Annotated in this window: 48 protein-coding genes (1 of these 48 running past the window's edge); 21 read left to right on the top strand and 27 right to left on the bottom strand. The window is 38.2% G+C overall.

Annotated elements, in window-relative coordinates; translation table 11 throughout:
- Positions 1-135: the beginning of a SufS family cysteine desulfurase gene (locus tag H4J50_RS04860; protein WP_259366162.1), read on the bottom strand. It extends 1,593 nt beyond the left edge of the window; 135 of the gene's 1,728 nt are visible here — the first part of the coding sequence; it begins with the start codon at positions 133-135; its stop codon lies beyond the left edge, outside the window.
- 155 nt (positions 136-290) lie between these two features.
- On the opposite strand from H4J50_RS04860, the gene H4J50_RS04855 reads away from it, so the two are divergent.
- A complete protein-coding gene (locus tag H4J50_RS04855) occupies positions 291-536 on the top strand; it encodes a hypothetical protein (RefSeq protein WP_108455732.1) in 246 nt (81 codons plus the stop codon).
- A 75-nt stretch (positions 537-611) separates the two neighbouring features.
- On the opposite strand, the gene H4J50_RS04850 is transcribed toward H4J50_RS04855, so the two are convergent.
- From H4J50_RS04850 to rimP, 10 genes are all read right to left on the bottom strand, one after another.
- The gene (locus tag H4J50_RS04850; protein ID WP_182254787.1) at positions 612-2,069 is read right to left on the bottom strand and encodes a hypothetical protein; all 1,458 of its coding nucleotides are present in this window, start codon (positions 2,067-2,069) and stop codon (positions 612-614) included.
- 18 nt (positions 2,070-2,087) lie between these two features.
- Positions 2,088-3,005: a lipoprotein NlpI gene (gene nlpI / locus H4J50_RS04845; RefSeq protein ID WP_108455730.1), complete on the bottom strand. Its 918-nt coding sequence runs from the start codon at positions 3,003-3,005 to the stop codon at positions 2,088-2,090.
- A gap of 132 nt (positions 3,006-3,137) precedes the next feature.
- On the bottom strand, positions 3,138-5,261 hold the full coding sequence (gene pnp / locus H4J50_RS04840) for a polyribonucleotide nucleotidyltransferase (protein ID WP_182254785.1): 2,124 nt from the start codon (positions 5,259-5,261) through the stop codon (positions 3,138-3,140).
- 569 nt (positions 5,262-5,830) lie between these two features.
- Positions 5,831-6,766 (bottom strand): alpha/beta fold hydrolase, encoded by a 936-nt coding sequence (locus H4J50_RS04835; protein WP_108455728.1) that lies wholly within the window; start codon positions 6,764-6,766, stop codon positions 5,831-5,833.
- Between the two features lie 312 nt (positions 6,767-7,078).
- Entirely contained in the window at positions 7,079-7,348 is a 270-nt protein-coding gene (gene rpsO / locus H4J50_RS04830; RefSeq protein ID WP_085330930.1) for a 30S ribosomal protein S15, read from the bottom strand.
- Positions 7,349-7,486: 138 nt separating this feature from the next.
- Positions 7,487-8,431, bottom strand: coding sequence for a tRNA pseudouridine(55) synthase TruB (gene truB / locus H4J50_RS04825; protein WP_182254783.1), 945 nt, complete (start codon positions 8,429-8,431; stop codon positions 7,487-7,489).
- Positions 8,432-8,433: 2 nt separating this feature from the next.
- On the bottom strand, positions 8,434-8,841 hold the full coding sequence (gene rbfA / locus H4J50_RS04820) for a 30S ribosome-binding factor RbfA (RefSeq protein WP_108455726.1): 408 nt from the start codon (positions 8,839-8,841) through the stop codon (positions 8,434-8,436).
- 135 nt (positions 8,842-8,976) lie between these two features.
- The gene (gene infB / locus H4J50_RS04815; RefSeq protein ID WP_182254781.1) at positions 8,977-11,664 is read right to left on the bottom strand and encodes a translation initiation factor IF-2; all 2,688 of its coding nucleotides are present in this window, start codon (positions 11,662-11,664) and stop codon (positions 8,977-8,979) included.
- 21 nt (positions 11,665-11,685) lie between these two features.
- Positions 11,686-13,182 carry a transcription termination factor NusA gene (nusA, locus tag H4J50_RS04810; RefSeq protein ID WP_108455724.1) on the bottom strand — a complete coding sequence of 499 codons (1,497 nt, stop codon included), beginning with the start codon at positions 13,180-13,182 and terminating at the stop codon, positions 11,686-11,688.
- Between the two features lie 28 nt (positions 13,183-13,210).
- Positions 13,211-13,672: a ribosome maturation factor RimP gene (gene rimP / locus H4J50_RS04805; protein WP_182254779.1), complete on the bottom strand. Its 462-nt coding sequence runs from the start codon at positions 13,670-13,672 to the stop codon at positions 13,211-13,213.
- A 488-nt stretch (positions 13,673-14,160) separates the two neighbouring features.
- Between rimP and H4J50_RS04800 the strand changes: the two genes are divergently transcribed.
- The 9 genes from H4J50_RS04800 (at position 14,161) to H4J50_RS04760 (ending at position 23,867) form a co-directional block, all read left to right on the top strand.
- On the top strand, positions 14,161-16,047 hold the full coding sequence (locus tag H4J50_RS04800) for an EAL domain-containing protein (protein ID WP_108455722.1): 1,887 nt from the start codon (positions 14,161-14,163) through the stop codon (positions 16,045-16,047).
- A gap of 226 nt (positions 16,048-16,273) precedes the next feature.
- Entirely contained in the window at positions 16,274-16,855 is a 582-nt protein-coding gene (gene rsxA / locus H4J50_RS04795; protein ID WP_108455721.1) for an electron transport complex subunit RsxA, read from the top strand.
- Positions 16,855-17,409, top strand: coding sequence for an electron transport complex subunit RsxB (gene rsxB / locus H4J50_RS04790; RefSeq protein WP_182254777.1), 555 nt, complete (start codon positions 16,855-16,857; stop codon positions 17,407-17,409). Before rsxA ends, rsxB begins: the two co-directional genes overlap by 1 nt.
- Before the next feature lie 13 nt (positions 17,410-17,422).
- Entirely contained in the window at positions 17,423-20,086 is a 2,664-nt protein-coding gene (gene rsxC, locus H4J50_RS04785) for an electron transport complex subunit RsxC (protein ID WP_182254775.1), read from the top strand.
- 9 nt (positions 20,087-20,095) lie between these two features.
- Positions 20,096-21,160 (top strand): electron transport complex subunit RsxD, encoded by a 1,065-nt coding sequence (gene rsxD, locus H4J50_RS04780; protein ID WP_182254773.1) that lies wholly within the window; start codon positions 20,096-20,098, stop codon positions 21,158-21,160.
- Complete coding sequence (gene rsxG / locus H4J50_RS04775) at positions 21,160-21,801, top strand: electron transport complex subunit RsxG (RefSeq protein WP_182254772.1); 642 nt, start codon at positions 21,160-21,162, stop codon at positions 21,799-21,801. Before rsxD ends, rsxG begins: the two co-directional genes overlap by 1 nt.
- Complete coding sequence (locus tag H4J50_RS04770; protein ID WP_182254771.1) at positions 21,798-22,502, top strand: electron transport complex subunit E; 705 nt, start codon at positions 21,798-21,800, stop codon at positions 22,500-22,502. Before rsxG ends, H4J50_RS04770 begins: the two co-directional genes overlap by 4 nt.
- Before the next feature lie 65 nt (positions 22,503-22,567).
- Positions 22,568-23,230, top strand: coding sequence for an endonuclease III (gene nth, locus H4J50_RS04765; protein WP_182254770.1), 663 nt, complete (start codon positions 22,568-22,570; stop codon positions 23,228-23,230).
- 217 nt (positions 23,231-23,447) lie between these two features.
- A complete protein-coding gene (locus H4J50_RS04760; protein WP_182254769.1) occupies positions 23,448-23,867 on the top strand; it encodes a VOC family protein in 420 nt (139 codons plus the stop codon).
- A gap of 262 nt (positions 23,868-24,129) precedes the next feature.
- Here H4J50_RS04760 and H4J50_RS04755 read toward each other — a convergent pair whose 3' ends face one another.
- Positions 24,130-25,011 carry a LysR family transcriptional regulator gene (locus H4J50_RS04755; protein WP_182254768.1) on the bottom strand — a complete coding sequence of 294 codons (882 nt, stop codon included), beginning with the start codon at positions 25,009-25,011 and terminating at the stop codon, positions 24,130-24,132.
- Positions 25,012-25,156: 145 nt separating this feature from the next.
- Between H4J50_RS04755 and H4J50_RS04750 the strand changes: the two genes are divergently transcribed.
- Positions 25,157-26,338 (top strand): acyl-CoA dehydrogenase, encoded by a 1,182-nt coding sequence (locus H4J50_RS04750; protein WP_182254766.1) that lies wholly within the window; start codon positions 25,157-25,159, stop codon positions 26,336-26,338.
- Positions 26,338-27,552, top strand: a complete 1,215-nt coding sequence (locus H4J50_RS04745; protein WP_182254762.1) for a CaiB/BaiF CoA-transferase family protein — start codon at positions 26,338-26,340, stop codon at positions 27,550-27,552. Before H4J50_RS04750 ends, H4J50_RS04745 begins: the two co-directional genes overlap by 1 nt.
- Positions 27,553-27,746: 194 nt before the next feature.
- Here the strand turns inward: H4J50_RS04745 and H4J50_RS04740 are convergent, their stop codons facing one another.
- On the bottom strand, positions 27,747-29,132 hold the full coding sequence (locus H4J50_RS04740; protein WP_182254760.1) for an APC family permease: 1,386 nt from the start codon (positions 29,130-29,132) through the stop codon (positions 27,747-27,749).
- A 365-nt stretch (positions 29,133-29,497) separates the two neighbouring features.
- Between H4J50_RS04740 and H4J50_RS04735 the strand changes: the two genes are divergently transcribed.
- Positions 29,498-31,786 carry a TonB-dependent receptor gene (locus H4J50_RS04735; protein WP_108455711.1) on the top strand — a complete coding sequence of 763 codons (2,289 nt, stop codon included), beginning with the start codon at positions 29,498-29,500 and terminating at the stop codon, positions 31,784-31,786.
- Between the two features lie 88 nt (positions 31,787-31,874).
- Entirely contained in the window at positions 31,875-33,221 is a 1,347-nt protein-coding gene (locus tag H4J50_RS04730; protein ID WP_108455710.1) for a glutamine synthetase family protein, read from the top strand.
- 34 nt (positions 33,222-33,255) lie between these two features.
- On the opposite strand, the gene H4J50_RS04725 is transcribed toward H4J50_RS04730, so the two are convergent.
- Together H4J50_RS04725 and H4J50_RS04720 are read right to left on the bottom strand one after the other, a co-directional pair.
- Entirely contained in the window at positions 33,256-34,074 is an 819-nt protein-coding gene (locus H4J50_RS04725) for a helix-turn-helix transcriptional regulator (protein WP_108455709.1), read from the bottom strand.
- A gap of 194 nt (positions 34,075-34,268) precedes the next feature.
- Positions 34,269-35,633, bottom strand: a complete 1,365-nt coding sequence (locus H4J50_RS04720; protein WP_182254758.1) for an aminotransferase — start codon at positions 35,631-35,633, stop codon at positions 34,269-34,271.
- 149 nt (positions 35,634-35,782) lie between these two features.
- On the opposite strand from H4J50_RS04720, the gene H4J50_RS04715 reads away from it, so the two are divergent.
- From H4J50_RS04715 to H4J50_RS04695, 5 genes are all read left to right on the top strand, one after another.
- Positions 35,783-36,577, top strand: a complete 795-nt coding sequence (locus H4J50_RS04715; RefSeq protein ID WP_220466099.1) for a gamma-glutamyl-gamma-aminobutyrate hydrolase family protein — start codon at positions 35,783-35,785, stop codon at positions 36,575-36,577.
- Between the two features lie 50 nt (positions 36,578-36,627).
- Entirely contained in the window at positions 36,628-38,046 is a 1,419-nt protein-coding gene (locus tag H4J50_RS04710; protein ID WP_182254754.1) for an aldehyde dehydrogenase family protein, read from the top strand.
- A gap of 25 nt (positions 38,047-38,071) precedes the next feature.
- Positions 38,072-38,809, top strand: a complete 738-nt coding sequence (locus H4J50_RS04705; RefSeq protein WP_182254752.1) for an SDR family NAD(P)-dependent oxidoreductase — start codon at positions 38,072-38,074, stop codon at positions 38,807-38,809.
- Positions 38,810-39,109: 300 nt separating this feature from the next.
- Entirely contained in the window at positions 39,110-39,643 is a 534-nt protein-coding gene (locus tag H4J50_RS04700; protein WP_182254750.1) for a YaeQ family protein, read from the top strand.
- A 211-nt stretch (positions 39,644-39,854) separates the two neighbouring features.
- Complete coding sequence (locus tag H4J50_RS04695) at positions 39,855-41,120, top strand: M20/M25/M40 family metallo-hydrolase (protein WP_182254748.1); 1,266 nt, start codon at positions 39,855-39,857, stop codon at positions 41,118-41,120.
- Between the two features lie 124 nt (positions 41,121-41,244).
- On the opposite strand, the gene H4J50_RS04690 is transcribed toward H4J50_RS04695, so the two are convergent.
- Positions 41,245-41,733: a GNAT family N-acetyltransferase gene (locus tag H4J50_RS04690; RefSeq protein ID WP_182254746.1), complete on the bottom strand. Its 489-nt coding sequence runs from the start codon at positions 41,731-41,733 to the stop codon at positions 41,245-41,247.
- 195 nt (positions 41,734-41,928) lie between these two features.
- Between H4J50_RS04690 and H4J50_RS04685 the strand changes: the two genes are divergently transcribed.
- Both H4J50_RS04685 and H4J50_RS04680 read left to right on the top strand, forming a co-directional pair.
- The gene (locus tag H4J50_RS04685) at positions 41,929-43,782 is read left to right on the top strand and encodes a DUF885 family protein (RefSeq protein ID WP_108455701.1); all 1,854 of its coding nucleotides are present in this window, start codon (positions 41,929-41,931) and stop codon (positions 43,780-43,782) included.
- A gap of 174 nt (positions 43,783-43,956) precedes the next feature.
- Positions 43,957-44,421, top strand: coding sequence for an isoprenylcysteine carboxylmethyltransferase family protein (locus H4J50_RS04680; RefSeq protein WP_182254744.1), 465 nt, complete (start codon positions 43,957-43,959; stop codon positions 44,419-44,421).
- A gap of 221 nt (positions 44,422-44,642) precedes the next feature.
- Here the strand turns inward: H4J50_RS04680 and H4J50_RS04675 are convergent, their stop codons facing one another.
- The 11 genes from H4J50_RS04675 to H4J50_RS04625 form a co-directional block, all read right to left on the bottom strand.
- Positions 44,643-45,212: an alkylphosphonate utilization protein gene (locus H4J50_RS04675; RefSeq protein WP_108455699.1), complete on the bottom strand. Its 570-nt coding sequence runs from the start codon at positions 45,210-45,212 to the stop codon at positions 44,643-44,645.
- 201 nt (positions 45,213-45,413) lie between these two features.
- Entirely contained in the window at positions 45,414-46,649 is a 1,236-nt protein-coding gene (sstT, locus tag H4J50_RS04670; RefSeq protein ID WP_182254743.1) for a serine/threonine transporter SstT, read from the bottom strand.
- A 107-nt stretch (positions 46,650-46,756) separates the two neighbouring features.
- Complete coding sequence (gene tilS, locus H4J50_RS04665; protein WP_182254742.1) at positions 46,757-48,133, bottom strand: tRNA lysidine(34) synthetase TilS; 1,377 nt, start codon at positions 48,131-48,133, stop codon at positions 46,757-46,759.
- An 89-nt stretch (positions 48,134-48,222) separates the two neighbouring features.
- A complete protein-coding gene (gene accA, locus H4J50_RS04660; RefSeq protein ID WP_108455696.1) occupies positions 48,223-49,179 on the bottom strand; it encodes an acetyl-CoA carboxylase carboxyl transferase subunit alpha in 957 nt (318 codons plus the stop codon).
- Positions 49,180-49,231: 52 nt separating this feature from the next.
- Positions 49,232-52,684 carry a DNA polymerase III subunit alpha gene (dnaE, locus tag H4J50_RS04655; RefSeq protein WP_404842741.1) on the bottom strand — a complete coding sequence of 1,151 codons (3,453 nt, stop codon included), beginning with the start codon at positions 52,682-52,684 and terminating at the stop codon, positions 49,232-49,234.
- 110 nt (positions 52,685-52,794) lie between these two features.
- Positions 52,795-53,445, bottom strand: coding sequence for a ribonuclease HII (gene rnhB, locus H4J50_RS04650; RefSeq protein ID WP_182254740.1), 651 nt, complete (start codon positions 53,443-53,445; stop codon positions 52,795-52,797).
- Between the two features lie 18 nt (positions 53,446-53,463).
- Entirely contained in the window at positions 53,464-54,651 is a 1,188-nt protein-coding gene (lpxB, locus tag H4J50_RS04645; protein WP_182254739.1) for a lipid-A-disaccharide synthase, read from the bottom strand.
- A gap of 9 nt (positions 54,652-54,660) precedes the next feature.
- Positions 54,661-55,449: an acyl-ACP--UDP-N-acetylglucosamine O-acyltransferase gene (gene lpxA / locus H4J50_RS04640; protein ID WP_162533738.1), complete on the bottom strand. Its 789-nt coding sequence runs from the start codon at positions 55,447-55,449 to the stop codon at positions 54,661-54,663.
- A 1-nt stretch (position 55,450) separates the two neighbouring features.
- A complete protein-coding gene (gene fabZ, locus H4J50_RS04635) occupies positions 55,451-55,903 on the bottom strand; it encodes a 3-hydroxyacyl-ACP dehydratase FabZ (RefSeq protein ID WP_108455692.1) in 453 nt (150 codons plus the stop codon).
- 22 nt (positions 55,904-55,925) lie between these two features.
- Complete coding sequence (lpxD, locus tag H4J50_RS04630; protein ID WP_182254738.1) at positions 55,926-56,948, bottom strand: UDP-3-O-(3-hydroxymyristoyl)glucosamine N-acyltransferase; 1,023 nt, start codon at positions 56,946-56,948, stop codon at positions 55,926-55,928.
- A gap of 187 nt (positions 56,949-57,135) precedes the next feature.
- The gene (locus tag H4J50_RS04625) at positions 57,136-57,654 is read right to left on the bottom strand and encodes an OmpH family outer membrane protein (RefSeq protein WP_108455690.1); all 519 of its coding nucleotides are present in this window, start codon (positions 57,652-57,654) and stop codon (positions 57,136-57,138) included.
- Positions 57,655-57,671 lie beyond the last annotated feature (17 nt).

Raw genomic sequence — 57,671 nt, 5'->3', positions numbered from 1 at the left:
TTGAGGTTTCTGAGTCGTTGCAGCATTGTCAAAATAGACTAGAGGCTGACCATTTACTATGCCTGCTAATAAAGGAAATTGTTGACGAAAATGAGGATAAGAAAATTTTTCCATAAAATGTAATAACGATTTCATTAAGTTGCCACAATTATATCTTAAGTTATCACTTTTAAAGTCAGGAAATTCTTTAATTAAGATAAATAAATTCAATATCAATGGGCAAAAATTGAAAACTTACGCTATACCTATAGGGTGTAGATGGATAGGGTGTAGATGGAGGAAAAAATACTATGGCATTATTTTCATGGTTTATTCGAAGAAAAGAACTTAACTGCGCCAAAAACAATCAAGCTACGTTAGAACAAGAGCTCTTAACTTTTAATAACAATACAATGTGGCCGATAGCAAAAGTAAGAAGCAACGTCATATTACAGCAGCAAGAATATGTAAATTCAGCTTCACAATTAAAAAATGAAATTAAGTTAAATGTGCAGGAGGAACCCAGAAAAATCTTACTTAAACAATATGTGAGTTAGCTTCACATAATAAAACAGCATAAAAGCTTAGCTGATGAACGTCTTCTTACAGATGTTCAAATAGCTAAGTTTTAATTAATCAAATAATGTTACCTGCAATACTTTAATCGCATCACTAAATTCGCCCTTTTCAACTAAGTTTTGACTGATATTATAATGATAACTTGGCATGAGATAATGCCGAGGAGCTAATAGAAATAAATTCACATATATTTCTGGCAAAGCCAACTCAAAATATTCTAATTTTGTTCTTCCAGATATGGGCTTAAATGCCTGAACATTACTCCCATTAAGACAAGTATCAGCAATGAACAACCCAATGTCATCTTGATGTGCTTTTGGCGTTGCTAACTGCCAGCCTTGTTCACTTTTCGATAAAATGGGTGTGGTATCTTTTATTAAACTGCGCCATGGAATTTGAGACAAAATACTCTCCCTAAGGGATTTCTTATTGCCCTGGTAACTTTCGCTTAATACCACAAGGTTATGAGAAAACGCCTCGCCTTGGACTTGTTGACATTTTTGGTGTTGTTTAGGTAACGGATACTCATCAACAAAACCAATGAAATGGCTAAGTTCATGCACTAGTACATCAAAAGTATCATTTTGGTCAATATACATAATACCGTTATCAACATTGGCCTTTCCCTGTTCAACAATTAAACCAATATAGCGCGTAGTAATATCTTTGCGAGTTAACCAAACACTAGCGTTACAACTTATTTTCTCAACGACTGAATGCTGACAATTTACCGCTTGGGTTGGGATATATTTTGGTGCTTGCAAACAAATATATTTTGACAGCTTATGTTGCTCAAATGATGAAATTAATGCGCGGCCATGTCTAAGACCAGCTAAATTTGTTGCAAAAAGTTGAACATCAACTGAACAGTTTGATGTTAATGCTGATGTTGATTTAAGATTTATTGAAATAACGTTATTGTTTTGCAATGCATCTTTATTGTGATTAAACACAGAATATTGCTCAAGCTCTTTGTATAGAGCAGTATTTTCACTTTGCCTTAATTTACTTTTATAAGTATCAATAAATGAAAGGTTACCTTGATATAAAGCTAATCTATATAGCAATGCCAATGCTTTTTCATTTGATATTATAGGTAAAAGTAAGGGTTGAATTTCTGAATATTTCTGTAAATCAAAATACACGATAGATAACGCTAAGCGTGCTTCAATATGTTGCTGACGGACCGCAGATTGAAACCACAGTATGGCTGAGTTTAGGTCTTGATTGTTAAGGAAATAGATACCTAGCTGATACGCTGTATTTGAACTTATCTCTGCATGGTACTGTGCTAAATGCAGCCACGCCTTATTATTATGATCGGCTTGTAATTTAGCTAGCCTTTCATCGGTATTAGTCGCCGTAAATAGATCGAGAAACTCAAGTACGTCTAACTGTTTACGTGTTATATCAGCATTATCAATTTTTTCATTATACGATACGATTAAAAAAAATAAGCTTAGCAATATTAAAATAACTAAGCTTATAAGTAGCTTTTTAAAAGTATTCATAGTTCACTAAAAAAATGTTTAAAGTGGACTAGATTGTTGCATAGTTTGGCGCATTAAATCTAACTCTAGTTTGGCATATCTATGCTCAACAAACTCATATACGTTAGTGCTTAAGGCAAGTTTAAAGAAGTTAAGTGCTGCATATACATCACCCTGCATTTGGCTATATTTTCCTAAATAAAAGTAAGCCTCACATAAGCGCTCTGTTAATGCTTCACTTGAACTCACATTATCAGCTAATCTATTTATAAAGGCATTTTGGCTCATTTCACCCAGATAAAGTTTAATAATATTTTTAGCCCAAATATCTTCTTCAATAAGCTGAGCATTTAAACTTAATTCTTTACCGGCTTGTAACTTGTCTACTTCTGAATCTGCTAGATATTGCCATAAAACACGGTAAGGATCATCTTGTTGATATTGTCTAAAAGCTTCAAAATCTTCGGAAGCTAAAATCGGACGACCACCATAATACAGCGCGATACCGCGATTCAACAAGGCAAATTCATGATCTGGTGCTAACTCTATTGCTGAGTCAAAGGCATCATATGCTTGATTAAATTCTTGTAACTGTGTGAAGTGAATACCGATAAAATTATAAGCGTCTACCATGTCAGGCTTTAGCGTTAAGGCTTGGTTGAAGTCAAAACGAGCTAAGGCACGCAAACCTACTTTGTCGTATTCAACACCACGTTGATAAAGCAATTCAGCTCGTTGTCCATCGCTAATTTCAGCTCGCAACAACACCTGTGTTAATCGAGCTAATGCTATTTCGTTCTTATAGCTAATCGCGATAGGCTCGGCAATGATCAAGTCACCAATTGCAGATTGTTGATTATTTGTTGTTGAACAAGCTTGAGTGAGTAATAAACCTGAAACAAGTAATACTTTGGAAAATAAAGCTTTTGAAAATTGAGTATTAGGAAGTAAGCGCACGAAAAACAGAACCCTAGTAAGTATTTATGTTATTGAGTATATAAAAAAGGGAGCAATTAAGCTCCCTTTTTGTGTACAAGATATTAGCTAAAAAACACTACATACCCATTGTACTAATATATAACAGTAAAGTTACTCTGCTGAGTCAGTTTCAGGCGCTGCTGCTACTGGCTTTTCCATCGCTTCTTTCATGCTTAAACGTACGCGACCTTGACGATCAACTTCTAGTACTTTAACAACGACATCTTGACCTTCTGTTAAAACGTCGCTTACCGCGTTAACACGTTCTTCAGAAATTTGAGATATATGTACTAAACCATCTTTGCCTGGTAATACGTTAACAAAAGCACCGAAATCAACGATACGTACTACTTTACCAGTGTAAACAGTACCTACTTCAATTTCTGCTGTTAATGCAGTAATACGTGCAATTGCATCTTTCGCTTGATCGCCATCTGTTGCTGCGATTCTAACCGTACCGTCATCTTCAATTTCAATTGTAGTGCCAGTTTCTTCGGTTAATTGACGAATAGTTGCGCCACCTTTACCAATAATGTCACGGATCTTATCTTGTGGTACTTTCATCGTGTGAATGCGTGGAGCAAATTCAGAGATATCGTTACGATGTCCACCAATAGCTTCATCCATAACACTTAAGATATGAGTACGTGCAGCTTTAGCTTGGTTTAAAGCAAGTTGCATGATCTCTTGTGTAATACCTTCAATTTTAATGTCCATTTGAAGTGCAGTAATACCACCAGTAGTACCCGCAACTTTAAAGTCCATATCGCCTAAGTGATCTTCATCACCTAAGATATCTGAAAGAACAACAAAGTTGTCGCCTTCTTTAACTAGACCCATAGCAATACCCGCTACAGATGCTTTAATTGGTACACCAGCATCCATAAGTGCTAATGAAGTACCACATACAGAAGCCATTGAAGATGAACCATTTGATTCAGTAATTTCAGAAACTACGCGAACTGAGTATGGGAATTCTTCAGCTGAAGGCATAACAGCCAACATACCACGTTTTGCAAGACGACCATGGCCAATTTCACGACGTTTAGGAGAACCAACAAAACCTGTTTCGCCAACACAGTATGGAGGGAAGTTGTAGTGCAACATAAAGTTGTCTGTTTTCTCACCCATGATAGTGTCTAAACGCTGTGCATCACGTTGTGTACCTAAAGTAGCAACAACTAATGCTTGAGTTTCACCACGTGTAAATACAGCTGAACCATGAGTACGTGGTAATACGCCTGTCATTACGTCTAATGCGCGGATCATTTCTGGGTCACGACCATCAATACGAGGAGAACCTTGAGTGATACGGCCACGAACAACAGTTTTCTCTAAACCGTGGAATAAATCTTTTGCTTCTTGAACGTCAAGTTCAGCATTATCAGCCAATAAAGATGCAACAACACCATCACGAATTTCTTTAATTTTTTCGTAACGTACTGCTTTTTCAGTAATTTGGTAAGCTTCGTTAACTTGTGCTTCAGAAAGCTCAGCAATCTTAGCGATAAGTTCAGCGTTCTTCACTGGTGCAACCCAATCCCATTTAGGATTGTTAACTTCAGCAGCCATTTCTTTAATTGCTGTGATAGCTGTTTGCATTTGCTCATGACCAAACATAACAGCGCCAAGCATAACTTCTTCAGAAAGTACGTCAGCTTCTGATTCAACCATTAATACAGCTGAGTCAGTACCTGAAACAACTAGATCTAATTGCGAGTTAGCTAGTTCAGACTGTAATGGGTTAAGAATATATTTGCCGTCAGTATAACCAACGCGCGCTGCACCAACAGGACCACTAAAAGGCATACCTGAAATAGCTAATGCTGCAGAAGTACCTAATAAAGCGATAATGTCAGGGGCGATTTCTGGGTTAGCAGAAACAACAGTGATAACAACTTGAACTTCGTTAGTAAACCCTTCAGGGAATAACGGACGAATTGGACGGTCAATTAAACGACAGATTAGTGTTTCTTCTTCAGAAGGACGACCTTCACGTTTAAAGAAACCACCTGGTATTTTACCAGCAGCGTAAGTACGCTCTTGGTAGTTAACTGTTAATGGGAAAAAGTCTTGACCCGGTTTTGCTTCTTTTTTACCAACAACAGAGACTAATACTGATGTATCGTCCATGCTAGCCATAACGGCACAAGTGGCTTGACGAGCAATTACGCCCGTTTCTAGAGTTACGGTATGTTGACCGAACTCAAATGTTTTAGTAACTGGATTAAACATTTAGTTAGTTCCTTAAATTTCTTTTGATTTTAATCAATCTGTACAATTATTTATTCACTTAGTTAATCACTAAGTATTATCGCGTTACCAATAAGTTACGCGCTAAGTTGAACAAAAAATTATACAGTTTGATTGATTAGCATTTTGTAAATACAAAATTTGCACGACATATTATACTTAACAGTTATATTTTTACTAGCATCAAAGGCAAAATGTTGAAGTTAAAAGAGTAAAAACTGAAGGATTTAATCGATATTAGCTATTTTAACAATTAGCACTACGGTTAATTGGTCTGGATATTTGTCAGAGGTTAACATTGTTATCAAAGCAACAGGCTAAATTATCACCGCTGTAGCTAATTTCTAGTATGAACAAACATTACATTAAGGTTATAAAAAACAGCCATTGGTTTATCTTTCAGTTTATCTAAGCATTTCTAAAAAAACAATAAAAATAAACACTATAAAGTTGAGATTTAATAACCGCTTAAGAAAGCTTATCTATAGGATAGTTAAGCCTTACTACCCTATAAAACAAAGCGCTTTACATGTATTTGATAAGTAACCGTGCTATAAGAAATTTAACACTGCTAAAACGGTTTTTTGAGGATTCTCTTCATGAGGAACGTGGCCTAAATCATCAAAGACAATCAATTGGCTGTTCACTATTTCTTGCTTAAATCTTTTACCAAACTTCAGTGGTATTAATTTGTCTTTTCTACCCCAGATTAAAAGTGTCGGTACATTAATGGTACCAATTTTATCCATTAAAGCTCCGGGGAGTGTTTGTTCAAACCGTGCTTTTAAAGCACTACGATTTCCTTCTCGCAGAGATAATTCGTAGTATCGGTTTACTAATTCATCGGTTACCAAGTCAGGGTTTCCGTAAACATTTTTAACACTTTTTTCTACCATTGATTTAGGTAAAACATTTTTTAATAAGCGACTTGCTAACGGGTTTTGAGACAATTTAAAAGCCAATGGTACTGATTCAGGATCATAAGGATAACCACTAGCATCGACTAAAACTAATTTAGATACTCTATCAGGATGAAATACGGCAGTTGCCCAAGCAATATAACCGCCTAACGAATTGCCCGCTAATACACTTTTATCGATCTTTAATGCATCTAATACGGCAATAACAACTTCAGCGTAACGTTCAATAGAATAATTATTTTGTGGATCGGGTCCTGTTAAACCAAAAGCAGGTAAATCGAAGCGAATAACTCGTCGCTGCTCTTTTAATACCTCTACCCAACCGTCCCAAGTATGTAATGACGCACTAGTTCCATGGATCAAAACAATAGGTTCTTTGTCAGACTTAGGGCCTTCGTCTCTATAGTGAATATTCATCCCTGCAACACTTAAGAATTTTGAGGGCTCAGTTGCCCAGCGTTTACTCAGCTCTTCTACTGATTTGTCGTATGCTATATTCGCATAAAGATAAACACCGAGGAAAACAACCACAATGAGCACAAGGTATAAACTATATTTTAAAATCATCAACTTTAGGTAGGCCTTATAATTAACAGTTTATTTATCAAAAATATTAGAGATAAATAAACTAACCAAAGTGCCGTAGCAAAGCAACACTTACTCTTACTCTTACTCTTACTCTTACTCTTACTCTTACTCTTACTCTTACTCTTACTCTTACTCTTACTCTTACTCTTACTCTTACTCTTACTCTTACAACTGTGTTTGTAGCTTTGCTTTTAAGATAACAAATATATAACTAAATTTTATAAATCGATAAGCCAAAAACAAAAAAGGAGCCATTAGGCTCCTTTGAATATTCTTTGTTTAAATCTAGTCTTAACGACGTAGACCTAATTTACCGATTAAAGCAGTGTAACGTTCAACGTTTTTGCCTTTTAAGTAATCAAGTAATTTACGACGTTGGCTTACCATACGTAATAGACCACGACGTGAGTGATGATCATGGATGTGCTGTTTAAAGTGACCTTGCAAGTGGTTGATTTGTACAGTTAACAATGCAACTTGTACTTCTGGAGAACCAGTATCACCTTCAGCTTGGGCGTATTCTGCAACGATAGCAGCTTTTTCAGCAGCGTTTAAAGACATAATATTTACCTTAATTTTAGTGTTTTAAAAATCGCGTCAAGCCGAACACTAAATCAGCAAGACGTTCTAAGAGCGCGTATTCTATCAGTAATTGCTCTAAATGCAACTTTTACTGATGACACCATCTCCTGCGTAAAATTAACCAACAACTGTAATTCGTTTTGGGGCAACTAAACCATCATCGTCAATTTCACCAACACCAATAAACTCACCGGTATCGACATCATCACCAATAAAAACCTGTACTAAGCCATCACTTGGACCGCCAGAACATTGAACAGGGTTACCATGACGTAAAAAATTTGCTGACATATCATCAACAAATACCGCTGGTATACCATCGCATGCGGTGGTCATAGGTAATAGCAAAGGGTCTAAATAAACCGACGGAGCTACTTCTTCAGCTTCTGCTTGTGCTAACAATGCCTCTAATGCTGCCATTGTCACCATTCTATCGGTTGGATAATTACCCACAGCACTGCGACGAAGATTGGCAACATGTGCACCACATCCTAAAAGCTCACCTAAATCATCGATAATGGTGCGGATATAAGTACCTTTAGATACATGAATATCTAAGTCGACTTCATCACCTTCAAAACGTAATAAATCTAACCTAAACACTGTGATATCACGCGATTCTCTCGGTACTTCTATCCCTTCACGAGCATATTTATATAAAGGTTGCCCTTGATACTTTAATGCAGAGTACATTGAAGGAATTTGTTGCGTTGTACCACGAAATGTCGCTAATGCTGTGGCGAGTTGCTCAGCTGTAACTTCAACAGGTTTTTCGCTTACCACTTCACCATCAGCATCGCTGGTTGTGGTACGAATACCTAATTTCGCAGTAACTTGATAAGTTTTATCGGTATCAAGCAAAAACTGAGAAAACTTAGTCCCTTCGCCCAAACATATCGGTAACATGCCGGTAGCGAGTGGATCTAATGCACCGGTATGCCCTGCTTTTTGTGCAAAGTAAATGTGCTTTACTCGCTGCAATGCATTGTTAGATGACATATCGTAAGGTTTATCGAGTAACAAAACACCGTTAATAGCACGGCCTTTTCTTTTCTTAGCCATTATTATTCACTCTCTGGCTTTTGTGTTTCGTCGATTTCACCTTCGTGATTTTTCATGTCTTCAGCTACGGCTTTGTCTACTAAGTTACCCATGCGAACACCTTCAACCATAGAGCTATCATAGATAAATCTAAGCTCAGGCATAATGCGCGCATTAATACGTTTAGCTAACAAAGTACGAATATAACTTGAAGCTTCATTTAATACATCAATTGAAACATCAACGTTTTGTCCTTCTAATGTAAAGAAGGTAACAAATATTTTTGCATAAGCTAAATCACGGGTAATTTCTACTGCATTCACCGTAACCATGCCTAAACGTGGATCTTTTACTTCGCGTTGAATAATCATCGCGATTTCTTTTTGAATTTCTTGTGCAACTCGATCAGTACGAGCAAATTCTCTTGCCATAAATAATTCCTACAACCTAATACGGGTTCAAGTAATACGGATATAGCCGTTCTCAATTTGAATATTAGGTATATTTTGTAAATGAAAATGGAGGCTAAGCCCCCATTTTAACTAAACCATGAAAACTAAACGCGATTAAAGTGTGCGTTTAATCTCAACCGTTTCAAATACTTCAATTTGGTCACCAACGCGAACATCGTTGTAGTTCTTAACACCAATACCACATTCAGTAGCGTTACGAACTTCTTGTACGTCATCTTTAAAGCGACGTAACGATTCCAACTCACCTTCGTAAATAACGATGTTATCACGTAATACACGAATTGGAGCTGAGCGTTTGATAATACCTTCAGTAACCATACAACCAGCAATTGCGCCAATCTTAGGTGACTTAAATACATCACGAACTTGTGCTAAACCAATGATTTCTTGTTTAAACTCAGGAGCAAGCATACCGCTCATTGCTGCTTTAACTTCGTCAATCAATGCATAGATAACACTATAGTAACGTAAATCGATTTTCTCAGCTTCAATCACTTTACGCGCAGTTGCATCAGCACGAACGTTGAAACCAACCATAATCGCATTAGAAGCAGCAGCAAGTGTTGCATCAGTTTCAGTAATAGCACCAACACCACTACCAATAATACGTACTTTAACTTCGTCAGTAGAAAGCTTAGTTAATGAATCAGAAATTGCTTCAAGTGAACCTTGAACATCTGATTTAAGTACAACGTTTACTTCTGAAACTTCACCTGAAGCCATGTTAGCAAACATGTTTTCAAGTTTAGATTTCTGTTGACGAGCAAGTTTAACATCACGGAACTTGCCTTGACGGAATAAAGCAACTTCACGCGCTTTCTTCTCATCTTTAACAACGGTTGCTTCATCACCCGCAATTGGCACACCACTTAAACCAATAATTTCTACTGGAATAGATGGGCCTGCAGATTGAATAGTTTTACCGTTCTCATCACGCATGGCACGAACACGACCGTATTCTAAACCACAAAGTACGATATCACCTTGGTTCAATGTACCTTCTTGAACAAGTACAGTAGCAACTGGGCCACGACCTTTATCAAGTTTAGATTCAACCACAACACCGTTAGCCATTTTATCAACAACAGCTGTCAGTTCTAATACTTCAGATTGAAGTAATATTGCATCAAGTAATTCGTCAATACCTAAGCCAGTTTTAGCTGATACGTGACAGAATTGAACGTCGCCGCCCCACTCTTCAGAAAGTACGTCGTGTTGTGATAACTCACTCTTAACACGATCTGGATCAGCACCTTCTTTATCCATTTTGTTAACTGCGATGATAATCGGCGCATCAGATGCTTTAGCATGTTGAATCGCTTCAACAGTTTGCGGCATTACACCATCATCTGCTGCAACAACAATAATAACGATATCAGTAGCTTTAGCACCACGTGAACGCATAGACGTAAACGCCGCATGACCAGGAGTATCAAGGAATGTAATCATTCCGTGTCCTGTTTCTACATGGTATGCACCAATATGCTGAGTAATACCGCCGGCTTCGCCGTCAGCTACTTTTGCTTCACGAATGTGATCAAGTAATGATGTTTTACCGTGGTCAACATGACCCATGATAGTTACAACCGGTGCACGTGTAATCGCTTCACCTGTATGGCCACGATCTGAAAGTACCGCTTCTTCAAGGGCATTTTCTTTTACAAGTACCACTTCACGACCCATTTCTTCAGCAACTAATGCCGCTGTTTCTTGGTCAATCACTTGGTTAATGGTTGCCATTGCACCCATTTTAAACATCGCTTTAACAACTTCAGCGCCTTTAACAGACATTTTATTTGCTAGTTCAGCAACTGAAATAGTTTCGCCAATGCGTACTTCGTTAAGCTTAATTTCTACTGGTTTCGTGAAACCATGTTTTAAGCTTTGCGGAGAAGATAAGCTTAACTTACCTTTGCCTCTTGCATTACGCCCGCCACGATTATTTCTATCTTGGCCAGCTGGCTTTTTCTTCTTACGTCGACGACCACTTTCATCGGCAGAGTCACTTTTATCTTCAGCTTCTTGCGCGTATTTAGAAGATGTTAAATGTACCACTTCTTTTTCTTTCGCTTTACGCTCAGCTTCTTGCTCTTTCCAACGAGACTCGTTTTCTTCAGCAAGTTTACGTGCTACTTCTGCAGACAATTTAGCTTCTTCTTCAGCTTTCGCTGTTAATTCTGCTTCTTGTTGTAGACGTAATTTTTTAGCTTCTTCAGTTTCTGCAACTACTGGCGCGGCTTTAGGCGCATCTTCAATATTTTTTGCTTTAGTGATTGCAGCTTGCTTAGCTTTAGCTTCGGCTTCAACTTTAGCTTCTGCTTTAGCTTCTGCCTGTACTTCTGCTTTTGCGGCTGCAGCTGCACGTGCATTCTCAGCTTCTTTTGCATCAGCTTCAGCTTTCGCTTTTGCATCAATTTCAGCTTGAACACGTGCTTCTTCTGCAGCTTTCGCTTCAACTTCAGCTTGTTGTTGTTCTTCTAAGTCACTACGTTTTACATAGGTACGCTTTTTACGTACTTCTACTTGAACTGATTTAGCTTTGCTACCGTGGCCTAAAACCAGCGTAGATTTTTTCTTACGGCTTAATGTCATTTTGCTTGGGTTAGCAGTTGAGTCATCACCGTGTTGCTTTTTCAAATAATCAAGTAGGTTTTCTTTTTCTTCTTGCGAAACAGAATCGGTCGCCGATTTGCTCACACCTGAGTCAGCCAATTGGCTAACTAAGCGATCCACCGGTGTACCGATCTCTTTGGCAAGTTGTTCTACTGTTACGTTTGCCATCTATATAATTCTCCCGATGAGTTATTCTTCGTTAAACCAACAAATATTACGTGCAGCCATAATTAGCTCGCCCGCTTTGGTTTCATCTAATTCTTCAATGTCTGATATTTCATCAACGCCTTGCTCTGCAAGATGTTCTAATGTTGTAATACCACGACTCGCTAATACAAACGCTAAATGGCGTTCTAAGCCAGCAAGATTTAATAAATCTTCAGCTGGCTCTGCACCTTCAAGTGTTTCTTCACTTGCAAGTGCTTGAGTAGTAATTGCTGCTTTTGCACGTTCGCGCAATTCTTCAACAATGTCTTCATCCATACCGTCAATATCAAGCATTTCAGCAACAGGTACGTAAGCAATTTCTTCTAACGAAGTAAAACCTTCTTCTACTAACATCAAAGCAAAATCTTCATCAAGATCTAACTTATCAATAAATAGTGTTAATACTTTATCGTTTTCAGCTTGGTGCTTTTCGTTCATGTCAGCAACAGTCATCACGTTAAGTTCCCAGCCTGTTAACTGGCTAGCTAAACGTATGTTTTGACCACTACGGCCAATGGCCATGGCTAAATTGCCTTCTTCAACAGCAATGTCCATCGTGTTTTTGTCTTCATCAACAATGATAGAAGCCACTTCAGCTGGTGCCATTGCATTGATAACGTATTGTGCAGGGTTGTCATCATATAAAACGATGTCAACACGTTCGCCGCCTAACTCACTTGAAACAGCTTGCACACGTGAACCACGCATACCAACACACGCGCCAACTGGGTCGATACGTTTGTCGTTACTTTTAACTGAAATTTTCGCACGAGAACCAGGATCGCGAGCTGCGCCTTTAATCTCAAGCATTTCTTCACCGATTTCTGGCACTTCAACACGGAAAAGTTCAATCAACATTTCAGGTTTAGTACGACTTACAAATAATTGTGCGCCGCGTGCTTCTGGTTTAATTTCATAAAGTAAACCACGAATACGATCGCCTGGACGAAAGCTTTCGCGTGGTAACATGTCATCACGATAAATTATCGCTTCAGCGTTGTTACCTAAATCTAAAATGACACTATCACGGCTTGCTTTTTTGACAACACCAGTGATGATTTCACCAATTTGCTCTTGGTAAGCATCAACAATAAGTCCACGTTCAGCTTCGCGAATTTTTTGTACAATAACTTGTTTTGCTGTTTGCGTTGTTACACGGTCAAACTTAACAGACTCAATTTGGTCTTCAACAAAATCGCCAACGTTTAACTCTGGTTCATCATATTGCGCCGCTGCTAAACTCATCTCAGCATACGGGTTTTCCATCGGTGTTTCGCTTTCATCAACAACTAACCAACGGCGAAAAGTTTCAAACTCACCCGTTGCACGGTCAATACTTACACGAACTAAAATGTCACCTTCATATTTCTTTTTTGTCGCTGTTTCTAAAGCTGTTTCCATCGCTTCAAAAATGCTTTCTCGTGGTAATGCCTTTTCATTAGAAACAGCATCTACGACCAGTAATATTTCCTTACTCATGCTAGTTAGCCTTTCTCATTATTATAAATTATTTGGTGTGGTTATAAACAAGGTGAGCCTTGTCAATGTTACTGATAACAAGTTCATATTCCTCGTTATCAACCATTACAATCAAACTTTCGTTTTCAACGGCAACTAATTTACCTTTGAATTTACGACGACCATTTAATGGCATTGAAATTTTCGCTTCGACCGTTTCACCAACAACCGCTTCAAATTGCGCTTTTTCAAAAAGTGGGCGATCAAGCCCCGGTGATGAAACTTCTAAACTATATTCACTACTAATTGGGTCTTCTACATCGAGAATAGCCCCTACTTGACGACTTACTTCAGCGCAGTCATCAACATCGATACCATTTTCATGGTCGATAAATAATCTTAAAACCGAATGGTTGCCGGCACTGATAAATTCAACGCCTAATAATTCCTTACCCGTTTCTTCAACGGCAGGACGTAACATTGCGGTTAATTTGTGTTCAAATTTAGCCAATCACTTTTCTCCAATTTGGAAGAGTCCAGAAACAAAAAAAGGGCTTAAAGCCCAGCGATATACCTTGCTGCTATTGCACCTTTTCACAAAGTTAAGATACAAAAAAGCCCCAATACGCGGGGCTTATTCACTGAACCCACGATGTAAACCAAGCAATAACACTCTTGGTTCTGTACAACAATATCTTAGATTGTTATCAAACTTCGATAAAAAATCTTTTCAGTGAGATATTGCTATATTAAAGCTGCGCAAATTATATAGAGTTGCTGTTTTTATAGCAAGCTAATTTTCACACCGCTTTTAGGTGATGACTATAAACTTATCGCACATGTTATAAAAGAATAGTTACTATTTCCCCTAACATTACTATAATAATTATTGCGGCATTATCAGATAGTTAGTAAATTAGTACAATTTATGATAAAAGTTGTTATCTGCGGATAATTTTCAACCCTATTTGAAAGTACATAAAGACACTTTGGAATTATATGTATACATATTCTCGTTTACTATTAAGAAATTTTTTTATTACTTTAGGCTTATGTGCCTGTGTAGCAGTTGCTGGTGTTTTTCTGCTAGCATCGCATACCGCTGAGCAACAAAGTCAACATCAACAAATCTTACTTTCGTTGGACGAACAAGTTAATTTTGGAAGTAATGAACAACTTGCTAGCCAACTTGCTAAGTTTAATCGTTATCAATACATTAATATTATTAATGTAGAGGGTGAGGTTATTGTCAATGAAAAGAGCAAACCTTCCTTTATAGATGAATTTATCCTAGCCCCTATAAGCCAAGTTAAATTAAAAAATTCAAATCTGATCATTCAATTTCAATTAGACCCCAGTACTGAGTTAAGCTTTTTACAAACAACAGTTTTAGCGGTATTTATCATTTCGTTAATCTTCGCTATTTTTACGACACCTTTAAGTATTGCAAAGTCACGTAAATTCGCACAAAAAATTGATGATCAAGTTAAACGCGAACTAGAACAAGTTATTTCAGGTAAGGATAGTGTTGGTAAGATTAATGCTGAGGGAATTGCATTACCTCAAGTTGAACAAAGCATAATTGACCTTAGAGCACTCATTGCAAATAAAATAAGCGCAACAGCTTTACTAGAAAAAGACGCTTACATTGAGCCAGTAACTAAATTAGAAAACCGTAACCGCTTTGTACAGTTTTTTGAAAATGCTGATAGTCGTTCAGATTTCGGTGTTTTATCTATTACGCGATGCTCTGAATTACAAACCATTAATCAGATACATGGTTACCATGAAGGTGATACGTATATCCGAAAAGTTGCGGATATTATGAAAAATGCTGTTAGTCGCTATAAAGGAGCGCAAGTATTTAGATTAAATAGTTCAGATTTTGCGACATTAATCCCTAATATTAGTTTAAAGAGTGCTGAAGCATTTGCGACAGAGCTCACTAACAGTTTTAATAAATACCAACAAGCCTCTGATTTAGACTCTATTGGTTATACCGGTTTGGTTTACTTTGATAATGACAAACCTCTAGGTGAGTTATTAGCACTAGCCGATACCGGCATTAGTGTTGCGCAAACACAAAAAGTTAACGCTTGGTATGCTCAAACCGACACCAGTATTCTTGACAATAGTAGTGCTAGCTACGGAAATCAAAACTGGCGTCAAGAAATTGATAGTGTAATCGCTAATCAAAGAGTTAATTTATTGGTTCAACCCATCAAACCAAGCAGTCCAAACAATCGAGTATACGGTGAAATCCTAACGCGTTTCTTAAATAGTAATGAGGATGTTTTACCTACCGCCTCTTTTTTCGCTATGGCTGAAAAGCTGGATAAAATAGTAGCGGTTGATCAAATGATCATAGAAGCGGCTATAAAAGAAATTGCCAATAGAAATATGCAAGATAACTTCTTTGGAATTAATGTTAGCTCTCGTTCAATTAACGATGGTCACTTTCTTATTTGGCTTGAGAGAAGATTACTACGCGATACGGTTATTGCTTCAAAACTTGTCTTTGAAATCACAGAAAGTGGTTTGCAACATAATATAAAAACCAGCAAAAACTTTATTGATATGGTGCATAGAGTCGGAGCACGAATTACAGTTGAACGTTTTGGTATTGGTTTAACTTCATTTAAATTCTTTAGAGATTTAAAGCCTGATTTTATTAAAATGGATAGTACTTATACACGTGATATCGACGAAGATAAAAACAATCAATACTTTATGCGCTTGATGGTAGATTTAGCTCACAGATTAAGTATCAGTGTATTAGCCGAAAGCGTTGAAAGCCAAGAAGAGAAATTTATGCTTGAGAAACTATTTGTTGATGGTTGTCAGGGTTTTTATATTGGTAAACCAAGAACCATATCTTCTTCATAAACAATTAATAAATTTTTCTTTAAGCCACTAATATATAGTGGCTTTTTTATTTCTTATCACTTAAGAAATAGCTTGATGCTTACAAAATTGATTAACTTTAATACAGTTTTTTATCATACATTTAGCTTACGAGGCATTAAAATGAATATCCTTACGGTTCGTATGTTGTTTATTGCTTGATAAACACGGATAATAGTGCGAATTTTCACGGTAATATATTGAGCGAATGACTGATTATCTCTTGCTACTTGTTGGCACAGTATTAGTAAATAACTTTGTTTTGGTTAAGTTTCTAGGCTTATGCCCTTTTATGGGGGTGTCATCCAAAACTGAAACCGCCATCGGTATGTCTTTTGCTACAACATTTGTTATGACATTAGCTTCATTACTAAGCTACATCGTTAATAGCTATGTACTTGCGCCATTAGGCTTAGAGTATTTAACTACCATGACGTTTATTTTAGTGATTGCGGTTGTTGTGCAATTTACCGAAATGGTCGTACACAAAACAAGTGCTAACTTATATCGCCTATTAGGTATATTTTTACCACTTATCACCACCAACTGTGCTGTGTTAGGTGTTGCACTCTTGAATTTTCAAGAACAGCATAACTTTTTCGAATCTATTATTTATGGCTTTGGTGCTGCTGTTGGTTTTTCATTGGTATTAATTATGTTTTCAGCCATGCGCGAAAAATTAGCCAATGCCGACGTACCTACTCCATTTAAAGGCTCAGCAATCGCCATGATCACTGCTGGTTTAATGTCATTAGCCTTTATGGGCTTCACTGGCTTGGTTAAGTTTTAATGACCACACTCATTGCAATACTCGTTGTCGGTTTACTTGCCGCTTTATTTGGTGCATTACTAGGTTTCGCATCGATACAATTTAAAGTTATTGGCGACCCACTTGCTGAACAATTAGACGCCCTACTTCCTCAAACACAATGTGGTCAGTGTGGCTACCCTGGCTGTAAACCCTATGCAGAAGCTGTTGCTAACGGAGAAGCCATTAATAAATGTGCTCCGGGCGGTGAAGATACCATAAAAAAAATAGCTGATTTAATGGGCGTAGAAGTACAGCCTCTTGACGGTAATCATGAAACAGATAACTCGCCAAAAGTTGCCTTTATTATTGAAGAAGACTGCATTGGATGTACCAAGTGTATTCAAGCCTGCCCTGTTGATGCCATTATCGGCACCACCAAGCAAATGCATACTATCATTGCTGACGAATGTACTGGTTGTGACTTATGTGTTGCACCATGTCCAGTCGATTGTATAGAGATGATCCCACTCGCCACAACTACACAAAACTGGCAATGGGATTTAAATAATATTCCTGTTGTACAGATAGATTAAAAAAGAGGTTTGGGTGGAATCGGTAATTGAACGAATCAAACGCGGAAGTTTCTGGCATTTTCATGGCGGCATTCATCCGCCTGAGCAGAAGTTTCTCACTAGCACTAAACCTATTGCCAGTGCACAAATACCTGAACAGTTAATAATCCCACTACGCCAACATATTGGTCAAGCGGGCAAGTTAATTGTCAACGTTGGCGACAAGGTACTTAAAGGGCAAGCATTAAGTGTAAATGATAGCCCAATGTCATTATCTGTTCACGCGCCAACTAGTGGCACTATTACCGCTATTAAGTTAATGGCCATCCCTCATCCTTCAGGGTTAAGCGAAACTTGTATTATATTAACACCTGATGGTGAAGACACTTGGCAATCTCGTCAAATTTGCCCTGACTATAAATTATTAAGCAAAGAAAAAATATTAGAAAAAATAGCTAATGCAGGTATTGCGGGTATGGGTGGCGCTGGGTTTCCAACGCAAATCAAAGTAAGCACTTTAGCTAAAATCAATTATTTAATAATCAATGCTGCAGAGTGTGAACCTTATATCACAGCCGATGATTTGTTGATTCAAGAACATAGCCCAACGATTCTAGATGGCATTAAAATTATCGACCATTTGTTATCGCCAAAAAATATTCTTATTGGTATTGAAGACAACAAACCCAAAGCTATTGATGTATTGCAAAAGGCCACGGCTAACATCGAACATATCCAAGTTTGTGTTATACCAACAAAATACCCAAGCGGTGGCGAAAAACAGCTGATTCAAATACTAACAGGTCAGGAAGTACCCTCAGGCGTTTTACCTAGCTCTTTAGGTATCGTAATGCAAAACGTCGCTACTTGTTTTGCTATTGCTGATGCAGTTATTAACGACACGCCGCTGATAAAACGCGTTGTTACCATTAGCGGGCAAGCACTTGAAAAACCGCAAAATGTATGGGCACTTATTGGTACTCCCGTTGGATTTCTAACCAACCAATGTGGCTATCAAAACAGTGAAAAGCGGCACTTAATTATGGGTGGCCCTATGATGGGCTTTAGTTTACCTCATGACCAAGTGCCGATCATAAAAAGTACTAACTGTATATTAGCCCCAAGTGAAATCGAAATAGCCTCACCCTTTTCATCAACCAGCAGTAAAGAAGTAGAATGTATACGCTGCGGACAATGTGCTGATGTTTGCCCTGCGCAATTGCTTCCGCAAGAATTACAATGGAGCGCTAAAGCAAAAGATCAACCACAGCTAGCTAAGCTGAACTTATTTGATTGTATTGAATGCGGCGCTTGTGCCTATGTTTGTCCAAGCCAAATTCCATTGGTACACTACTACCGCGTTGCTAAAGCAGAAATTCGCCAACAAAAATTACTCGACATTAAGGCCGAAAAAGCCAAAGTAAGGTTTGAAGCTCGTAAACTTAGGCTTGAACGTGAAAAAGTTGCCCGAGCCGAAAAACATAAAAAAGCGGCTGATGCTCGTAAAGCTAGAATGAATTCTGGTACTACAGCGGCAAAATCAGAAAAATCTGCGGTAGCTGATGCACTAGAACGAGTGAAAGCTAAAAAGGCACAAGCGAGTTTAAATGCTACGGCTCCACAAACGCCTGAATCAGAGGCTACATCGACTGAAGAAGTGAGTGAAAGCAAAAGTAAAGTTGCGAACGCTATTGCCAGAGCCAAAGCGAAAAAATTAGCTCAGAAAAAACAAGATCAAATGAGTTCGCTAGATACGCTACAAGACAACGAAACTTCAAGTTCACTTACCGAAGTGCAACCAGCACCCGTTGTTATTGATAAAAAAGCTAAAGTTGCTGCGGCAATTGCTAAAGCTAAAGCAAAAAAACATCAAAAAGACAGCCTATCAAACAGTACTGTTGACCAAAGTAATACATCAACAAATACACAAGTAAATATTAAAGCGTCTGAACCGACTACAGTATCGTTGAAAATAGACACAGCAGAAAAAGCGAGCGCTCCCGATGCAGAATTGAGCCAACCTTCTGATAAAAAGGCTAAAATAGCTGCTGCAATTGCTAAAGCTAAAGTAAAAAAACGTCAAAAAGACGCCGTATCAGACAACGCTGTTGACCAAAGTGATGCATCAACCAATACACAAGTAAAAGCTGAAGCGTCTGAACCGGAAACAGTATCATTAAAAATTGATACAGCAGAAAAAGACGTCGCTGCAGATGAAGAGTTGAGCCAAGCTTCTAATAAAAAGGCTAAAATAGCTGCCGCAATTGCTAAAGCAAAGTTAAAGGCGCAAGCGAAATCTGAACATAAGTTAAATACGGATAAAACGCCTCAAAGCAGCACAATTTCGACCACGAAAGCGACTCTATCACAAGAGAGTACTTCGACTAATGAAGCAGAGCACACCGAACATTTAGCCGAAAAAAGCGAACAAAGCGAACAGCAAACGCTTGTAACAAATAATACTGATATCGATAGAAAAGCAAAAATTGCTGCTGCAGTTGCTAAGGCGAAGGCAAAAAAAATGGCCGTTAAGTCTCAGCAAGCATCTATTCAATCTTCAGAAAAAGTATTAAACGAAGCTGACAGTAACAATAAGCAAGATGCTGAAAACAAAAGAGCACGAGTTGCAGCCGCAGTCGCTAAAGCGAAAGCAAAAAAACTGGCCGCTTCATCCGATAAATCATCAACTTCAGAGTAAATTAGCACCATGGCATTTTGGATAGCAAGTTCTCCGCATAATCATCAACAAAGCGAAACATCGGCCCTGATGAGGCTGGTTATTTATGCCACAATTCCAGGTATATTTGCTCAATGGTATTTTTTTGGTTGGGGTAATTTAATACATATATCTTTAGCTGTAGCGACAGCAATCGTTGCCGAATTTACCATTTTATCTCTACGAGAAAAAAAAGTATCAACGCAACTATTTGACGGAAGTGCCATATTAACCGCTGTATTATTGGGTATTAGTCTGCCTGCTTTAGCGCCTTGGTGGATAACCATTATAGGTAGCATATTTGCAATTGTTGTGGTTAAACAGCTTTATGGTGGCTTGGGACATAATCCATTTAATCCCGCCATGGCAGCTTATGTCATGCTATTAATTTCCTTCCCTGTACAAATGACACAATGGCAACCTCCATTATCATTGCTCGCCATGGATATAAATTTCAATGATACTTTCGCCATTATTTTCTCTGGTTATACGCCTCAAGGTTACTCAGTTGAGCAAATTCGTACCCATATAGACGGATTTACCATGGCAACGCCTCTTGATACCGTAAAAACAAATTTAACACTGGGATTAACAGTAGTTGAAAGCATGAATGCCCCCGTTATTGGTAAGCATTTTGGGCTGGGCTGGGAGTGGATAAATGCTGGGTTTTTACTCGGTGGATTATTTTTACTCTTTAAAAAGGCTATTCACTGGACTACGCCATTTAGCTTCTTAGTCAGTTTATTCGTCTGTAGTTTTATTGCTTTTATTATCAGCCCTGACAGCAGCACATCAACTATGTTTAACTGGTTTACCGGAGCAACAATGCTGGGCGCGTTTTTCATTCTAACCGACCCTGTTTCAGGCGCAACCAGTGTTAAAGGCAGATTAGTTTTTGGCGCGCTTGCCGGTTTATTAGTATTCTTGATCAGAAAGTTTGGTGGTTATCCTGATGCTATCGCATTCGCAGTTTTACTGTGTAATATGGCAGCTCCTTTAATCGACCAATACACTCGACCGCGTACTTACGGACATAATTTAGGGGTGAAAAAATAATGTCTGATTTAACGCCAGCAATCAGTAAAAACTCAATGATATTAGGCTTATTCGCCATTGTGTGTACAGCGGCTGTCGCAATCGTACAGTTACTCACTGCCGATCGCATTGAACTGCAAGCTGAACAAAAGTTAATTCGACAGTTGAATCAAGTTATTCAAACGGCGAATCATGATAATGAAATGTTTCGTGATTGTATTTTAGCGCCAAAAGATAATAATTCAGACTTAGTAATCGATGTTATTTATCGTGCAAGGCTTAATAATACTCCTACTGCAGCAGCAATAAAAACAGTTGCTCCCGACGGCTACAGTGGCAATATTGAACTGTTAATTGCTATTAATACCGATGGTAGTGTTAGCGGCGTTAGAACCTTATTACATAAAGAAACACCTGGCTTAGGTGATAAAATCGAACGTAGAAAAAGTGACTGGATAGAGAAGTTTTCAGGTAAAAAATTACTCGACGAAAATGACAGTCGCTGGGCTGTGATTAAAGACGGAGGTATGTTCGATCAATTTACTGGCGCAACAATTACCCCCAGAGCCGTGGTTAAAACAGTTAGAAAAACAATCGACTACTTTCAAAACAATCAAGATCGCATTTTTACTACTGCCAGTAATTGTGGAGTTGAACCATGAAAATAAATCCTGAATATAAAGAATTAGCGTGGCAAGGTTTATGGAAAAATAACCCTGGCTTAGTACAATTGCTCGGCCTTTGTCCATTGCTAGCGGTAACCTCAACAGTAGTAAACGCTTTAGGTTTAGGCATAGCAACATTATTTGTACTTATTTGTTCTAACGCAACCGTGTCGGCTATAAGACATTGGGTGCCAAAAGAAATTCGCATTCCTATTTTCGTGCTTATTATCGCCACATTTGTTACCTGTGTGCAGTTGCTGATGAATGCATACACCTACGATTTATATCAATCATTAGGGATATTTTTACCTCTTATTGTTACCAACTGCGCGATTATTGGTCGTGCCGAAGCATACGCATCTAAAAACCCTGTTAAGCAAGCAAGTTTCGATGGATTAATGATGGGGCTTGGCTTCTTAGCGGTATTGATGGTATTAGGGGCTATTCGCGAAGTTTTAGGACAAGGGACATTATTTGATGGTGCTAATCTATTCTTAGGTGAATGGGCAACGCAACTAAAAATTGTTGTTTATCAACTTGATAGTCAATTTTTATTAGCAATTTTACCCCCTGGTGCTTTTATCGCTATGGGCTTTTTAATTGCAGGTAAAAACGCCATCGATCAAAAAATAGCCGCAGCTAAACCTAAAAAATTAGAGCAAGCGATTGAGCGAGTGCGTGTAAACTTTGAAAGTTAAACCAACATATCCATTTAAGTTAAGTTAAGTTAAGTTAAGTTTGAAAATAGTGAAATATAAAACCGATGAATAAAGAAAAGCGAATAGACATGTTATCTCGGTTAAGGGATAACAACCCAAATCCAACAACTGAGCTAAATTTTTCTAGCCCATTTGAGCTACTAATCGCGGTTTTATTATCAGCTCAAGCCACGGATGTAAGTGTGAATAAAGCGACGGATAAACTTTATCCGATAGCTAACACACCACAAGCATTACTTGATCTTGGTTTAGACGGTTTAAAGTCATACATTAAAACCATTGGCTTGTTTAACACTAAAGCGGTTAATACGCTTAAAACCTGTCAAATGTTAATAGACTTGCACAATGGTGAAGTTCCTGAAAACAGAGCTGCCCTTGAGTCCTTACCCGGCGTTGGTAGAAAAACTGCCAATGTGGTACTAAATACCGCTTTTGGTTGGCTAAAAGATAATGAAGGTAAATACTTTATTGCGGTTGATACCCATATTCAGCGAGTCGCTAACCGCACCGGTTACGCTAAAGGCAAAACAGTTGAAGAAACAGAGCAAAACATTGTCAAACACACACCAAGAAAAACTGAATTTTTCTTTAACTTGCATCATTGGCTCATACTTCATGGTCGCTATACGTGTGTAGCAAGAAAGCCTCGCTGTGGCTCTTGTATTCTTGAAGATTTATGCGACTTCAAAGATAAAACTGAAGACTGATAATTGACTCGAAATATTTTTACTATCGCTTAATAAATTACTATTTAAAGACATTTGTAAATTGAAGTGTAAAGTCAAACAAAGATCAAATTTGTACCCAATGAATTAGCTAAGCATCAGCTATTAATGCATATCAGTGTATTAATATTGCATAAAAGCTATGTTTAATGCAGATATACGATAGAATATTTTTTAAAGTTAAAAGGATGATTAAACGATGAAATTTTTACACTCAATGGTTCGTGTTAGAGACCTAGATAAATCATTAGATTTTTATATAAAGCATTTAGGTTTAATCGAAACTCGACGAGTAGATGTGCCTAAAGGCGAGTTTAGTTTAATTTTTTTAGCAACCGAACCCGGTGCTGCTGAAATAGAGCTTACTCATAATTGGGGCTCAGAAGAAGAGTACACTGTTGGTCGAAACTTTGGTCATTTAGCCTTTGAAGTTGACGATATTTATGCTTTATGTGAAAAACTAATGGCTGCAGGTATTACCATTAATAGACCACCTCGTTGTGGCCATATGGCTTTTGTTAAATCACCTGATAACATTTCAATTGAACTACTTCAAAAAGGCGAAAAACTGGCTCCAAGAGAACCTTGGTTAAGCATGGAGAACTCAGGTAACTGGTAAATTTATTGCCTTGTTTATTGCAGTGCGTATTGCTTGTTACGTGATAAATGTTAATTAATAAGTACTTTAAAAATAGCTTATTTTAGCTTTGCATCACTCTATTTTTAATAACAATAAAGCGATAATTTACCTGTTTCAGCTCACTTTCCATAGTTAGTAACTAATACCCAAGTTATGTTATTTCACTTGGGTTTTTAGTTAAAGCCTACCTAAAAATATCAGATCACCCTGTATCCTTCTAAAGATTAAAGCGCTTTTATAGCTATGTTAACGGTTCAAGTGTTGAGCTTAAAAAACTCATAAAAGCTTTACTGGCATTTGATAATGAGTGACTCTTTTTCCAAGCTAAACTCAACTTAAATTCAATGTTAGGCTCAAAGGGAACGGAGGTCATCATTTGTTCGTTATGTAAAATACGTGATAAACAAGTTGTGACACCCACTTCATTACGCACCAATGACTTTTGTAATTCAATGAGATTAGTTTCCATGCGAACATCTAAATCTAAGTGATGCTCTTTTGCATATTGACTTACCACCTCACGTAAAAAATAGCCTTCATGAAATAATACCAAAGGTTGCTGACAGAACTGTTCAAGCGAAATGGTTTGCTCTAAAGCTAATGGGTGTAAATTTGACATACCCGCAACAATTTCTTCATTAATTAACTCAGTGTAACGCAGTTGTGGGTTTTCTAAATCACCCCGTATTAACGCTAAATCAAGCTCACCGTTCTGTAACATTTTTTCTAGTGCTGCTGTGCCTTGATCAATTAGTTGAATTTTTATTTTTGGGTACTTTTGTTTGAATTCTGTTAAAACTTTTGGAAAATAATAAGAGCCCATCATAGCGGAAACGCCAAACCTTATAGTGCCCTGTTCAAGGTTTTTTAAATCTTCTAAAGTTAACTCTACTTGTTTAGCTTGATTTAATAATTCAGTAGCTAGCTTGTATAGCACCTCTCCTTCAGCAGTGAGTAAAGCATTTTTTTCTGCACGGTTAATTAATTTAAGTCCAACCTCATGTTCTAACTTTTGAATAGCTATTGTCAACGCAGGTTGTGCAATACCAATTTTAAGTGCCGCGCGGGTAAAGTTCCCTAATAAGGCTAATTGACAAAAATATTCAAGACGCTTTAAATTCATATCATCCCCAGCAACAAACAAAACCCATAAATAAAAGTTATAGAAAATATAAAAACTATATATTATATTTATTTTTAAATTAAGGATAGAGTAAGTCCATAAATTAAAACGGTTATTGCATTAACACACTCTACAGGGCAAACGAATGAAACAAACATTATCACCATTTAATTGGCAAGATCCTATGTCAATAGACAGCCAACTTACTGAAGAAGAGCGAATGATCCGTGATACGGCATTTGATTACTGCCAAGAGAAGCTACTTCCTCGAGTACTTGAAGCCAATAGACATGAACATTTTGATCGTGAAATTATGTCTGAATTAGGTCAATTAGGCCTATTGGGGGCTACTTTGCCTGCTAAGTATGGCGGTAGTGAAATCAATTATGTAAGTTATGGCTTAATTGCACGAGAAGTAGAGCGTGTAGACAGTGGTTACCGCAGTGCAATGAGTGTGCAATCATCTCTTGTTATGCACCCAATATATGCGTACGGCACAGAAGAGCAACGCATGAAGTATTTACCGAAACTCGCTTCAGGTGAATGGGTTGGCTGTTTTGGTTTAACTGAGCCTAATTCTGGTAGTGATCCAGCCTCTATGACAACTCACGCAACCAAAGTCGACGGCGGATATCGTATTACAGGCAATAAAATGTGGATCACAAACTCACCTATTGCCGATGTTTTTGTCGTTTGGGCAAAACTCGATCGTAAAATTCGAGGCTTTGTACTTGAAAAAGGTATGGCTGGTTTATCTGCCCCTAAAATAGAAGGTAAATTTTCATTACGTGCCTCAATAACAGGCGAAATTGTTATGGATAACGTCTTTGTGCCTGATGAAAACATGTTCCCTGAAATTAGCGGTTTAGCCGGACCTTTTGGTTGTTTAAATAAAGCACGTTATGGTATTGCTTGGGGCTCGCTAGGTGCAGCAGAGTTTTGTTTTCATTCGGCAAGAACTTACAGTGTAGATCGCCACCAATTTGGTCGTCCTTTGGCTTCAAACCAATTAATTCAGAAAAAGCTAGCAGATATGCAAACTGAAATATCACTTGGATTACAAGGGTGTTTGCAAATGGGTCGTTTAATGGATGTAGATCAATGTCCGGTTGAACTCATTTCATTATTAAAACGTAATAACTGTGGTAAATCGCTTGATATTGCTCGTGTTGCTCGAGATATGCACGGTGGTAATGGTATTAGTGATGAGTTTGGCGTAATTCGCCATATGATCAATCTAGAAGCCGTTAACACTTACGAAGGTACGCATGATATTCACGCCCTTATTTTAGGCCGTGCTATCACAGGTTATCAGGCTTTTTGCTAATGACTAGCGCATTGGGGAACATCAAAGTTGTCGATTTAAGTCGCATTTTAGCGGGCCCTTGGGCTTCACAAATGTTAGCTGATATGGGCGCTGAAGTTATTAAAGTAGAACGCCCTCAAAAAGGTGATGATACGCGCTTTTGGGGCCCTCCTTTTATAAAAGAAGCTGACGAAAAACAGCCGCCACAAGCCGCTTATTTTCACTGTGTAAATCGCAATAAACAATCGATTGCTATTGATATAACTCAGCAACAAGGTCAACAAGTAATTAAAGATTTAATTGCTCAAGCTGATGTATTAATTGAAAACTATAAAGTTGGTGGACTGGCTAAGTATGGTTTAGATTATCAAAGTGTAAAAGCGCTTAATCCTGGTTTAGTTTATTGCTCTATTACAGGTTTTGGACAAAGCGGCCCAAGTGCCCATAAAGCCGGTTACGATGCCATGATCCAAGGTGAAGGTGGCTTGATGAGCTTAACTGGCGAACCTGATGGAATGCCGATGAAAGTTGGTGTTGCACTAGTCGACGTTATGACAGGTTTGTACAGTTGTAATGCTATTTTGGCGGCACTTATGGCTCGTCATCAAAGCAATGAAGGTCAGCATATTGATATTGCCCTACTAGACGTACAAGTAGCGACATTAGCTAATCAAGGTATGAACTATTTAGCTACAGGGAAAAACCCAGATAGACTGGGTAATGGACACCCAAATATTGTGCCCTACCAAACCTTTGCGACGCAAGATGGCAGTATTATTCTAGCCATTGGCAATGACAGTCAATTTGTTAAGTTTTGTCAGGTGGCTCATTGTTTAGAGCTTTCAGAAAATACTTTGTTTGCTACCAATGCTCAACGTGTAATTAACCGTAAAAAGCTGATCCCTATTCTCGCCACCAAACTCGCCTCGTATTCTACAAACTGGTGGATTAAGCAACTTGAGTCTGTTGCAGTACCTTGTGGCCCGGTTAATACCCTAGCGCAGGTTTTTGATCACCCACAAGTTAAACATCGTGCAATGGTTAGGCAAGTAGCCAATCAACAAGGCGAATTAATCAATACAATTGCATCGCCCATTAATCTTTCTGCGACACCTTTACAATATAACAGTGCTTCACCTGACTTAGGCCAACATAGCCATCAGGTTTTATCTTCACTGCTTAAATATAGTGAGGAAAACATTAAAAAACTTTTTTCTAATGCGACTGTTAGCTAACTCATTATCTTCAAGTTAAATGCTACCTGAGAGTAAGAGTATAGATACATCAGTAAGGAAATTGATAATCACTATAGCGAGCAAAGAATACCTAAATGTAATACCCGTTTGACTAATTAATCTGATGATACAAAAAGACCAACTTAATATTAAGTTGGTCTATATCTTGATTATTAAATTATTATTTAATTTTATTAATCGTTAACCAGTTCTAACTTCTCTTTTGTATCAGCTTTTGTCTTTTCAGCCGAATTTATGGCTAATTCACCAATGATAAGTGTCACGACAACACCAATAAACACTGACCATTGCATACCTTCTTCAGGGGAATAGATAAATAACACAATCGCAAAGCTTAAAACTGCTATACATGAATAAGCTGCTAAACGTGCAAAGAATAATCCACCAGGTATTTTATATGGGCGAGAATGATTTGGATGTTCTACACGAGCTTTAACAAATGCGAGTAGCATGCCGATATATGGCAACATAAAAATAACCGCGCTAAAAGCAAATAATGACCAGAATAAATCTTCATTCGATCCAGATAGAAAGCCGTAAAGCACGATTGTACCTGTACTCACTAATCCCATCATAATACTAGCCCCTAAAGGTGTACCTGTTTTTTTACTTGCTAAGCCGAAAATAGCGGGTAACTCACCAGTTTTTGCAGCCTCTGCAGCAGCACGATTACACCCTAATGCCCATGTAACACCATTTGAGAAAAAGGTAAACAATGCCATAACCCCTAGTGCCATCGCGAAGGTTTTTCCAGCCGTTGATTGACCAAATAAAAGATATAATGTGTCCATTAATCCTTCAACAAGATTTATATCTTGAGCAGGAATAGCGGCTAACATAGCGACAGTGCCTAACATGTAAAGCACAATAATAATTAAAGCTGAAATGAGTACCGCTTTTGGCATATCTCTCGCGGGGTCTTTCATTTCTTCACTACTAGCACTGACTAATTCAAAACCTAACATGCCGTAAATAATAGCTGGAATATATTGAAAGCTTGCTTGCCAATCAGGTTTAAGCGCAGCTATTGTAAAATCATTCGCCATGCCATGTTCATCAACATAGTTAAAGGCACCAACAATAATCACAATAAAAATGATTATTTTGAAAATAGCGCCAGTATCTGGTATCAATTTACCGACATCTAAACTCACTATATTTACTAAAACAGTAATCCAAGTCAGTAAAAGTCCAATACCTATTTGGCCATAAAGGCTTAAGTCTGGAAAAAACATTTGCTTAAATATACCGGCAAACAGAATAGAAATAGCGGGGATCCACACCGCGGTGTTAATCCAGTAACTCCAGGAAGCTCTTGCAGCCCAACGACTACCATAAGCAGTTTTAACCCATGCGTATATGCCACCTTGTGCAGGGTATGAACATGACATTTCAGCACTGATCAGCGCGAAAGGAATAAAAAATACTACGCTAAGAAATAACCACCAAAAAATGCTAGATACTCCAACTGAGGCGGCTGAAGCTAAAGTATCTAAAAGCAGAATGGCTGATACGGTAAAAAGAACTAGATCTTTCTTTCCTAATATTTTTTTTGTCATCAAGGTGTTCTCTTTTATCAAGTTAATGAGTTATCTCGGTTATCTTGAACTTAGTATTCGATAGCCTAACCGATTAATCATATTATTATATTTAGTATGTCATTCAGTCTTACATAAAAAAGTTACGATTAATTTACCCCTATAGGGGGATATTGACTCACTTAATAAGGGTAAATTTTTCCACTGTGATTTTTGAATCAAAATCACTCTAACCTGATAGGGGTATGTTCCGATATATGTAAATTAACTATTCTAATTTTGCATAAAATAAAAGCAAAAAATAATAACAATATTAAACAACCTGTATCACGCTATCACCCTTGGTGACGCAGAGAAATATAAACAACACTATTATAGGCTAAATTATGAATCTAAAACCCGAGCTCATCGCCCCCAGTTTATTTAAACTGTCGCCATTGTTTTTAGCATTAGGCTTAAATAATGCAGTGGCTAGTGAAATAGAAGTTATTGAAGTTAAAGTACAAAAACGTACACAGTCTGTGCAAGACGTACCGGTTGCCGTATCAGCCTTTAATGGCGATATGATGGACCAACTTCGTATTGAAGATGTTCGAGGCTTAGTAGATTTAACCCCTGGTTTTAACGGTAAAACAGAAGACAGTTTTATTGATGCACTTTCTATTCGTGGCATAGGCACAAATGATTTTGGTATTGGTGGTGATCCATCAGTCGCTATTTTTACTGATGGTTTGTGGGCCGGTCGTAATGGCGGTGTTCAAATGTCATTTTACGATATGGAACGTGCTGAAGTAGTAAAAGGTCCACAAGGGACTTTATTCGGTCGAAATGCAATAGCAGGCGGTATTAATATTACCACCAACAAACCTATCTCTGACTTTGAAGCTAAAGTTGGTGTCACTGTTGCTCAGTATGATACCCAAGAAATAACCGGGATGGTAAATATCCCTTTATCTGAAAACTGGTACTTTCGTGCGGCAGGAAATTTTGTTTCTAAAGGCGCATGGTTAGAAAATGTTGCTGGTGGTGGTGATCTTGGTGGTAGTGAAATTAGTTCTACACGTTTGTCACTGCGCTACGAAGGTGATGATATCGATGCTGTTTTTCGCGCAACTTATGAAGATAGAGAGCAAGACCCTTCGGTATATTGGACTGAAGTCAGTGCAGTAGCTAAAGATAAAGTCAATATAGATTACGGCAAAGGTAAAGGATATGACCGTGGTGAAATACTTTCACTGCAAGCCAATGTCGAATTTACCTTGTCTGATGAATATTTATTAACCTCTATTACGGGTTACAAGACGTATGACTTTGCTTATTTGGAAGATTTTGACGCACAACCCGAGCTAATTAATAACTACGGACAAGATCAAACCGTTGATTATGCCAGCCAAGAATTAAGATTAAATTATCAAGGTGATGGTAGTATTAATTGGTTTATTGGCGCGAGTGTTTATCAAGAAGATATTGATGCAACTTTTATTAACTCTTACGATGAAGACGCTTTATGTAAAGCGGTTTCTCTAACCGATTCTGCAGACTTCGATGGCCCTGCGGCAGGTTGTGATGACGTAAACTGGGAAACCTATTGGGAAGATGATATTGACCCCGCAGACTTACTGACTAACAAACCTGAAACTAATATAGATATTTTAAAGAACACAGGTTGGTCTGTTTACGGTGATATTACTTGGCAAGCCACTGAAAAACTTGACTTAACAGTAGGTGCTCGTTACACCAGTGATACAAAAGATATGAGCATTGAGGTATTAGATTCAGGTGGTGCATTAGGTAATACTTTTGTGTTTGAATGGTACACAGACGGCCCGGTTCAAGCAAAAGATACTTGGTCAGATTTTACCCCACGTATTGCCGCTGTTTACGAATTAACTGACAAAATCAATTTATACGCCAATGCGGCTAAAGGTTACAAATCAGGTGGTTACTCTACTTTTGGTATTATGAATGATGGTTCACAAGAATACGGTGGCCCATTAGCTGCTGGCAGTGAACCGCTTGCCTTTGAACCTGAAACAACAACCAGCTATGAAATTGGTAGTAAAATGATGTTGCTAGATAATTCAATGCAACTAAACCTTGCTTATTTCACCTATGATTATCAAGACTTACAAATGATCATTTTTGAAAGCGGTTCACAGCTTGTTAAAAACGTTGGTGAAGCAAAAAACCATGGTATCGAAGCTGATATGCATTGGACACCGACTGACAATTGGGATTTCCGTATAGCGGGCGCTTGGATGGACAGTGAAATAACCAAAGAAATTGAAGCTGGTGACGGAACGTTAGGTAATAAATTACCAATGGCGCCTGAATTAAGTGGCTCTGTGGTTACGTCTTATTTTCATTACATGGATGATGGTATAGTAACCTTGATGGCCAAATGGGTTTTCCAAAGTGAAATCTATGGTGGCCCAGGTAACTATGAAACAGCTAAAGTTGATAGCTGGAATGAGCTTGGTTTACGTGCCATGTATGAAAGCAATGACGATTGGTCAGTAAGCTTATACATAGATAACGTTACCGATGCTGACTACTATGAACGTGGTTGGGAAAATGCTGATGCCGATAACAAAAATGGCTTTGGTTTAGTGAATACATTTGTTTGGCCAGCTAAACCTCGCACCGTTGGTGTTAGCTTTGACATGACCTTCTAAACTCACTTCGTTGACTCCCCTAGGGTTTGCTCTAGGGGCTTTTTTTCTAGGTTAAATTTTATTTAACCTCTATTTTACAGAGATAATTATGTCTTTAAGTGATGCTGAAATTCTAAATGAATTTCTCAAAGACCACCCTGCTATTGAAATTTTTGAAGTTATTCTTCCTGATATAAACGGTAAACTAAGAGGTAAATGGATAGAAAGAAAAAACATCAAAAAAGTCATTAAAGGTGGTCTTAAATTACCATTAACTGCCATTGCTTTTGATATCTGGGGCCGTGACCCTAGTAGTTGGGTTTACCAAAGTGGCGATGAAGATGGTGTTTGTATTACAGACATACGTACACTTTCAACAGTGCCTTGGTTAAGTAGACCAACCGCGCAAATTTTGATGTCGTTGAATAACTTTGACAACACGCCTTGTGCATACGATGTCCGTAATATTTTAAAAAACATTATGCAGCGCTTTGACAAACTCAGTTTATCGGCAATGCCCGCTTTTGAAATGGAATTTAGTCTATTTGAGAACGAGAATGATGAGCTAGGCCAACCCGTTCATAGCCAACTAAGTTCTTCTGGTGTTAATGCAGGTCAAACCTATGGTTTAGAATGCATGCAAGATATGAGTGATTTTATGCACGGCGTGCGTGACGCTGCTCAAGCGCAAAACTTGCCCATTGATACATTGATCACTGAAGCAGCGCCTTCACAATATGAAATTAACTTATATCATCAACCTGATGCGCTAGTAGCGGCTGATCAAGCCTTAATGCTTCAGCGTGCGATTAAAGGCGTAGCACAGCAATTAGATTTGCGAGCATCATTCATGGCTAAACCATTCGCCGACTTATCTGGCAACGGCATGCATATGCATTGTAGTTTACTCGATAAAGACGGTAACAATGCTTTTGACAACGATACAGATGAAGGTAATGAATTACTGCAACATGCTATTGCCGGTTGTTTAGCAACGTTAGAAGATTGTATGCTAATTTTTGCACCGCATTTAAATTCATACCGCCGTTTTAAAGAAGGCTCACATGTGCCTATGACCCCAACTTGGGGTTATGAAAACCGCACGGTAGCTCTAAGAGTACCGGCCGGAGACCATAAAGCCATGCGTATAGAGCATAGAGTTGCTGGCGCAGACGCAAATCCATATTTAGTCGCTACAGCGATTATTGCAGGTATGTTATATGGTATAGAAAATAAACTCGCGGCTCCTGAGCCAATTACAGGAAACGCCTATACTCAGATTAAACCAAGCTTACCTAGCACATGGTTAGAGTCAATTGAGCACTTTAAACATTCAAAGTTTATCGAAGAATACTTTGGAGCAGAATTTCAGCGGGTGTTCACCACGACTAAAGAGCAAGAATTGGAAGAGTTTACGACTAAAATAACAACACTTGAATACGAAACTTACTTGTAACTTCTTATGAAAATAAGCCATATCCGCTCGCTAATTACATATAATTAGTTAGCGGATCACCTTTAGCATACTCTTCTTCACTCATTAATGAGTCAATAAATAAGTAAAACAATTCAGATTGAGAGTTAATATCAAGTTTGGCATAAGCATGCTTTCGATGTAACTTTACCGTTTCAACTACAATATTTAATTCTTCAGAAACAGTTTTAGTGGTGTGGCCATGTAAAATTAGGTGCACAACTTGTTTTTCTCTTTGCGTTAGAATCGAAGCCCCAAAGTGATCTAAAGCATGTTGCATTCTAACCCTGATATTTGAAGAATCATCACTAACCAATATTTGTTGCCAATGTTGCTGACAAACTTTTTCTATCAATGGGAAAATATCGGCTAATAATGTTAATTCTTTTTTTGAAAAGTTTTTCAGCCCGCCAGTGCGCCCCAAGGAAATATTGATAAAGTCATTATTAGGCAATGAAATAAGGTAGCCCACTTCATCATTAAGACCTGAATTACAGTACCAAGTACGATAAAACTCAGTTTGTTTAAAGCCTGAAGGCATTATGGTTTTAAAATGAAAAAAACCACGTTGCTTTTTCTGGGTTGCCATTAAGTAAAATGGGTCGATTAAAAAAGCACCTTTGACAAATAAATCGATATTATTACTACCGCCCTTTTTCGGGTCGTCAAAGTATTCAAGGGTAGGTAAACCTGAATGTCTAAATAATATAATGGTTACATCATTACTCTCTACAAGTTGCTTCAATCCTGCAGCGAGTTTTTTCGAAAAGTCAGGTTCTGTTAAACTATCGATCCAGCTCGAGGAAACTTCAGCAATCTTTGCAATGTAAGACATAATATTTTAATACTTTTAATTAGATACCTGCTTATGGATACCATTGTTATGAATATAATACTAAAGCGCAAGTCATAATATGTACGTTATAACAGTTATTAACAATAAACTTCACTTTGGTATTTTTCCTGTAATAAAACAAAAAAGTCAGACTAAAATAGTCTGACTTTTTCTTGTTGTTTTGTTTCTATTAATTAAGTTTTTATACCGTAATGTTTCGCTGTGTAATCTAGTGCTATAGTCAAACGAGCAATTAACAAGTCAATTTCTGCTCGAGTACATACCATTGGCGGTGCAGTTACAATGGCATCACCTACTGAGCGCACCATTAAGCCATGGTTAATGGCATGTGTTTTCACCATAGCTCCGCCAGCACAATCGGGGGCTAATCGTTCTTTAGCTGAGTTGTTTTTAGCAATTTCTAAGGCTGCAACCATACCCATACCACGTACTTCACCAACAATGGGGTGATCCGCTAACGTGCGAAGTTGTGCTTGAAAATATGGCATGATATCAGCTGCTGCATTTTCAATTACTTTGTCATTTTTAAGAATGTCGATGGTGGCGATACCTGCAGCACAAGCGGCCGGATGACCTGAGTAAGTAAAACCATGCGTAAACTCTCCACCGTCAGCCGCTAATACATCAGCGACTTTATCACTTACCATCACGCCACCTAGAGGTTGATACCCATTAGTAACAGCTTTTGCAAACGTCATTAAATCAGGTTCGTAGCCAAAAGTTTGTGCGCCAAACCAATCACCGGTGCGACCAAAACCACAAATAACTTCATCGCTGATTAATAAAATATCACGCTCTTTACAAATGCGTGATATTTCTGGCCAGTAGGTTTCTGGCGGTACAATAACACCGCCAGCCCCTTGAATAGGTTCAGCAATAAACGCCGCCACATTTTCTTCACCAAGCTCATCAATTTTAGCAGCTAGTTCTTGAGCAACTTTAATACCGAATTCAGCTTTATCCATATCGCCACCTTCAGTAAACCAGTTAGGTTGGCCAATATGCTCAACATAACTAAGGCCGGTGTATTGTTTATGCATGCCACTAAAGCCACCTAGCGAACCGGCAGCAATAGTTGAACCGTGATAAGCACCATGACGACTAATGAATATTTTCTTGCTTGGCTTGCCGAGTAAGTCGTAGTAACGGTGCACTAAACGTATGTTGGTATCGTTTGCTTCAGAACCTGAGTTAGTAAAAAACACATGATTAAACTGTGCTGGAGAAATATCAACCAACGCTTTAGCCATTTGTACCGTTACATCAGTCGTACACTGAAAGAAACTATTATAAAAAGGTAAGCTATTTAATTGATTACTAATAGCTTCGTTAATTTTCGGTTGGCTATAACCTAAATTACAACACCACAGCCCAGACATACCATCAATTAACTGATCACCTTGCTCATTATAAATATAGATATGCTCAGCTTTAGTGTAAATTGCAGTAGCTGTTGCTTTATATTCTTTAAAGTCAGTAAAAGGATGTAAAAAATGTGTTTTATCTAACGTATTTAGTGTTGTATTGTTACTGCTCATAACTATTCTCTTTATATAATAAAATGCTCGAATTTGTTGGCTACACTATTGGGTTATAGCCGCATTTGCTCTCTTCATGTTTAATAGTTTCACATAAAATCCACACGATTGGATTACCCCAAAAGAGTTGTATGAGGAGAAAAAAGAAGGTGAATTTTAAAAAACCGGTAATTGGAATTGTTTGTGATGTGATAAAAAATGGTCTTAATGGCTTTCACGGCGTAGGAGAAAAATATATTAATGCCATTGCCCACGGGGCGAATGCAATTCCTATTTTAATTCCGGCGCAACCTGCAGCCCAAGATCTTGAATCTTTAACTGAGTTTTTTGATGCTGACTTTTTCGAACAACTTGACGGTGTATTCTTTCCTGGTAGTCCTTCAAACGTTGAACCTCATCATTACGGCACAGAAGCATCAGCAACCCCCGAAAGCCACGATAAACAAAGAGATGGTTCAAGCTTACCTTTAATCAAACTTGCGATTGCAAAAGGTATTCCTTTACTTGCGGTATGTCGTGGTATGCAAGAACTCAATGTGGCAATGGGAGGAGAACTTCATCAGTGCTTGTTCCATCATGAACAATTTATTGAGCATCGAGAAAACAAAAAAGGCACACGTGATGAACAATATGCTCCTGCACATCAAGTAACCTTAACCACAGATGGCGTTTTGGCAAACATATTAGGTGCCACCACCCATACGGTGAACTCATTACATGGACAAGGCATTAAAACCTTGGGCAAAGGTTTAAAAGTTGAAGCTTTAGCACCCGATGGCTTAGTTGAAGCGATTAGTTGTAATGAAAATGGAAATTTTGTTGTTGGTGTACAATGGCACCCCGAGTGGCAGTATCAGCAAGACAAGTTATCAAGCAGTTTATTCTCCGCTTTTGGCGCAGCGATAAACCAAAGATTCAAAGAAAAAAATAATAAATCAATGTGATGCTTAGAGATAATCATTCATATACATATAATTAAATTTTGGAGATTTACATGAAAGACCTTCGTCAATTTTATATTAATGGTCAATGGGTTAACCCATTAACTGCAAAAGACTTTGCTGTAATTAACCCTGCAACTGAACAAGAGATTGCCATTATTTCGCTTGGTTCAAGTCAAGATGTAGATTTAGCCGTTGCCGCTGCTAAAAATGCCTTTGCAACTTTTGGCTTCAGTAGCGTAGAAGAGCGAATTTCATTACTAGAATCGCTGTTAAAACAATACATGGATAACTATGACGCAATGGCACATGCTATTTCATTAGAAATGGGCGCTCCTATCGATTTCTCTACAAACGCACAAGCCGACTGTGGTAAAGGTCACATTGAGTCAACTTTAGCTGCGTTAAAAGAATTTGAATTTTCACGTACTTTGGGCAATGCACAAATTGTTAAAGAACCTGTAGGCGTGTGTGGGTTTATTACTCCGTGGAATTGGCCTATTAACCAAATCGCTTGTAAAGTTGCGCCGGCACTTGCAACAGGTTGTACCATGATCCTTAAACCCAGTGAAATTGCGCCATTATCGGCACAATTATTTACCCAAATGATACATGATGCTGGTTATCCTGCTGGCGTTTACAATATGGTAAATGGTGACGGCATGGGTGTTGGTTCAGCCATTTCTGCGCACAAAGACATCGATATGGTTTCATTTACCGGTTCTACTCGAGCCGGCATTGCTATTGCTAAGTCTGCTGCAGATACTGTTAAGCGTGTCGCACAAGAGCTAGGCGGTAAATCACCTAATATCATTTTAGACGATGCTGATATCGATAAAGTGGTAAAAAAAGGTGTATTACATTGTATGAGTAACACGGGTCAATCATGTAATGCGCCTACGCGTATGTTAGTGCCGGCAAGTAAGTATCAACAAGCGCTCGAAGTAGCCAAAGCAACCGTAGCTAAAGTCAAAGTGGGGAACCCTGCTGAGCATGGTAATCATATTGGTCCTTTAGTGAGCGAAGGTCATTTTGAAAAGGTTCAAGCTATGATCCAAGCAGGCATTGATGAAGGTGCAACATTACTTGCCGGAGGCGTTGGTAAACCTGAAGGTTTTGACACAGGATATTATACTAAACCGACTATTTTTAGCGATGTCACTAACGATATGACTATTGCTCAAGAAGAAATATTTGGTCCCGTGTTAGTGATGATCCCTTATGCCGATGAAGCCGAAGCGATTAAAATTGCCAACGATACTCCATACGGTTTAGCTGCTTTTATTCAGTCAGGCAACCCTGAGCGAGCACAAAATGTAGCAAGGAAAATACGTGCAGGTATGATTTGTATTAATGGTGCGTCTCATATTTATACTTCACCTTTTGGCGGTTTCAAACAATCAGGCAATGGCCGTGAATGGGGTGAGTTTGGTTTTGAGGATTTCCTAGAAACTAAATCTATTAGTAGTTAGATAATCGCAGATTTTGGATCATATTATGACTAAAGTTGTCGTTATTACTGGCGCAAGTTCAGGCATTGGGGCCGCGGCTGCACTCAAATTTCACCAGCAAGGCTTTAACATTGTTCTTGCGGGTAGAAATGAGGCGCGTCTTAGCTCCTTAGCAAGTACTTTACCTAATTCGGTTATGTGGACTGGTGATATAGCACAAAGTGCAGCTTGTAACGCATTGATTAAATTTACCCTTGCCAGTTTTGGCCGCATAGATGTACTAATAAATTGTGCCGGTATTATTTATCGCTCAACGGCAACTGATACGTCTGATAGTCAATGGCTAGATACCATATCAGTTAACTTGAATGCGCCATTTTATTTATCTCGAGCGGCAATTCCTCATATGACCGAAAATGGCGGTACCATTTTAAATATAGCGTCAGACTGGGGCTTAAAAGGTGGTGAATTGGCCGCTGCTTACTGTGCGAGTAAAGGGGGCTTGGTATTACTAACTAAAGCGATGGCGATTGATCATGCAAAAGATAAAATACGCATTAATGCTATTTGTCCTGGAGATGTTGATACCCCCATGCTAGAAATTGAATCAGCTCAACGAGGTATTGATTATAAAACAGCCATGGTTGATAACAATGCAGACAGTTTAACGGGTCGTATTACGCAACCTGACGAAGTTGCAGCATTATGCCTCTACCTTGCTTCAGACTGTGCAGCACAAATTACCGGCACCGCTATTTCAATTGACGGTGGAAATACCGCGTAAGATATTAATCGACAATAATAAGTCTAAACATTAATAACACCATGGTGAGTTAAGTTTACTCCTTAACTTTAGCCTGGTGTTTTCTCTTTCAATTAACCCTAATAATGTAAACGATAAGATAATTTTTCATCGCCAATTTATTGATTAATACTGTCTTCACAATACGATAAACGCAAAAATAAAAGTCAAAGAGTCCTCGCCAAAAATTACTCTGTGTTCAATTTCTAATAAGTTGCTATCACGAGCGCTTAATACGCGTTAATATACTGAATTAATTATTTAAAATATTATTCAAATTTCATGGCCTTAAAATCAACCATCAATAAAGCGACTATTCATTTATCGGATATGGATCGTAACTATTATGACACTATTCAATTAACCATTGCCCAGCACCCTTCTGAAAATGATCGTCGTATGATGATCCGCCTGATTGCTTATGTATTAAATGCCAGTGAAAACCTGCAATTTGGTAAAGGTGTTAGCGATGAAGATGAAGCTGCCATTTGGCGCATTAATTACAGCGAAGTAATTGAGCTATGGATTGAGCTAGGTCAACTTGATGAAAAACGTCTTAAAAAAGCCTGTAACCGTGCGCAAGAAGTTAAGTTATATTGCTTTGGCAGCAGTGTAGATACTTGGTGGCAACAATCTAAAAGCAAGTTAAATCAATTCGACAAACTTTCAATAGAAAGCTTTAGTGAGGAAACTACCCAAGCTTTAGCATTGCTCGCTGACCGTTCGATGGAATTACAAGTCAGCATTCAAGATGGACAAGTTTGGCTAACCAGCGGTGAACAGTCATTATTGATTGAGCTTCATAAACTTAAGTAAGCTTACTTAAGTTTATTTTCAATTTTATAAGCAATATCAGCTAACTGCTGACTATTGATTTATGTTTTTAGATGTTCAATAGTAAGCATTAATATTTTCATGCTGCGTAATACTGCATAACAATTCAAATAAAACTATGATGACTACATTAAACTCGTACGCTAAAAAAAACCTCCATTTAACTAAAAAATCGATCATTGCAACGCTCTTCATGACTAGCTCATTTTATAGTGTTGGAGAAATAATACCGTCTGAACAAGTCATAAAAGACATTACCTATTTAGCGTCTGACGATTTAAAGGGTAGAGCAAGTTTTAGTCCAGAAATCGACAAAGCGGCAAACTATATTGCAGAAAGATTTACTGAAATTGGACTTAAGCCGCTAAATAACAAAAGTTTTTTTCAAACGTTTACCGTAAATAAAATCCAACCTCAACTACATACCATTACGCTTAATGGTCAAGAGGTTAGCCTTGAAAATACGGCCTTAGCCACCACGATTGAACAGCTTAATTGGCAGAGTAAAAGTGCTCAAGTACATCTTGTGGGTAAAGATGATGATATGCGAAAAACCTTAAGTGAGTTAAACCTACAAGGTGGGCAACATCTCGTTGTAATCAATAATACACACGCTAAAACATTTAAAGCTTATCAAGGCTATTTTAACCGTGGTTTAACTAAACTCTCACTTGATCATCAAGGCGCACTTGTGTTGGTATTAAGTGACGAAAGCGAAATTAAAAATTATAGCGTAAATGCCAGTGCTAAAATTACCCAGCAAACATTAACTAATGTTGTTGGAGTGTTACCGGGTATACAAAGCCAAGAAGAAATCGTTTTGTACTCAGCGCACTATGATCATTTGGGCGTAACAGAAGATGGCAAACAAATTTATAATGGTGCTGATGATGACGCTTCAGGCACCACTGCGGTATTAAATTTAGCGCAATATTTCGCACAAAAAGGTGATAACAAGCGCACATTAATGTTTAGCGCATTTACAGCAGAAGAAATTGGTGGTTTTGGCTCAAAGTATTTTTCACAGCAACTTAACCCCGACAATGTCGTTGCTATGATTAATATTGAAATGATCGGTAAACCTTCAAAGTTTGGTGCTGGTACCCTTTGGATGACAGGAATGGATCGCTCAAATTTAGGTGCCCTACTCAATAAAAACCTCGTTGAGCTAAATACGCAAATCTATCAAGATCCATATCCTGAGCAAGGCTTATTTTATCGCTCAGATAACGCAACATTAGCCCGTTTAGGCGTAGCTGCACATAGTTTTAGTAGTACACAGCTTGATAAAGATCAACATTATCACAAAGTAACAGACGATATTAACAGCTTAGATTTATCGTCGATGCATAAGGTAATTGAGACATTAGCGACAGGAACTCAGCCTTTAGTTGACGGTACGGCAACACCAACACGTATTGATAAAGCAGAGGTGCGGGCTAAAGGTAAAATTTACTAAAATCTTACCTTTAAAACGTAACAACTTATCTCATTTAGTTTGATACAAACATAAAAATTCAGCGTTTAGCCAATAATAACGCTGAATTTGTATGTTATTTATCAATCAACAATTAACGTTTTAATTACTGGCATTGCCAATGCATTTGAAATTCGAGTTCATTGCTGGAAATCACGACGAAGTCGTGTCGAAGATATAACTGTTTCGCGGGATTATTAATTAACACATTTAACGTTATGTTAAGCCTTTTTTCTTGCGCCTTACGCTTTATTGCCTCTAATACTTTGCTGCCAATACCTACCCCTTGAAACGTAGGAAGTAATTGAAATTGGCGTACGTGGATTTTATTAGCAAACAGACCTAACTTTAATAAACCAACAGGACGCTTTTTATATAAGATAAGGTGAGAATCAGCAAAAAATTCATCAATACGTTGTAAATGCGCATTATCATCAAGATAAATGCCCGCATTATTTAAATGCTTTTCCATCGATGCTTTTCGCAGGTTTAAAAGAAAGTCTCTATCACTTGCTATTGCTCGGCGAAAACTAATAATCGCAGAATGCTTGATGTTGTCGTTACTTGCATTTACAGCATGGGTTACATTTGACATAACACACGATTAATTGATTAATCAATGAACCTACTATAGCAAGTTAGGTATTGAGGTAATACCTTAAATAAAACACCTAAAATAAATAAGACATACTGGAAGTTACCGCAAAAAATCAGCCACTGAGCGCGGTTAGCTTGATCGCCTAGTAAAAATAGCGGCAATATAGCACATAAATTAAAATAGGAAATTAACATGACCTTCAATAAATCACTTATTGTTATCTCTATCACAGCGTTATTAGCTGCTGCTTGTAGTAATGAAACTACAACACAAGCTAAAGGCAATAATGCTCTTGCAATGTCGCCTACAGAAAAACTAAATAGTACAGTTAACGCTTCTAAAGCAGCAAATGAGCTATTTGACACTATTTTTATGGAGGGTGTTAACCGTAACCCTGTTAGACAAACTTACCTTGGTATTAAAATTGATTACGATAAGTGGCAAGATCTTTCAGAGGAAAATAGTGCCAAAGAGCTAGCTTTCGCAAAAGAAGCATTGCAGCGCATACAAGTCATCAATGTAAACAACCTTGATAAGCAAACAAAATTAAGTTTTCAACTCCTAACGCAAAAGCTAGAACAACAAATCGCTGATTACCCATGGCGTCATCATAACTATCCTGTTAATCAAATGTTTGGCGTTCATTCACAAATACCTGCATTGTTAATCAACCAACATAGCATTAAAGACACTAAGCAAGCTTATGACTATATTGCTCGTGTAAAAAACTCAAAAGTGTTACTTGAACAGTTAATAGACCAACTTGAAATCAGAGCCAATAAAGGCATAATTGCACCAAAATTTGTTTTTGGTCATGTTATTCGAGATTCTAAAAACTTAACGGTTGGCGCACCTTTTGATAATGGCGCTGATAGCACGCTATATGCAGATTTTACTTCAAAAATAGACAAATTAGATATTACCGATACAGAAAAACAAGCACTAACAGCTAAGTTATCTTCGGCATTAACCACTGAATTTAAAGCGGGATATCAAGCATTAGTCAGCTACTTAGTTGAGCTAGAGAAAAAAGCCGACACCACTGATGGCGCATGGAAATTTCCAAACGGTGATAAGTTTTATAACAACGCTTTAAAACGTACAACGACTACCAACTTAACCGCCGATGAAATTCATAAAATAGGCTTAGATGAAGTTGCTCGTATACATGATGAAATGCGCGTAATCATGAAAAAAGTGAATTATAAAGGCACTTTAAGTGAATTTTTTCAATTTATGCGCCACGATCCACAATTTTATTATGCCGGAGATGATGCTGGACGTGAGCGTTACTTAACTGAAGCTACTGCATTAATTAACACCATGAAAGGTGAGTTGGATCAATTATTTATCACTAAGCCAAAAGCTGATTTAAAAGTTAAAAAAGTGGAAGCGTTTAGAGAGAAGTCTGCGGGTAAAGCATTCTACCAACAACCTGCACCTGATGGCTCACGTCCAGGTATTTACTACGCAAACCTTTACGATATGGAAGCTATGCCAACATACCAAATGGAAGCTTTGGCTTATCATGAAGGTATTCCTGGTCATCATATGCAAATAGCCTTAAAACAAGAGCTTGAAGGTATTCCAAAGTTCAGAAAGTTTGGCGGTTACACTGCATACAGCGAAGGTTGGGGTTTATATTCAGAAATGATCCCTAAAGAAATTGGCTTCTATCAAGACCCTTACTCTGACTTTGGTCGCTTGGCTATGGAATTATGGCGAGCTTGTCGATTAGTGGTTGATACCGGTATTCACAATAAAAAATGGAATTTAGCTCAAGGTATTGAATATTATGTCAGTAATACACCTAATGCTAAGTCAGATGCGATAAAAATGGTTGAACGTCATGTGGTTATGCCGTCACAAGCAACTGCTTATAAAATTGGTATGTTAAAAATTGTTGAGCTACGCACAAAAGCAAAACAACAGCTAGGCGATAAGTTCGATATTCGTGAATTCCATGATGTTGTGTTAACCAATGGTGCTGTACCACTTAACGTACTTGAAGATATGGTTAATGACTATATTGTAGATAAAAGCTAACACTACATGAACGTAAGCTTTAAACGCTTTGATTAACAAACGCCAAATACCTGTGTATTTGGCGTTTTTACTTTGATGAGCCTTTACTTTTAATAACATTTTATTAGAGTATAAGCGGAGGATCATAAAAGTTGCTTAACAATAAGTAAGCAAAGTCTTCTAAAAGGAATGAAGATGGAGTTAAAAATTATCCCGGTATTGCAAGTGGCTATTGCTGCTATCTTAATGACCATAATTCAGTACTACTTACCCACAGTAAATGTCGCCACAGTAATAAGCCCTTTAGTCAGAGTTTCTTTGGTGACGTTATTATTGACGATAGCAGTGATTATTGCTTTTATTGCCATTTATAGTTTTCGACAGCACCAAACAACGGTTAACCCTAGTAAACCAGAAACATCATCACAAATTGTTGATAGTGGTATTTACCAATATTCTAGAAACCCGATGTATTTGGCGATGCTTTTGACGTTAATTGCATATGCTTGTTATCTTGAAAATGCATTGAATTTATTTATTTGCGGACTATTTTTTTGGTATATAACTAAGTATCAAATTGTGCCTGAAGAACGTATGTTGATAAAACTGTTTGGACAAAATTACGTAGATTATAAAAACAAAGTTCGTCGTTGGTTATAGCTTTATCATGAGGATAATACCCATTTGATTAATTGCCTTGATGAAATGAGTCTTAAGAAACTTAACTTTTAAATTTAGCTTTTAAACTTAAACTTTATAAACACCATTAACCAAAAAGCACTCACAGCGTTATAACTGAGAGTGCTTTATATTTAGCAATTATTTTCTAGCTTCGAACTTAATCGAAAGTACTTATATAACTTATCATATTACCGATAAAGTTAAGCTTTCTTTAAATAGCTAGCAACTAAGACAATACGCGTACCATTAACTTTACCTTCAATATGCTCAGGATTGTCAGTTAGACTGATACCTCGCACCATAGTGCCTTGCTTAGCGGTAAAATTTGCCCCTTTAACCTTTAGATCTTTGATCAAAGTAACATTATCGCCATCTTGTAATTCAGCGCCATTACTATCGCGTGTAGGGCCTTCTCGTTCAGCCGCTGCAATCCCCTGCTCAGCCCAGGTTTTAACCGCATCTTCGAGGTATATCATATCTAACGCATCTTGCGCCCAGCTTTCAGCTGATAACTTATGCAACAAACGGTAAGCCATAACTTGTACGGCAGGCTCTTGATTCCACATAGCATCGGTTAAACAGCGCATATGGTTTATATCGAGTTCAGCATTGCCTTCAACTTGCCCTAAGCATTTATCACATAAATAAATACTTTGTTGAGCACTTAAGTCGCTTGTTGGGGGTACAGGAAACACCGATAAGTTGTTTGGTGATGTACATAGTTCACAACAATTGTTGCTGCGTGCTTTCAAAGCATTTTCTGTTGGCATAAAAGGTTCTCCCTAAATTTTTGCGCTATTATGCTCCTAATTTACCGATTTAAAAAGTGCAGATGATTAACCCGGTAAAATTAATACTTATAAATATTTAACTCATAAGTGAGTTTTGATAAGTATTGGGAAGGATTTAAAAATGACAAGTTAGCTTTGTTACTTTCATTATTAGAAAGTAACAAAGCTAAAAGATAAGGTTTAATCTAAATTTTTAGTGATATGGTGCGATGCTGCAGCCGTGAAAACCACATCGGTAGAACTATTTAATGCTGTTTCTGCGGAGTCTTGAATAACACCAATAATAAATCCTATCGCAACAACTTGCATCGCAATATCAGTATTAATACCAAATAACCCACAAGCTAATGGAATAAGCAGCAATGAACCGCCAGCAACACCAGAAGCGCCACACGCTGATATTGCAGCAACCACACTCAATAAAATAGCGGTGGCAAAATCAACTTCAATATTTAAGGTATTGGCCGCTGCAAGCGTTAATACCGTGATGGTAATCGCCGCGCCTGCCATATTGATGGTGGCACCTAATGGAATGGATACCGAATAAGTATCCTCATGTAAATCTAGCTTTTCACATAGCTCCATATTTACTGGAATATTGGCTGCTGAGCTACGGGTGAAAAATGCCGTAATACCTGATTCTTTTATACAGGTTAGTACTAACGGGTAAGGGTTTTTACGCATAATTAAATACACGATTAACGGGTTCACTATCAAAGCAATTATAAGCATTGAACCTAAAAGCACGAGTACTAAATGACTAAACTCTCCTAAAGTATCAAAGCCTGTAGTTGCTACTGTATTGGCAACTAACCCCATGATACCTAATGGTGCAAAACGAATAACGAGCTTTACGACACTAGAAATAGCTTCAGCAAAATCATGCACCATGACTTTCGTTGAGTCACTTCCCTTTTTCAAGGCAAAGCCTAGACCTAAACCCCAAGCTAAAATACCGATAAAGTTACCGGTAATTACAGCATTAAAAGGGTTATCAACAATTTTAAATGCCAAGGTTGTTAATACTTCGCCTAAACCTTGTGGTGGGTTCGCACTAGCGCCAACGATATCTAAAGTTAATTGCACAGGAAACATAAAGCTTAGCGCGACTGCGACTAACGCAGCACTAATGGTGCCAATTAAATACAATCCAACTATAGGCTTTAAATTAGCTTCACTGTTAGGTTTTTGGTTTGCAATAGACGAAGCCACTAAAACTAACACTAAGATAGGGGCAACCGCTTTTAATGCATTAACAAATAAACTCCCCAGTATAGAAAATGACATGGCTAGATCAGGGGAAGCAAGGGCTAAAGCAATACCCAAAATAATGGCAATAATTATTTGGTTTACGATATTAATAGATTTCAGTTTAGTAATAAATGAATGGCTTTCTGGGTTATTTTCTATTGTCATAATTTTTCTTATTTGAGTTATTAAACTTATGAACACGCTCGCGTGTAGTGCAAGTTTTTTACCACTTAATAGCGGTGACTGTCTAGTATATTCGTTGTATGGCTAATTTAAAAAGACGATTCACTGTTACGTGAAATAAACAATGCTTGGTCATTGTTATCAACTAAGAAAGGTTTACAAACGAAGTGTCCTACGACGGCTATTAATTCATTATCATAAAAAATAAACGGTAGTCTTTTTCTTTGCCATGGCGGAATTGTAAGCTCTTGCAAAACTTTCTTTAAGGCTCGTGAATGTTGTCGATATTGCGGTAAACATTTAGGATTTTCGTGAGCAAACCTAACCGTAACTACTTGATTAATGTTCGGGCGCTTAATAGCTGCTTGCCAATGTTCATCAGCGTTGCTGTTTTCCAACTTTGCCGAAATACATAAAACGCCTAAGTTATCGGGTAATTGAAGTTCTAATTTATCTTTAGCGACTAAATCGTCAAGATTTAGTGAATGTTGCCAATCCGAAATATCTTGGTAAATAGTGGTTAGATAAAGCTCATCCTTAAAGCGCCTAACACAATGACTCGATAGTTGAATAACCGGTGATTTGTCAGCATCAGCATTAAGCTGTTGGCATATTTGTGCTAACTGCTGGCGCGAAGGCATTAATACATTATGGTTCGATAAAAAATAGCGTAAAATATTCTTAAGTCGTGCATCGCTTAACTTAGTTAAACATGGCACCGAAAGTTGATAAGCTGAAAGCTGGCAAAGCGTTAAATCTTGCTGTGCTAATTCGTCAAGTAATTGTTGCGCTTCAAAACAATGCTCAGCACTGCGCGCAATTGTTTTATTAATACTTGGCCAACGTGCATTTAATTTAGGCAGTATTTGATGACGTAAAAAATTTCGCTCAAAGTGTTCATCGTTATTTGACTCATCTTCAATCCAACTAAGCTGCTGTTGATTTGCATAATCGACTATTTCTGATCGCGAAATCGCTAATAACGGGCGAGCCACTGTATGTTGCGCTAATTTAGCACTTGGCGGCATTGCAGATAAACCTTTAACCCCTGTACCACGTTTTAATGCAAGAATAAATGTTTCTGCTTGGTCATTAAGATGATGTCCAGTAACGATAATCGCAGGCTCTGCACTGGTTTGTATTAGTACTTTATAGCGCGCATCTCTCGCCATTGCTTCTAGGCTTTGCTGCGCTTGTTTTTTTAAATGTAGTTTATGGGTGAATAATGGCAGTGAAAAGCTATCACATTGTTGCTGCGCAAATACTTGCCACTCATCAGCATGAGAACTTAAACCGTGATTGACATGACAAACAACTAAAGGGTTAGGTAATAACTCTTGTTGTTTTAACTTAGCTAATGCCACTAATAGCACTTGTGAATCTACACCGCCGCTATAGGCAATAATAATAGTTTTTTCTGGTGTATGTTTAAAAAACTGCACCAAGGCTGATTCAATTTTATTCACAGGTTCAAGCAATATTAGGTAAGAGTGTTGTAGCGATAGTTATCATAAAGACAATAAAAAGCGACCTGTAGAGGTCGCTTATTTTGAATCTAACAATAACCGAATGACATTAACTTATCATAACGACTTTCAATCAATTCTTCGTTAGACAGTTTGTCTAGTTCTGCTAGGTCAGATTTTAATGCTTGCTTAAGGAATGCCGCCATTTGGTCCATATCGCGGTGAGCCCCACCTAATGGTTCTTCAACAATACTGTCGATAAGCCCTAATTCTTTAATACGCTTAGCCGTAATACCCATGGCTTCTGCTGCTGTCGGCGCTTTCTCAGCCGTTTTCCACAAAATTGAAGCACAACCTTCTGGTGAAATTACTGAATAAGTTGAATACTCAAGCATATTTACCTTATCACCAACACCAATAGCTAGTGCACCACCAGAACCACCTTCACCAATAACCGTACAAATGATTGGCACGTTCAAACGTGACATCACTTTTAAATTCATGGCTATAGCTTCACTTTGACCACGCTCTTCTGCGCCAATACCCGGATAAGCACCTGGCGTGTCAATAAATGTGATAATTGGCATTTTAAAACGTTCTGCCATTCTCATTAAACGTAAAGCTTTACGGTAGCCTTCAGGACGTGGCATACCAAAGTTACGTTTAACTTTTTCGTTAGTTGAGCGACCTTTTTGGTGGCCAATAATCATAACTGGACGACCATCTAAACGCGCGGTTCCACCAACAATAGCTTTATCATCAGCATAAGCTCTATCGCCTGCCAATTCATCGAACTCCGTAAAAATACGAGGTAAATAATCTAAGGTATATGGACGTTGAGGATGACGTGCAACGCGCGCCGTTTGCCAAGGATCCAAATTAGAGAAAATTTTCTTTGTTAACTCGTTATTTTTCTCACGTAATTGAGAAATTTGATCCTCTAAATCAAGATCAAGATCTTGACCATTGTTGACCAATTGTAATTCTTCAATTTTTGCTTCAAGTTCCGCAATTGGAAGCTCAAAATCTAAAAAATTTAATGACATATGATTTTTCTTACCTATGTTGTCTTTGAGTACCGTTAGTAAAAAACACTACTTATTTAAATTTTAACTCGACTTGCTCATCACCCAAAAGGGTTTTCAAATCGTATAATAGCATGTCGCTTGGCGATACGCGCCACTGTACCCCTAACTCTAGCATACCTTGCGCTTCATCTCTTTGATAAAAAACGCGAATTGGGCAAATACCATCTTTATAGGGTGTTAGCACCTTTGTAAACTGTTCGATAAATTGGCCTGAAAGCTGATTTTTATCGACTTGTAAATCTAACGACGATACATAATTTTCCCGTGCATCAGCAATAGTCATTATGTCTCGAGCGGTCATTGTAATACCACCGGAGTAATCATCAAAGCTGACCTGTCCGCTACAGACCAAAATAGCGTCAGAAATAAGCAATTCTGCAAACCTATCGTAGTCATCTGGAAATAAGCGGATGTCCATTCGGGCACTTTTATCATCTAATGTGACCAAAGCCCATCGACGACCACGTTTATTGACTAATACCCGCACACCTAGCACTAAGCCTACGGCAACCGTTGTCTTATCTTTATTGGTTGGCTGCAAGCTGACTAGACGTCCCGTTGAATAGCGTTTGATTTCACTTAAGTAACGGTTGATTGGGTGACCCGTTAAATATAAACCTAAAGTTTCTTTTTCGCCATCTAACCACTGTTGTTCAGGCCACTTTGGCACTTCTTTATATGTTTGTCTGTTATCTTCTGGTTCTTCATTTATTAAACCAAATAAATCATTCTGTCCAATGGCTTGAGCTTTTGCATGTTGCTCTGCTGCTTTTAATGCTTCAGGTAATGACACAAATAGAGCCGCACGATGAGGACCGTCTTTAGCATTGGGACCAAGGGCATCCATTGCACCAGATTTAATTAACTTCTCTAACACACGCTTATTGATCTTTTTCAAATCAACTCGAGCGCAAAAATCAAATAAATCAATAAACTCACCATCGCTTTCACGCGCGGCAATGATAGCTTCAATCGGACCTTCACCAACGCCCTTTACAGCGCCGATACCATAAATAATTTGATCGTCATCATTAACAGTGAACTTATATTGCCCTCGGTTAACATCAGGCGGCAATAAATCAAGCCCCATGTTGCTGCACTCATCAACTAACGTCACAATTTTATCTGTATTATCCATATCAGCAGACATAACCGCCGCCATAAATGGCGCAGGAAAGTGGGTTTTCATCCACAAAGTTTGATACGACACTAAAGCATAAGCGGCAGAATGCGATTTGTTAAAACCATAACCAGCAAATTTTTCAACCAAGTCAAAAATTTTCATCGCCAGCTCGCCATCAACACCACGACCAACAGCGCCAGCTTCAAAACCTGCACGTTGCTTAGCCATTTCTTCAGGCTTTTTCTTACCCATGGCACGACGTAACATATCGGCACCACCAAGCGAGTAACCGGCTAACACCTGCGCTATTTGCATTACCTGCTCTTGATAAAGAATAATACCGTAAGTAGGTTCAAGAATTGGTTTTAAATCGAGATGTTGCCAAGTTTCATCCGGGTAACTGATAGCCTCACGACCATGTTTACGTTCAATAAAGTTATCAACCATGCCTGACTGTAAAGGGCCAGGTCTGAACAGCGCTACCAAAGCGATAATATCTTCAAAGCAATCGGGTTTTAGTTTTGCTATTAGTGATTTCATGCCGCTAGATTCAAGCTGGAAAACCGCAGTTGTTTCTGATTTTAATAGCACTTTAAAACTGGCTTTATCTTCCAAATCAATCGCAGGTAAATCGATTCGTTCTTTACCCTCTTTTAGCAGTTTTGCATCAGCCATTTCTATGGCCCACTGTAAAATGGTTAAGGTACGTAAACCGAGAAAATCAAATTTTACTAATCCGGCATCCTCTACATCATTTTTATCAAACTGCGTTACCGGATTTTTACCTTCTTCATCACAATAAAGCGGAGCAAAATCGGTGATTGTTGTTGGAGAAATAACAACACCACCAGCATGTTTACCCGCATTTCGTGTTGTGCCTTCTAAAATACGGCACATATCAATCAAATCTTTTACGTCACTGTCTTGGGCGTAAATTTCAGGCAGCTTTGGCTCTTCTTCAAATGCTTTAGCTAAGGTCATACCCGGTGTTGGCGGAATAAGTTTAGAAATGCGATCAACAAAACCGTACGGGTGACCAAGCACGCGACCTACATCTCGAATAACCGCTTTCGCTGCCATTGTACCGAAGGTAATGATTTGTGATACCGCATCTCGGCCGTATAACTCTGCAACGTGATCAATAACTTCGTCACGCCTGTCCATACAAAAATCGATATCGAAATCGGGCATCGAGACACGTTCAGGGTTCAAGAATCGTTCAAAAAGTAGATCGTATTCCAAGGGGTCGAGATCGGTAATTTTTTGAGCGTAAGCCACCAATGAACCTGCCCCTGAACCACGGCCAGGACCAACAGGAATATTATTGTCTTTACTCCACTGAATAAACTCCATCACGATCAAGAAATAACCGGGGAAGCCCATACCATTGACAACTTTTAATTCAATCGCTAAACGTTCATCGTAAGGTTTACGTTTTTCAGCAAAGTCAGGCGCGTCTTTATCAAATAAAAACTCTAACCTTTCCTGTAAACCTTCTTCTGATACTTTAACTAAGTAATCTTCTATCGATAAGCCTTCGGTAGGAAAATCAGGTAGTACATATTCGCCTAAACGCACAGTAACATTACAACGTTTTGCGATTTCTACCGAATTCGCAAGTGCTTCAGGAATATCAGCAAAAAGTGCGACCATTTCCTCTTCGGTTCGCAAGTATTGCTCTTTAGAATATTTTTTTGGGCGACGTTTATCATCTAAAGTAAAGCCATCATGAATGGCGACACGAATTTCGTGCGCATCAAAGTCTACAGGGCTTAAGAACATAACTTCGTTAGTGGCAACAACAGGCAAGTCATGACTCGCAGCAAGCGCTACGGCAAGGTGAATATAGTTTTCTTCGTCATTTCGACCCGTTCGAATTAACTCAAGGTAAAAGCAGTTTGGAAAATATTGCTGATAAAATGCCACCATATCTTCAACAAACTCTTGGTTACCTTTAAGCAACGCTTTACCCACGTCGCCTTCGCGGCCACCAGAAAGTAAAATCAAGCCTTCGGCATGGTCAATAAGCCAGTCTCTATCAATGACAGCTTTACCCTGAACATGTCCACGTAAATAAGCTTTAGAAATTAATTCAGTTAAATTTTTATAACCAATATTATTGGTGGTTAATACGACTAAACGCGACAATTCACCTTCTAAAGCCTCACTTTGAACCCAAAAATCACAACCAATAATAGGCTTTAAACCTGCACCATGTGCCGCGTGATAATACTTAACCAGCCCACATAAATTTGTTTGATCGGTGAGTGCGATGGCAGGCATATTGAGCTCTGCAGCTCGGGCGACAATTGGCTTCACTTTTTTCAAGCCATCTGACATAGAATAATCACTGTGTATTCGCAAGTGAATAAACGCTGGATTATTACCGTTTTTAGGCGCTGGATCAGTTGTGGTAATTGTTGTTAACTCGGTTTCAGACATCTAGTGCTCTAATTATTTTTATTATGCGTTGCTGCATTAGCGAGTACATTGGCGACAGGTTTAAAACTTTTTCGGTAGCAATCAAGCACACCATGCTCAATTATTTTCTCTAAATGAACTTTTGTAGGGTACCCTTTGTGCTGTGCAAAGCCATAATAAGGATAAAGCTTATCTAGGGCCACCATCTCATCATCTCTTGCCACTTTAGCTATAATCGACGCAGCACTTATTTCAGATACGCGTGCATCACCTTTAACAACACTTTGGCTGGCAATATGACCATTTTGATGAGCAAAAGTGGGGCAACGATTACCATCAACTAGCACGAAGTCAGGTGTAACATTTAAATCTTGAACAGCGCGTTGCATTGCCAACATAGTGGCATGAAGAATATTAAGCGTATCTATTTCTTCTGGGGAAGCTCGCCCTATTGACCAAGCAATAGCGCGTTGTTTAATTTCTAATGACAGTTGCTGTCTTTTCTTTTCAGACAGTTTTTTTGAATCCATTAATCCTTCAATAGGATTATCCGGATCTAATATAACCGCAGCAGTCACTACATCACCGACTAAAGGCCCTCGCCCAACTTCATCAACACCGGCAATACAATAAGCAATGGGATATTCAAATGGTGGAAAAACTTTCTTAACTACAGGCATAAAAATTCTGCTTAACAATTATAATAAGTTGATTACGGCTTTGGCAGCTTGTTCACTGGCATTTTGCTTAAGTGCTAAATGAATTTCAGTAAAAGCTTGATTCAAAGCTGACTGATCTTCAAACAGTCGCTCTTCAACTAATGGTAATATATTTTCAACCGTAACATTAGTTTGTAGAAGTTCAGGCACTAAGCCCTTATTAGCCAATAAATTCGGTAATGAAAACCACTTCAACTTTACAAAGCCTTTGAACATGTAATAAGTCAGCGGATTAAACTTATAACAAATCACCATAGGACGTTTTATTAAGGCCGCTTCAAGGGTTACTGTACCCGACGCAGTTAATAAACAATCGCTAGCAGCCATTACTTGCTGAGTTTTACCGACGATAACTTGTACCGAAAGCTCTGGCGCTATTTGTTGATGTAATTGGTGAAATTGCAGAGCTCTTTTTTCACTTACCATGGGTACCACGAATATCAACTCCGCGGCTTTTTCAGGATTATTGCTGAGTAGCTTTTGTGCAGTATGTAAAAATGGCTCAACTAATCGTGACAGTTCGCCACCTCGGCTTCCCGGCATTAGCGCTAGAACTTTGGCATTATCTTCTATGCCCAAAGCTTCTCTGGCACTATGTTTATCAGAAACTAAAGGAATGTCGTCAGCAAGTGAGTGACCTACAAAGGTGCAAGGTATTTGGTGTTTATCATAAAACGCTTTTTCAAAAGGCAATAACGACAAAACCATGTTAGTCGCTTTAGCAATTTTGAATACGCGCTTTTCTCGCCAAGCCCAAACTGAAGGGCTAACATAATGAACTGTCTTAATCGCCTGTACTTTAAGCTTTGCTTCAAGGGCAATATTAAAGTCAGGAGCATCTATACCAATAAAAACATTGGGTTTGTTCGCGACAAAATATTCATACAATGATTTTCGAATATGGAGTAATCGGCGCAATCTACCAAGCACTTCAAACACACCCATGACTGATAGCTCTTCCATATCAAACAGGCTTTCAAAGCCTAGCGCTAACATTTTAGGGCCACCAATACCGATAAACTTGGCGTTTGGGTAGCTTAGCTGCAGTTGTTGCATTAATCCTGCACCTAAGGTGTCACCAGAATGCTCTCCAACAACCATAGCAAATGTTAACACGGGCTCTAGTGATTTATTCACGGGCAAAGTATCTTCTGAGTTTACTGACATCACCATAAACTATCGGACAATGCCGCGACTAGAGTTTTTAATAAAATCAGTGAATACATCTAATTCAATCAAGCCATGTGCAGTATCGTTAATTTTCGCTATCGCTTCATCAACAGTTAAACCTTGACGGTAAATCGCTTTATAGGCACGTTTAATTTGCAATATAACATCGGCATCAAAACCTCGACGTTTTAAGCCTTCGCTATTTAAACCAAAAGGTTTTGCAGGTTGGCCAGACGCCATAATGTAAGGAGGTACATCTTTAAGAATAAGTGAATTGGCTGCAACAAAACAATGTGGCCCAATATGACAAAATTGATGTACGCCAGCCATACCGCCAATAATGGCATGATCGCCAACATGAACATGACCGGCTAGTGAGGCACCATTAGCTAAAATACAGTTACTCCCCACCATGCAATCATGAGCGATATGGGTGTAAGCCATAAATAAATTATTGCTACCAATTTTAGTTAAACTTTTATCTTGAACCGTGCCACGGTGCACGGTGCAGTTTTCACGAAAAGTATTGTTATCGCCGATCACTAGTTCGGTTAATTCACCCGCATATTTTAAATCTTGACAGTCTTCGCCTATTGAAGCGAACTGAAATATGCGATTACCTTTACCGATAGTTGTTGGACCGTTAATTACAACATGTGAGCTTATATGACAATCGTCTCCAATGACCACATTCCCAGCTATATGCGTCCATGGGCCAATCTTTACATTTTTACCGATAATCGCGCCATCTTCAATAATGGCTTGTGGATGGATCAATGACGTTGAATTCACCATATTACAATGCTCTTCTTGCGCACATTAAGTCTGCTGAACAGACTACCTTGCCGTCAACTCTAGCTTCAGCATAAAACTTCCACATACCACGACGCTCTTTTATAAACTCTAGATGCAAATGCATGGTGTCACCAGGGTGAACTGGTTTTTTAAATTTTGCTTTATCAATTGACGCAAACAGAAATAACTCACCTTCACTTTTATCTTTAACAGATTTAAAGCCAAGTATTCCACTTGCTTGAGCTAAAGCTTCAAGGATCAAAACACCAGGGAAAATTGAATAACTAGGAAAGTGTCCCATAAATGCGGGTTCATTAACTGTAACGTTTTTTATCGCATGAATTGACTTACCGGGGGTGTAGTCAAGCACACGGTCAACTAATAAAAACGGGTAACGGTGTGGAATGAGTGTTTTGATCTCTTCAACATCGATAATATTATTTTGCGATTCCAAAATGACTTCCTCTTTTGCTTAACTATGACGTCAACTTGCTAGATTTTTCTAAAATACTTAACCGCTTAGTTAAAGACTCTAGCTTACGTATTCTAGCGTTATTTTTATGCCACTCTTTATTTGGCTGGCATGGCATACCCGATGAATAAACACCTGGCGCATTTAATGACTTTGTGACCATTGTCATGCCAGTAAATACACAACCGTCAGCAATATTAATATGACCATTGATACCGACAAGGCCAGCAATAACACAATTTTTACCTATTTCAGTGCTGCCTGCTATAACACTACAAGCCGCCATAGCGGTATTCTCACCGATCACAACATTATGAGCAATCTGTATTTGATTATCTAAAATAACACCATCTTTGATAATAGTGTTACCTAAAGCGCCGCGATCTATTGTGGTACTCGCACCAATCTCTACATTATCACCAATGACCACTGTGCCTAATTGCGGTATTTTAACCCAAATACCTTTATTATTTGCATAACCAAAACCGTCTGAACCAATCACTGTATTTGCATGCACTGCGCATTGTTTACCAATAACCACACCATGATAAATACTAACGTTAGACCAAATAGTAGAATTAGCACCAATTGTTGCACCAATACCGATAAAGCTACCAGCACCTATACTAACACCCTCACAAAGGCTAACACCGGCTTCAATAACGGCATTAGCACCAATCGTCACGTTATCACCGATAATAGCGCTATCATCAATAACAGCACTAGGGTGAATACAGTTTGCTGGTTTAGGTGTTGTATCAAGTAACTGTGCCACTAAAGCATAGCCCATATAAGGGTTATCCATTATTAAGGCATTAGATTGACACTTTTTTGCTTCTGCTGGGGTAACAATAACCGCACTGGCATTAGTTGTTGCTAATTGTTCACTATATTTACTATTAGCTAAAAAGGCGATTTGCCCGGAAGTGGCTGAGGCTAAGGTAGCTATACTTAATATTTTACATTGTCCATCTCCCTGAACAACAGCCCCTATTTTTTCTGCAATATCGGCAAGAATGTAACTCATAAGAATAAACTTCTTTTAAATGTGCTCTAAAGTATAAATTTTAAAGTACAGGTTTAAAGACAAGCGCTAACCACCATAGGGCTAAACGCAATATTCCGAATCAACTTGATTCGGAATATTAAATGGTCGAGAAGGCATTAAATATAAATCATGGTGATTTATATTCAATTTACCTGAAAACAAAGGATTATTTCAGTTTGCTAACTTGCTTAACAACTTCTTCTGTGATCGCTGTTTTTGGCTTAGAGTAAACAACTGCACTTTGTTCAAGTACTAAATCATAATCGCCTTTGGCTGCAATGTTATCAATTGCTTGACGAACCAATGCGATGATTTTGTTAGTTTCTTCATTTTTTCTAGCACCAGTGCTCTGCTGAAAAGCTTTGCCTTTAGTTTGGTAATCTTGAAAAAGTACGCCAATTTTTCCTTCTAACTCTTCTATTTCTTTAGCACTCATTAAAGAGCCATCGCGCTTTCGCTTTTCTTGAAGATATTTGATGTCTTGCTCAAGTTGGGCAAGCACAGCTTTTTCATCTTTAAACTCTTCTTCTAAGCTTTTCATTACTGCTGCAGTTTGTGGGATTTTACCCATAACTTCTTGGAAGTTTACTACACCAATTTTTTGGTCTGCAGCCATAGCTGAACTGGCTAAAATATATCCTGATGCTGCTGTAGCGATTGCAATAGATTTAATCAAATTTTTCAAATTTTACTCCTAAAATA

Origin of the sequence: Colwellia sp. 6M3, assembly GCF_014077595.1 — a bacterium.
Taxonomy (GTDB): domain Bacteria; phylum Pseudomonadota; class Gammaproteobacteria; order Enterobacterales; family Alteromonadaceae; genus Cognaticolwellia.
Note: the sequence above shows the minus strand (reverse complement) of the source record. Positions and strands in the feature narration are given on the sequence as shown.

Bases quoted from the DNA above. Each gene is read 5' to 3' on its own strand.
- H4J50_RS04740 (WP_182254760.1), bottom strand. From the start codon at position 29,132: ATGACAAAAAAAATATTAGGAAAGAAAGATCTAGTTCTTTTTACCGTA.
- H4J50_RS04760 (WP_182254769.1), top strand. From the start codon at position 23,448: ATGAAATTTTTACACTCAATGGTTCGTGTTAGAGACCTAGATAAATCA.
- H4J50_RS04850 (WP_182254787.1), bottom strand. From the start codon at position 2,069: ATGAATACTTTTAAAAAGCTACTTATAAGCTTAGTTATTTTAATATTG.
- H4J50_RS04710 (WP_182254754.1), top strand. From the start codon at position 36,628: ATGAAAGACCTTCGTCAATTTTATATTAATGGTCAATGGGTTAACCCA.
- H4J50_RS04690 (WP_182254746.1), bottom strand. From the start codon at position 41,733: ATGTCAAATGTAACCCATGCTGTAAATGCAAGTAACGACAACATCAAG.
- H4J50_RS04755 (WP_182254768.1), bottom strand. From the start codon at position 25,011: ATGAATTTAAAGCGTCTTGAATATTTTTGTCAATTAGCCTTATTAGGG.
- rsxA (WP_108455721.1), top strand. From the start codon at position 16,274: ATGACTGATTATCTCTTGCTACTTGTTGGCACAGTATTAGTAAATAAC.
- H4J50_RS04720 (WP_182254758.1), bottom strand. From the start codon at position 35,633: ATGAGCAGTAACAATACAACACTAAATACGTTAGATAAAACACATTTT.
- sstT (WP_182254743.1), bottom strand. From the start codon at position 46,649: ATGACAATAGAAAATAACCCAGAAAGCCATTCATTTATTACTAAACTG.
- pnp (WP_182254785.1), bottom strand. From the start codon at position 5,261: ATGTTTAATCCAGTTACTAAAACATTTGAGTTCGGTCAACATACCGTA.
- nth (WP_182254770.1), top strand. From the start codon at position 22,568: ATGAATAAAGAAAAGCGAATAGACATGTTATCTCGGTTAAGGGATAAC.
- dnaE (WP_404842741.1), bottom strand. From the start codon at position 52,684: ATGTCAGATGGCTTGAAAAAAGTGAAGCCAATTGTCGCCCGAGCTGCA.
- H4J50_RS04800 (WP_108455722.1), top strand. From the start codon at position 14,161: ATGTATACATATTCTCGTTTACTATTAAGAAATTTTTTTATTACTTTA.
- H4J50_RS04745 (WP_182254762.1), top strand. From the start codon at position 26,338: ATGACTAGCGCATTGGGGAACATCAAAGTTGTCGATTTAAGTCGCATT.
- rsxB (WP_182254777.1), top strand. From the start codon at position 16,855: ATGACCACACTCATTGCAATACTCGTTGTCGGTTTACTTGCCGCTTTA.
- lpxA (WP_162533738.1), bottom strand. From the start codon at position 55,449: ATGGTGAATTCAACGTCATTGATCCATCCACAAGCCATTATTGAAGAT.
- H4J50_RS04695 (WP_182254748.1), top strand. From the start codon at position 39,855: ATGACTAGCTCATTTTATAGTGTTGGAGAAATAATACCGTCTGAACAA.
- nusA (WP_108455724.1), bottom strand. From the start codon at position 13,182: ATGAGTAAGGAAATATTACTGGTCGTAGATGCTGTTTCTAATGAAAAG.
- H4J50_RS04685 (WP_108455701.1), top strand. From the start codon at position 41,929: ATGACCTTCAATAAATCACTTATTGTTATCTCTATCACAGCGTTATTA.
- rnhB (WP_182254740.1), bottom strand. From the start codon at position 53,445: ATGCCTGTAGTTAAGAAAGTTTTTCCACCATTTGAATATCCCATTGCT.
- H4J50_RS04700 (WP_182254750.1), top strand. From the start codon at position 39,110: ATGGCCTTAAAATCAACCATCAATAAAGCGACTATTCATTTATCGGAT.
- rsxD (WP_182254773.1), top strand. From the start codon at position 20,096: ATGGCATTTTGGATAGCAAGTTCTCCGCATAATCATCAACAAAGCGAA.
- H4J50_RS04855 (WP_108455732.1), top strand. From the start codon at position 291: ATGGCATTATTTTCATGGTTTATTCGAAGAAAAGAACTTAACTGCGCC.
- H4J50_RS04835 (WP_108455728.1), bottom strand. From the start codon at position 6,766: ATGATTTTAAAATATAGTTTATACCTTGTGCTCATTGTGGTTGTTTTC.
- H4J50_RS04705 (WP_182254752.1), top strand. From the start codon at position 38,072: ATGACTAAAGTTGTCGTTATTACTGGCGCAAGTTCAGGCATTGGGGCC.
- H4J50_RS04770 (WP_182254771.1), top strand. From the start codon at position 21,798: ATGAAAATAAATCCTGAATATAAAGAATTAGCGTGGCAAGGTTTATGG.
- rpsO (WP_085330930.1), bottom strand. From the start codon at position 7,348: ATGTCTTTAAACGCTGCTGAAAAAGCTGCTATCGTTGCAGAATACGCC.
- rsxG (WP_182254772.1), top strand. From the start codon at position 21,160: ATGTCTGATTTAACGCCAGCAATCAGTAAAAACTCAATGATATTAGGC.
- H4J50_RS04750 (WP_182254766.1), top strand. From the start codon at position 25,157: ATGAAACAAACATTATCACCATTTAATTGGCAAGATCCTATGTCAATA.
- H4J50_RS04735 (WP_108455711.1), top strand. From the start codon at position 29,498: ATGAATCTAAAACCCGAGCTCATCGCCCCCAGTTTATTTAAACTGTCG.
- H4J50_RS04730 (WP_108455710.1), top strand. From the start codon at position 31,875: ATGTCTTTAAGTGATGCTGAAATTCTAAATGAATTTCTCAAAGACCAC.
- rbfA (WP_108455726.1), bottom strand. From the start codon at position 8,841: ATGGCAAGAGAATTTGCTCGTACTGATCGAGTTGCACAAGAAATTCAA.
- H4J50_RS04680 (WP_182254744.1), top strand. From the start codon at position 43,957: ATGGAGTTAAAAATTATCCCGGTATTGCAAGTGGCTATTGCTGCTATC.
- H4J50_RS04725 (WP_108455709.1), bottom strand. From the start codon at position 34,074: ATGTCTTACATTGCAAAGATTGCTGAAGTTTCCTCGAGCTGGATCGAT.
- lpxD (WP_182254738.1), bottom strand. From the start codon at position 56,948: ATGAGTTACATTCTTGCCGATATTGCAGAAAAAATAGGGGCTGTTGTT.
- lpxB (WP_182254739.1), bottom strand. From the start codon at position 54,651: ATGTCAGTAAACTCAGAAGATACTTTGCCCGTGAATAAATCACTAGAG.
- infB (WP_182254781.1), bottom strand. From the start codon at position 11,664: ATGGCAAACGTAACAGTAGAACAACTTGCCAAAGAGATCGGTACACCG.
- truB (WP_182254783.1), bottom strand. From the start codon at position 8,431: ATGGCTAAGAAAAGAAAAGGCCGTGCTATTAACGGTGTTTTGTTACTC.
- accA (WP_108455696.1), bottom strand. From the start codon at position 49,179: ATGTCATTAAATTTTTTAGATTTTGAGCTTCCAATTGCGGAACTTGAA.
- H4J50_RS04675 (WP_108455699.1), bottom strand. From the start codon at position 45,212: ATGCCAACAGAAAATGCTTTGAAAGCACGCAGCAACAATTGTTGTGAA.